Origin of the sequence: Aquibacillus rhizosphaerae, from assembly GCF_030282825.1 — a bacterium.
GTDB lineage: Bacteria > Bacillota > Bacilli > Bacillales > Amphibacillaceae > Aquibacillus_C > Aquibacillus_C rhizosphaerae.
Genome location: NZ_JASTZU010000063.1, coordinates 403,700 through 461,370, shown reverse-complemented (window position 1 = coordinate 461,370; position 57,671 = coordinate 403,700). Strand labels below are relative to the sequence as shown.

The window sequence follows — 57,671 nt, the reverse complement described above, 5'->3', positions numbered from 1 at the left end:
CTTTTCCATCCGTTTTAGCACTCGGCATAGCGGGTGCTTGGCTAGCCTTTGAGGCTATTCCTGAGTGGGCATTACAAAATGCCATGATCAATGGACTATTTTGTATCGCTTGGGTAATGGTTCACCATATACCTGACCGTGATGCAGATAAACGAGCCTTTCCTTTAAAGAGAACAAGCGTTGTTTGGGCATCTGAAAAATTTGGCATGGGATTCAGTCGATTTCCTGCTTTACTCTACTTTTTCCTGACGGCTTTGTGCGCATTCTGGTTAGGATTTAGTCGACTATGTGCAATGATTGGACTAGCAGCTATCCTTAGTACTGCTATTTTTCTTGTTATAAAAATGGATATAAATAATGATGAACAAGTATCGGCATTCGAGAAAATCATCCTCATTCTTGCAATGGTTAACGGCATTTGGCTTGGTATTTTTATTTAATTAAATGGAGAAATAGGGAATAGGAACGCTGTCCCTATTCCCACTTAAATGTACGGCTGGCAATGATAAATGCAACAATCGCCCAGCCGCTGAGGATGAGCAGTTCCAACCAGAGTCCTGTTATGGAAGTACCAACATTCATTACTCCTCGAAGTGCCGTACTTAAATGAGCTATAGGCAAGATTTGGACTATTGGTTGAAGAAAATCCGGCATGTTGCTAATCGGGAAAAAAACTCCTCCTAAAAAAAGCATTGGAAAAGTAGCAAACCCTGCAATTGGCCCAGCACTCTCTGGGTTTTTCGCAACCCCTGCAATAATAAAGCCAAGAGCCATAAAAGCTAATGTCCCTAAAACGACAAATCCAATTAATAGGAACCAAGAGCCAATAACGCTAACACCAAAGATTAAATTAGCAATAAGTACAACTAATAAAGCTTGTAGTCCATTTAAGGCTAACCTCGCAGTAATTTGGGCTGCTATAAATGTTGACGCTTTTAGTCTAGTCCCTTGCATTCTTCTTAAAATACCACGCTCACGCCATGCTGAAATTTGCCCAGCAACTCCATTCATATTGTTGCTCATAATCATCATTGCTACAATTCCAGGAACGAGAAAATCAATATACTTAATGTTTAGGGCACGAACGCCTTGAGCTTCAATTTCAACAATTGGGGTATAATTCGCTGTTTGTTTACTCCATTCATCAACAGTGGCATTGATAACAGTGAGTCCAAGCTCTGAAGCGGACATATTCGTTTCGTTATAGTAAACAGGCAAGGAATAAGCAGCGTCATCTTCTATTCGATTGGAAATCGCATCACCATAACCCTTAGGAATTTCCAATACCATTTGTAAGTCACCGTTTTCTAAAGATTCAAGTGACCCATCTAAATCATCTGATTGGTGTATTTCTACCGCTTCCTTTTCCTGTAAAAGAGCAACAAACTCCTTTGAAGCATTCGTATTATCCTGATTTACAATCGTCAGCGAAAGTGTAACGCCATCACTATTACCTATAAATGATCCAAGTGCAACCATTAAAATAAGAGGAAACAGCAAAGTGAAGAATAGTACTTGCCGATTACGCGAAAAAATTCGAAGTTGAGCTAACGTAAGTTGCCAGTATGCTTTCATTCTCGTAAACTCCTTCCCGTCATCTTTATAAATACATCTTCTAAAGTTGCAGTTCTCATTTGGAGGTCTTGGAGGTTGATATTTTGCGTAGAAGCTTGTTGAATCAAATCAGTTAAGGTCAATTGAACAGAATCAGTGTACAGAACATAGCGCCCGTTTTGATTGCTCATTTGTTTGACACCTTGTAATGAATGTAGAAATGAATCATCTTCGTTATGTAAAAGTGAAAATTCAACAGCGCTATCTGATTGGAGGTTCTTCACCAAAGTAGCAGGAGTGTCGAGGGCAATTAATTCACCTTGATCCATAATCCCTATCCGATCACATAAGACATGTGCTTCATCCATATAATGGGTGGAGAGAACAATAGTTTTACCTCTTGATTTCAAGTTTTCAATAATGTCCCATAGTGTTCTTCGTGCTTGCGGATCTAACCCTGTTGTTGGTTCATCAAGAAAGACAATTTTCGGATCATGAATAATCGCCAAAGCAATCGCCAAGCGTTGCTTTTGCCCTCCCGATAAATGCTTCACTCTATCCTTTTGTTTTTCCGTTAATAGGACGTCTTCAATTAATTCTGGTATCGAAACATGACTCGGATAAAAACTTGCATACATCTTCATTATTTCTGAAACGGTTAATAATTCAAAAAGAGAAGTCGATTGTAGTTGTACACCAATAACCTCTTTAACATGGCCGATTTGTTTACGAATATCAAAACCTCCAAGTCTCGCCGTACCCCCGTCAGGTTTACGGAGACCAACCAGCATTTCAATCGTTGTTGTTTTTCCTGCCCCGTTTGGACCAAGTAAACCAAAAACTTCTCCAGCACCGACGGAGAATCTCACATTGTTAACAGCCGTAGCTTTCTCGTATTTTTTGATTAATCCTTCCACTTCAATCATGTTTTCTATCATCGTTCCTATCACCCCTTCCATTGTATCTCGCTTCATTATACTCTATTATAATTTCCGTATCATAAACAACCACATAAATGTGAGTGCTTGTTTTAAGTCTGACGGTAAATCTTTTATCAATTCTTCACGAACCCCTTGTTTATAAACACCAAGACTATCTATTACTTCCCAACCATTTTCTTTTGCCAGTTGTTCAAACTCCCAAGGCATCATCGTATTGCATATAACGGATGATTCATACAAACGCTGATAACTATTGGAACGGGGAGCAGCCGTTGGTCCAAGTAATCCCAAGCATAATAGATGGTCCTTTTTTAACACTCGATGCATTTCATTTAATGCTTTTAAAGGTTTTTCGGTCCACTCTATCGAATTAACAGCCATTAAACCCGAGAAAGTTTCATTTTTAAAAGGCAAACTAGTTAAATCACCTTCAACAAACGCTAATTGATTATGCTCACTTTCCTTCTTAGCTCTTTCTATCATTTCTTTCGATAAATCTATACCAACCACGCGATAGCCTGCTTGATACAATTTCAATGAACCAAAACCATCGCCACACCCTAGGTCTGCAATGTATCTTCCTTTTGGCATATGTTTTTCTATAAATGGAATGATTGTTTTACGACTTCCATTCTCCCACATGCCTTTACTACTTTGATTCCAAAACTCGGCTTTTTCATCCCATTGTTCCCTCGCTTTCTGATGCCAATCAAATGAACTCATTTTTACACTCCTTCTCTTATCATTTTATATAGGATTAGGTTCCTCTTCTTCCAATTCATTCTTCTAACACTACCATTCAATTTCACCTTTTTCTATACATCTTCTACTAATTTACGAAGGATTAGATGTTAATCATACCCTAACAGAGGGTATAGGGAGAAATACAGATAACTTTCAAATAGGATGTGTCAAAATGATTGCAATTAAAAGACTCCCTGAAACGTTAAAAAAATTAATCAATATGTCACACAGAGAGCGAAGACATCAAATCTATTCTAATCTATTAATAAGGCCAGCTCTTCTTGGATTCATAGCACTTTGTTTATTTGGTATAACCTTATGGGCGGAAATGGCCTTAGAAATAAATAATAATATGGCATCTGTTCTGACTGCAGACTATCAACTGACACAAACTATATTAAGCACGCTCACTGGCGGGCTCTTATCCTTAACTTCCTTTACTTTCTATGGTGTTTTAACAGCTTTAACTACGTTTTCAGGTCAATTTTCGCCGAGGATAATTAAAAATTTCATGATGACTAGGGTTACCCAACAAACATTAGGAGTTTTTAGTGGAAGCTTTCTTTATGTATTATTATCTTTATTATTCTTAGGTGACGAAGACTCCACGCCATATTTTTTCGTACCAACAACAGCAACATTACTTGCCACTATATCGATTGCTTATTTTGCTATATTTATTAATCATATTGTTAAATGGCTTCAAGTGTCACATGTGACAGGTGAGATGAAAAAAGAATCCGTTAATATTATCGAAAAGTCATTACTTAATGAATTAGACAGATATAGAGTAGAAAATGAGAATACAATTAAAGATCAAATTCCAGAAGTGAAAGAAGGCCACAAAATTGCTGTTAATAATTCTGGTTATATACAAACCATTGATTTTGCTTTATTAATGGAGGAAGCAATTAATGATGATCTTATTATTAAGCTAGAACATAATGTTGGTCATTTTGTTTTTGGTTCAACACCTGTATTAACCTATTGGAAACAACAGGACGCAGCAATTGATGAAGTTAAATACAAAAACATGTTTCATATCGCGCAAAGTCAGACGGAAATTCAAGATATTGAATTTAGTATTAATAAATTCGTTGAAATTTCTATTCGAGCATTAGGAAATGATGATCCGAAAACAGCAACTGGCACCCTTTATGAAATTGGTGATTTACTTATAAATATTTCTCAAAAGGTAAAATTCACTCCCTACATGATTGACAGTGAATCAAAATTACGGATGATGCTTCAGGATATTTCTTTTGAAGACTATTTATATATAGGTTTTGCTTCCATACGACACTATGCAAGATCTAATGTAGTGGTAACAGTTGAACTTCTAAAAGTCTTAGATGCCATCGCTCAGGGTACAGAAGAACGTGATCACCAACATGTCTGGGATTTCGCAGAATATATAGCAAGTGGTTTTGAATATGATTATATGTATGATTTAGATAAGAGAAAATACACGAAAGCATTATACAACATCGCAAAAACAACAGGAAATGAACAAGCCTACGATAAATTACTTAAAAAATACAAAAATGAAATGAACGAAAGGACATAGTACAGGATAACCTGTACTATGCCCTTAATTTATGCTTAATAACTCGCGAATCTCATCTTCTGTTATGCTTGATAACATTGCTTCACCTGGTTGAATGACTTTTTCTATTAATTCTTTTTTTCTTTGCTGTAACTGATAAATCTTTTCCTCAATCGTTCCTTTTGTTAATAATCGGATGACTTGGACAACATTCTTCTGTCCCATACGGTGTGCTCTTCCTGCCGCTTGCTCTTCCACCGCAGGATTCCACCATAGGTCATATAAAATCACAGTGTCTGCACCAGTTAAATTCAGTCCCGTACCACCTGCTTTAAGAGAAATAAGAAAGATATCATTTTCACCTTGATTAAAGCGTTCCACCATCTCTACTCGTTGCTTTGATGGTGTTTGCCCGTCAATATAAAAGAAAGGAATCCCCATGCTAGTTAACTGTTCACGAATGATATGAAGCATACTTGTAAACTGCGAAAAGATTAACATTCGCTTTTTATTGTCTTGGGCATTGCTTACAATTTCAATTAACTGTTCAAGCTTGCCTGAACTACCTTCATAATTCTCAATAAATAAAGACGGATGACAACATAACTGTCTTAGTCTCGTTAAGCCTGCTAAAATCTTGATTCTACTCTTATTTAAACCTTCCGTCTGTAACGTTTCTTTCGTCTCTTTTTGAATTCTTTCAAGATATGCTATATACAATCCTTTTTGTTCTGTGGTCAGTTCCGAAACATGGGTTGTTTCAATTTTATCAGGCAACTCGGTTAGTACATCTTTTTTTAAACGTCTTAGAATAAAAGGACGAACCATTTTCGATATTTTTTCTTCCTCTAGTTTGCGAAAAACTGCTTGCTGTGGGAAGAATCCTGGTAAGATTACTTGAAAAATCGCCCACAGCTCATCAAGTGAATTTTCAATCGGCGTACCACTTAAAGCAAAACGTTTATGAGCGTTAATACTACGAACAGCTTTTGATGTTTTTGTAGCCGCATTTTTAATGGCTTGCGCCTCATCTAAGAAAAAGGAGCTGAACTTTCGATCTGCGTACCAATCAATATCTTGCCGAAGTGTTGGGTAAGAAGTAATCCATACATCTGGCATCACTTGACTTTCCAACATCGCTTGGCGTTCAATTGGTGAACCAATAACAACTTCCACTTGAAGGTCTGGTGCAAATTTTTCAAATTCCATTTTCCAATTATAAACAAGCGATGCTGGGGAAACGATTAATGCTGGTTTAGCTTCTTCTGATTGTTGTTTCTCCGAAAGTAAAAAAGTGATTGCTTGTAATGTTTTTCCGAGTCCCATATCATCCGCAAGAATCCCACCAAGCGAATAATGTGCTAACGTTTTTAACCATTGAAAACCAATTTCTTGATAATCTCTCAGCTCAGCCTGAAGATTAACTGGCTTATCAAAATCTAATTGATCAGGATTTTTTAAATCGTTAATAAGTCGACGAAATTGTTTCCCTACCCGAATTTTATTTCTACTTCCCTCATTAATAATTTCGTCTACTTGAAGCGCACGGTACACTGGCAGCTGCAACTTACCATCCTCAAATTCCGATGAACTAACATTTAAATCAGCATACAACTTGCTAATATTTCTAAACTGATCGTTGCCTTCAATTGAAACAAATGTACCATTTGGCAATCGGTAATATTTTTTCTTTTCTATAACCGTTTGTAGAATATCTTGTAAGTGGTTTTTATCTACATCCTTCATATCAAAGCTGACTTCCAACAAACTACCATCACTATTAAAATCAAATGATGTTTCCGGAGCATGACTCTCTGGTAAAAGAAGTGTCTTCACTGCGTTGGTTAGAAATATATCTGCTTTGTCCTCCAAATAAGGCAATGTATGAAAGAGAAAGTTATACATATCTTCTTCGCCTTCCACATATAATTTTTTGCCATTATATTTTAGTAGGGCTGTTTCAATTGCAGTCATGATTGCTTGTTCTTTTTGCACATCACGAATAATTAACTCGTTTGTGTCTGCAACCTCAGAAACACTATATTGTTGGAAAGGATTAATTGTAATCGGACCATAATTATATTCCACATCTACCAACAGCGTTTCTTCATCCAGGTCAACTAACATTTTAGCTTTTAAAGGATACTGTGAAATTTGATCGGATACTTGCTCGGTGATTTCTAACTGACCTACTTTTTTCATTTCAGGTATAACGATAGATAAAAAAGACTCCATCTGTTCTTTTGCAATTGGGATTGACTCTTGTTCAACAAACCTTCGTCCTGGTTGCTTAAGCCCAGAAGAAATTTCCCTTAAAATAGTCTGTTGTTCACCTGTTAGCTTATATAGCGCGTTATTTGTCCATGCATAGTTGTAAGCATCAAAAAGTTGTGTTTGCATTAGTGTAGTTATATCTAAGCTAAAGTTATCATTTGATCCCTTATCTAATTTAAAACTAAATGGTATTTCGTTATCAATAATTTCTATTTGTTTATAGGAACCATAGGTAGAATCAAATGAAAAATTTGTTTGTTTGAGCTTTGCTAAAAACTCATCAACAACCATTGGTGGAATTGTCAGGCTTCTATCATCTTTTCTATAAAAGTTTGAAGCATAAGCTAATTCATTCTTTTTAATTTTTAACAATAACTGAATAACATCAAAGTCGTCACGCGTAAATACATGTTCAGTAGGGTCATAGGTGAATCTTTCAGTAAAGAAATAGTTTTCATCCGCTTCAACCGCTGTTAAAAACTGATTTATATTTTTTACAACATATGTTCGTTTAACCCCGACCTTTAGTTCAATAGACCATAAATTAGATCTAGTAAATTGGGATTGGGTTTTTACGATAAACTCTACTAGAAGTGGTTGCTTCGTCACTATCTCCTTACTATAGGCTTGTGTTTGTTGGAAGCTCGAAAAAGCGTTAACAAAGTAATTGATTGTTTGTTGTTCTCTTTCCTGTTTAACAACATTCATTTCAGGAGAATTATTAGGCTGTCTACTTTCAATCTCCAAAAGACAAGCAACAACATGTTTACACTCATCAAATTCACGAAAAGCAAAACACTCACAATCAAAGTCAATGTCATCTTCTGTTATCGAAACAATAACGTGATATATTTTGCTACCAACCACTTTTCCATACCATTTATTGTTATACCCCTCATAATGAAGCGTTTTAACACGACCTTGCAAAAAATAGTTGTATCCTCTTTGATACATAGTGTCTAAAAAGCGCTTTTCAATTTCCTCCAAATAAACTGGTAAACTTTCCATATCTCCACAACTTTCCTTATTGATAGAAGCACTTTGACGGTTCTTTTGCTTCCTTTAACATCTTTATGTTATTAACCGATTTTTATATGCATTCGCAACGTTCTATATAAACTCATAGTACTTAATAATTATTATAGATACTTATTTTAACATAAATTACCACACATCCATATAAACAGAACTTTTCCAGCGAACTTAGAACAGAAACTCTATCCATTTAAAAAAGCGCATTATTTATTAACGCGCCAAAAATACTAAGGTTTAATATAATTTGCAATTTAAAATAACTAAAGCCGTTTTTAAATCACTAATAATATGTATCCATTTATTACATAAGAATCATTTCACAATAAGTACAGGGCAATGCGCACGTTTGGCAACTTTGTGACTGACACTTCATAATACAAACTCTTGTAGGCCATTAAGACCTCTACTTCCTATTATTATAATATCAACTTTATTTTCAATCGTATATTCCACAATTGCTGGACCAGGTTCACCATGTAATATTTTCATAAGACACTCCAGCCTCTTTTGCCATTTTTTCTACTTCTCTCATTTTGGATTTTCGTAAATCATTGACATCAACAGAATTCCAACTACTTAGTGCATCAGATTTAGAATGACCTGCGTCAACAACGTAAATAACTTCCAATATTGCATCCGCACTACAAGTTGCAATATAAATTGCATTTTCAGCAGCTCTCCTAGAATGTTCAGAACCATCTGTTGCTAGTAAAAATTTTTATACATACAACAACCTCCGTTTAATGTAATCCAAATTCTATATAGCTATTTCTAAAAAATTCACTATTAAAGTCTTAACCAGTTTCTTGTTAAACTTTCATAGATTATCAAAAATTCTGTAAACATCTGAGAAGTTATTAAAATCTTATGTTTATTTAAAGCTTTTTGTCTTCAATTTATTTTCTAGTAATAGAACGGATAAATAATACCCCAGTTAATACCGCTAATACGACATGCGTGTCAGTGACTAAAAATAAATTAAGTGCAAAAGTTATAAATGTTGGTGCTGGTGAACAATGCAGGGTATAAATAAAGACCAATCCAAATTAAATTGCTTCTTCACCAGTTTCTCTAGTCCTTTCCACTCTATTAAAACACCAAAAATAAATGCCCATAATGACATCCTAAATGAAAGAATATCCATCCATTCAGATGTTCTTGCATTTGCGGTTTCAAATTCAAAATAATCGTGAATCATTACATTTAGCAAGACCAACATACTAATAATTACTGCAGAAACAAATATTATTTTTTAACAATAGTAAACCTCCTGTTATCTCTACTAGTTTTAACACAATTTTCCATGTTAGTTGCTCGATCTCAACAAAGGATTACTAAACAAAAAAAGCCGAAAGTTATGCGTTTACACAGCCTCGACTCTTTTTTAGATTTACTATTTCAACATTCTTCTAAAAAAAGCATTTCTTTCGCATTATACGATATTCTTTTTAAAAATTATCTTACCTTGGCCTGCGGAATAAACAACCACATGATTATCATTTACTTCTACCCGCGGAGCAGCTTCCCAACTATCATTATTAAACATATCCGGTTCACCTAATACAGCGGACACTAGCCAACTTGTTCCTGGATTGATTTTAGATTTAATCGTCGGAATAACGGTTCGGGAATGTAACAAATTGGTGTTCGAATTTGGAAAAACAAGCTCTGGTTTTCCCGTACCACTAAAATCTTTAATACCACTCGATCCCCAAGAAAATGTGACCAAAACTTTTTTTTCATTTTGGCTTCTCCCTATCTGTTCCTCTCTATAACGAGCATCTTCTATCGCTATAGCAAAACCACCTTCAGCAGTATCTAAATATCGTTCTGTCTCTATACGATGAATTCGGATATGCCACGGTGTACCAGGTATTAACCACGTACTTACTTGAACATCAAACCATGGCTTCCATTCAGCAAAAAGCACACCGTTTTCGATCGCAGTTTCTTCACAACTTCTTTTGACTCGGTAGAGATTATCGCCTTCACTTAACGCAAGCATAGAGTCAAACGCTCCTTGGGCTAGGCCCCATTCTGCTCTAGGTACACTAAAACCAAAAAAATTAGAATAGGCAAACTTCTCATATTTTGCAGATGTATGTGTATGTTCATTGGTTGATTTATGTCCGGTATTAAAAGCCACAACATGATTTTTAGTTTCTTGCCTACAAACAATAAAGTATGGGTGGAATTGCACAGATTTATCGTTTAAATCTGGTAAAGGTTGCTCTTCCGCTTGCCAAAAACGATGATCTTTATTTAAAGCTAGGATTAAAAACGTTTTTAATGCCCAATAGGGTGACCCTGGGGAATTATAGTTTTCACCCATTACTAAATTCGGGTAACTATAGCCGATTGTTAATGTTCCACATGGGCTAAATATTGGTTGCTGAAACCACCATCGCAAATTATTTAAAATAATCCCTTTCATCACACCATAAGGAAATACTTCTACTTGTGCAAAAACGAGCGCACTCCAAAAAGCCGATTGTGCGAACCTGTAAGTCATACTTCTTCCATAAGCCAAAGCCGATCCATCTTCTGCAAACCAGTAGACAAAATCATGCGCAAATAACGCTGCTCTTTGTTTATACCGTTTCGCACGCTCAGGATCCTCTTCTTCCATTACTTTTGCATAAAATAATCCATAGTAATGGATAGCAAAGGAAACATAGTAATCCACATGGCCATTAACACCATCGGAATACCAGCCATCTGCTATATAAAATTCATCTATTCTATCCAAGTTCAGCTCGACTTGTTCTTTATTGTAAGCTACACCAACTTTTTTGAAACCTATATTTACAAGCACTGAAAAAAATAACCAATTACAATCATGGGAAGGATGGTGATTCACTTGATCCAACCAAGCGATTAGGTTTGTTTTTTCTTGTTCAGTAAGTGGATTCCAAAGTTTTTCAGGAATGAGGGCTAATGCTAATCCGAATGCTGCCATCTCAACAATTCGTTAATCATAATCATTGATTTCACCCCAGTATTCCGGATGTAGAGGATTTGTTCCGTTTTTTATCCCTTCGATTTGAAGATTCCATAATGAATACTCATCACCGCCAGCAAGTAGAGGTACGATCCCCCACAAAACCCTTGAAAACCCTTCCATTTCTGCGATTGAATCTGCATAAGCTGCACTTGTGTTATCAAGTTTAATATGTGCCCGCCCCTTACTATAGAAAGGTTCTAAAGGATCACAAATTTGTTTTAAAGCCAGTTGTAGGTCCTCTCTTGTCTTTAAGGGATTGTTAGTAATTGGTAAATCAAAAGCCATCAAATGTATCGTCTCCCTTTACCTAAATTGAAAAGCAATCTTGATATAACAGTCCTCTATTGGTTTTTTAACACGAAAATCTAACGCTAGATTTTCCTCTCTTGTTCCTGCATGATTATTAAATTCTATTCTTTCTAGTTTTAAATCTAGCAAATCACGTTCATACTCTATTTTTAACTTGTCACCAAGAATAATCCCACAATAATCTTCTTTAATAGAAAGGATTGGAGTGATAAACCGCTCGATAATCGATGTGGGTTGCTCAGAAAAACAATATGTATCTTCTAAAATCAGACATGGTTTTGCCGTTTTTTTCCATGTGAATTTTCGTGTTAATTGATCCAAGCTTTCCATGGTGTAAGCATTCGCTATGTCCATCTCGATTGATTCCACATTTTCATCATGCGTGACGCTGAGATCCTTCGCGGATTTCGACTTACCTTCTGACTGTAATTGATTATTAATAATCGGAACGGAGTGCCCCTGTGATCCGGTACATAAAAAAGAATATCTCTCTTCACTAAAATAAGCAGCATTATATTCACCACTACCTAAGTCCTTGAGAAATGTTTCTTCCTCACCATAAAGAATGAAGTGACCAATGTCATTGTGGTTGTGAGGCTCCCCGTTGTGACCACCCTTCGCCGCAAAAGCAAACCTCCCATGATTAGAAGCATGCCTAGAAATAAACCATTGGGATTCCTCTAAAAAATAAGACGTATCACCCCATGGATGACCTTCTTGGTATTCATCCAACCATATTAAATTTCTCAGTGCGGGTGCCCATCTGCTACAATGGTCATCTGTAAAGTGTGCACGCAATTCCGTTTCGGGTAGGTCAAAATCCGGATAAAGCTTCGCTAAGTAATGACTTAAGCCTAAGAATACGGAAGCTCTTGGTTGAGCATCTGAAAAATTCACTACCCTATTCTTATCTAGAAACGATTTTTGTTGAAATAGTGCAATCTGATGAACTTTTTCCATGTCAAACAAATCTATTGTTCCGCTCGTTCTTTTTTTAAGTAAATCAGCAAAATACACATAGAAACCAAAGCCATATTCCCAATAGCCATAACCTTCCATACATGTTCCATCATGATTGAATCCTTCTAAATAACATTCCATGGTTTGAAGCACCCGTTCTAGAACGATTGCAAGCTCAGCATCATTTTTAAACAAATGTAATGCTGTACTGCCAATCGAGCCTGCACATACAGCTGCCCAGTTATGGGTGGCCTTCTCCCACTCAAATGTTTCTTGATGAATATATGGCCAGATAATTCTATGATAAACCTCTTGGTGAACTCTTTGTTGTATGAACGGATCTAGTCTATTACCCACTAATTGCAAAATTTCACTAAGTGCAAATGCTGTTTCAGACGCAAATAAATCAATCGTATAACGTGTAGGTTCTTGATCCAGTGTAAACTGTTTATCGACTGCAATTTCCGGGCTATTGGATAAATGAGCAGGTAAACACCATGTATATTCATCGCAAATAGACCAAATTATTTCATGTAGCTCTTGCAAATATGCATGATTCCCCTTTTCTATTACCGTTGCCAAAGCAAATGTCGTAAGTCGTCTTCGTTTCTCAAAGTATATTTTCTCATATTCTAAACGCGACCCATCCTGTGAGAACTGTTTAAATACGGAGTAAGTGATTTCTCTTTTTGGCTCCTCCAACAACCTTTTAGCTTCTACAATAATTTCATTAAGAACAGGCTTGAACACAGCTTTAGTTTTGATTAATTCAAACCAATTTTCCTGCTCTTGATTACTTGAAAATAGAAGGGAAAAATCATCGTTTTTACTAGTAGCTAAAGCTTTCATGATATTCTCCTGGTTCATTAGAAATCTCCTTTACTTCGAGTGGCAAACATTGTTTCCCCTGTAATCTGATGGCGTAATGCCCGTATAATTCTTAAACAACTTAATAAAATAACTTTGATTATCATAACCTAACCTCTCACAAACCTTGCCAACAGAATCAGCAGTTTGATCAAGTAATTCTTTTGCACGTTCCATTTTCATCGTTTTTACGTAATCTACAAATGTTTTGCCAACTTCTTTTTTAAATAATCTACTAAAGTAGCTTGAATTCAAAAATAAGTGGTTAGCGACTTCATCTAGGCATAACTTTTTCTCAATATTCATGGAGACATATACACATGCTTCCAGTATTTCCTTATTCTTAGAACTATAAAGTGCTTCGTTAGCAAGATTCAAAGCGGATTTCAAGCAATCAATTAGCCATATTCGTAATTCATGGATTGTTTCCATTGATAAAATTTCTTGATGAATAATCTCCATATTAAAACTAGATTGAAAGTATTGAAGTGCTTTTAGCTTCACTTTCAACTCAAGTAATAGTTTCAATACCCATTCTTTTACTAATTCTGGCGGAAAAGCATTTTCCTTCATAAACTGTAACCATTTCGTTACGAACGGGTCGATATGATTCACTTGTTTCTGGAATATTAAATTACGCAGTTCAACGGTTGCCTCATCATAATACGCAAATAAATCTTTGCTATATTGTTCCTCAACATCATTTATCTTTAAAATGACACAATTTTTCATGTAAAAGCGCTGTCTTTTTGCGGCTAATAAATTCGTTATTTCAAACTGAAGCTCTTCAGGGTCACGATGATCACCTAATAAAAAAGAAACAGAAACGTTTAAATAGCTGTTTAGTGCATCTTGAATCTTTGTTAGTACACCAACCACGTCACCATAATTATCCATTTTTAATGAATCTTGATAAGGATATAAAATAAAAGACTTATTCCTCTCAAAATTAAAATGTGTAGCCTTTATATGACAATTTTCAAATATTTCTTCCACCACATTTTGAACAGCGAACTGAAATGTATCTTCTGATGCATACGTAGACTTTTGAGATTTATAGTTTTCTAAAAAGCACAAAATTGGTATATAGAATCTTTTCTCTAGTTTAAATCCAGAGAAATTGTCCCTGTAACACCAGTCATGTTTCGTTTGTGGAGATTGATAAATGAGTTCACGGAAAAACTTGTCTTTTGCTAAATGTTTGCTTTTATTTACCACATGTTGCAACTTCACCTGTTTCAGACTACTTTGATGTTCCGTTTCTAATTTTTTCTTTATCGTTAGTAAAAGCCTCGTTAAGTCTTCTGGGTCCAGTGTATCTTTTAATAAGTAATCCTGAACATCTAACTTCAATGCTTTTTGCGCATATTGGAATTCACTATGACAAGAAAGAATCGCTACTTGCAAGTCTGCTTTTTGTTCCTTCATTTTTTCAGTTAATTCTAGTCCATCCATTTTCGGCATACCAATATCTGTAATTAAAATGTCTGGCATGTCCTCTAGTGCGTATGCTAGTGCACTGGCTCCATTCTCATGCGTACTTTGCAATTCCAAGTCAAGCGACTCCCATTCAATCATTTCAGTTAAGAATTCTAAGGCTGGATAATCATCATCAACTAACATCACTTTGTACATAATGTTTAATTCCCCCTTGGAATAAGCAATGTAACCCTTGTTCCCTTGCCCTTTGCACTATCCACTTTCATGTTAAATTCTTGACCAAAAGTCATCACTAAACGTTCATATACATTGTAAAGTCCAATACTTGAAAAACCGGATTTAGAGCTTTTTAACTTTTTCGTTGAGCCATTCGTTGAATCAACATTCACTTGAAGACTCCTAAGTGTTTTTGGATCCATTCCTTCTCCATTGTCTTCAATTTCGATGATGAATTTATCAGTTGTAGTAAGTGAATGAAGTTTAATTGTCCCTCCACTTTGATTTAAACCATGAATAATAGAGTTCTCAATAATTGGTTGTAAGATAAAACGAGGAATAAATTGTTCATATGCTTCATTGGAAATACTAGTCACAAAAGTAACCTTATTCTTTTGTCTCATATTCATTAACAAAACATAATCCGTGACCATATTAACTTCTTCATAAAAGGATATAGTGCCTTTATCGGTATCGATGGTCATACGCAACAATTTGGATAACGAACTAATCATTTTGGCACTTTCTTTGTCTCCATTCTTATAAACTTTCATCCTAATAGAATTTAAAACGTTAAATAAAAAATGAGGATTTATTTGTGCTTGTAACATAGCTAATTCAGCTTTTCTTTTCCTACCCTGTGTTTCTTTAACTTCTTCAATCATTTCATTAATACGATCTAACATATGATCAAACGATTTTGAAAATCGTCCAATTTCGTCATCATTGTCAATACTTGAGCGAACGCGTAAGTCACCACCTTGTACATCTACAATAACATTCCCTAAATGCACTAAAGGTTTGGTTATTCTAGTAATGAGGTACGTTAATATGATAAAGAAAATAGCAAAAGAGAAAAATAACAGAAGAAAAACCTTATTAAAAATCGAATTAATATTAGATACAGCTTCTCGATAAGGAACAAAAGAAATAAGCCTCCAATTATTGAATGAAACAGACTTATTTGACACTAAGTAGTCTTGATCTTTCCTATAGATTATATCTGATTGTTTCTCATCCTTTTCCCCTTGAGGATAGCGTTGACCAATTTGAGCGGTATCTCTATGAGATAACACTTTACCATCTGCATTGATTAACATAATTTCTTCGTTACCCGCACGACTCTCAAAGATTTGACTTATTTTATTTTCAAACATGGTTACAACTACATATCCATAGATGATTGACTTCTCATTACGCAGAGGTCTAGCAACAGATAATTGATACGGATTTCTTGTTTTTTCTGATTCAAAAACGGTAGGCTGACTATCAATCCAGACCGATTCATACCCATGTAATGTATCTAGTTGTTTAAACCATTTCTCATCAAATATGTTCAGCGGGTTATAATCTGTCACTGGGTAATTCGTATAATACTTTCCATTTTTCAGTAGAATCGTTACTTGAGATTTTTCACCTACTAGTGTAATGTCCTCTATTGTTTTCATTACATTTCTATCATCTACAAATTGGTCATAATCTTGATTTGCTAAACTACTCTCAGCTTGCTCTGCTTTCTGTTTTAAAATAGCATTTAGTTTCGTATCGACTTGAACAAAGTTAACGATATACAACATATCTTCTAACAATTTGGATACATACTCTTCCGTTAGTTCAAGTTCCTTATTTGCATTAAGAATCGCTTGTTCTTTTACAGCATCCTTTGTTAAATAGTTGTAAATAGACAAACAAATAATAACCGGTACAGCTATACATATTACGGAAGAAAACATAACTTTATACCGAAAAGACATAGACTTAAAAACACGAGGCTTAAACCACATAAAAAGTCTCCTCATACGGATGGAATTCCATTTTTTCTGATGAAAAGGAAATTTCCATCAGTGATACTTCATGATCACTGATGGTTATTTTAAAAGTATGATGTTTCCTATCCTGATTAATTTGTGTCGACTTTGACGTATTAAACAAAGCCGACACAAGTTACTACTTAATTACTTTCTAAGATCTCCGTAGCTGTTTCTTGTAGTAATTCAATAGTTGTGTCAATATCTTGTTCTCCGTATATTAGCTTTTCGTATTCATCATTGACAGCCTGAAATATCTCCGCTTGACTTGCAACAGGAGGAATTAGCTTCGACGATTTTGCATTTGTTAAAACATTGATTAACGACTCTTTATCAACTCTTTCTGGGCTGACCGTATCCGCTAAAATCGTATCGACAATGCTAGCAAAATCACTTTCATCCACACCATTCCAAGAAGGAATATTTTTACCTTGAATTACTTGCCCTTCTGTTGTGTACCAACGGATAAATGTATACGCTTCCTCTTTATGTTCCGAGTTGGCTGCAACAGACATATAATCTGTTGTTACTGGTGTATATCCACTTTCGTCGCTACCTTCATTTGTAGGATATGGAGCGATTCCTACATCAAAGTTTAACGGGAATTGATCTGTTCCACCAAGCTCTGTATTCATCCAACTACCAATTAATACAAGGCTTGCATCTTGATTAAAGAAATTGTTTCGATAATGAAGTTTTTGTGACAATATATCTGTATATGGTGTTGCTGATTTGTCTTCTTTTTCCATTTTAACACGCATTTCTAATGTTTTTCGGAACATTGGGTCGTCAAAATTCGCGGTACCATCTTCTTTGATAAATGTTGAATTTTCGTATTTACTAGCAAGTGCAAGTTTCATATACTCCATCCAGCCACCTCCTTGAGGGCCATGGAAATAGGTGCCATAATGATCATCGGTTGTTAATTGCTTGGCATAATCCATGTATTCTGTCCATGTCCATTCAGTTGGAACCTCAAGACCCGCTTCTGCTAGATGGTCTTTATTTACTAGCACATACCAAGGATTAAACTTACCTGGTAACGCATAGTATTGATCATTTAAAATTGTATTAACTTTATACTCCTCTTCTACCTTATAGCCCTCTTCTTCAATAAATTCATCAATAGGTGCTACCATACCTAAACTTACTCGTTCTGCGTAAGAAGCAGGGTCACTAAACATTAACACATCTAGTTGCTCGCCAGAAGCTGCAGCTAAATCTAATTTTTGTAACGCTTCATTTGTATCGCCTTTTTCACTTAGGATCACTAATTCCACGTTAATATTTGGATGTTCTTCTTCAAAAGCTCCTAATGTTTCTGACCAATTATATGATGCTTCGTTTCCATGTGTGTGGAACTTGATTGTTACTTCCTCTTGCTCCTCTTGCTCCTCTGTCTCATTTTCTTGTTCGTCAGTCTGCTCCGTACTCTCGTTATCGTCAGCGTTAGCATCTGATGTAGTCTCCTCATCATCACCAGAGTTACAACCAACTAGGATACCAATCAAAATAAATACAGCAATAAAAGCTAACCAATAGTTCTTTTTCATGAACTATACCCCCTTTAATTTTAGCATAAATCGAGACAAATAGCCGCAATTTATGTAAGCCTTTACATTAGGATTGTAACAAATTTAAAAATCTTGGAATAAAACTATTTTTACCTATATAGTAAAAAAATTGACATTACGTTATCCCTACTACTAACCCTTAACTCCCCCAAGAGCAATACCTTCAATTACATGTTTTTGTCCGATTATAAAGACGATTAATAGTGGCAAAATAGCAGAGACTGCCCCCGCCATTATTAATGTATAAAATTCACCATTGATCGTTGTAAACTTTTGCAACGCTAATGGAATCGTATATAATTCATCTGTTCTCAAGAAAATCAGTGGATTTTGATAATCGTTCCATGTCCAAATAAATCTTAGTATTGCATAAGTAGCAACAGCTGGACGAACAATTGGTAATGCAATTTTCCAAAAAATCTTCCAGTGTCCCGCGCCATCAATCTTAGCAGCATCAATAAGGTCTGTATGAACACCCATAAAGAATTGACGCAACATGAACGTACCAAGAACACTAAAACTTCCTAGTAAAATTAATCCTAAATGACTATCAAATAAGCCAATACTTCTAAACAAAAGAAATTGTGGTACTAAGCTAGCCTGTGGCGGGACCATATAAGTCGCTAATACAATTAGGAATAACCAACTTCCTGCTGGAAAGCGAATCTTCGAAAATCCATAAGCCGCAAGCGATGAAACCACACACGATACCAATGTGGTTAATACTGCTACTTTAATCGAGTTCCAATAATATAAATAAAATGGATAGTCACCAAACCAAACTTCGTTATAGTTATTTATCATATTCCAAGTATCCGGAATCCATTGAATTGGGAACGTGAACACATCTCCTTCAATCTTGAAGGAAGTGGAGAGCATCCATATAAACGGTAGTAAAAAAGCAATACTACAAAAGAACATTACAATGGTTACAATAATTTTTTTTATGTTAATATGTTTTAAGCTATTCATCTGTTTGTCCCCCCTTTAATAATTAACCCATTTTTTCTGCCCTAACCACTGCAAAGCTGTAATTAGGAATACGAAAAGGAATAGTATTACCGCTATTGCTGAAGCATAGCCGATTTCTAAGTTGATAAAGGCAGTTTCATACAAGTGCCAAACAAGCATCGAAGTTGAATGCAATGGACCACCAGCAGTCAATACAGCAATCAAATCAAACACTTTGAAAGTAGCAATGATCCCAGTTACTAGCAAGAAAAATGAGGTTGGAGAAATCAAAGGTAAAGTAATATTTCTGAATTTATACCACGCATTTGCTCCGTCCATTTCTGCCGCTTCATATAATTCTTTTGGAATTGATTGGAGACCAGCAATATAAATAATTAAGTTAAAACCTATAGATATCCATATATGGATTAACATAACAGATATTAAAGCGAAATTAGGATCAGCTATCCAAGTCGGTGGGTTATCAATCCCTATAGACATAAGGACTTGGTTTATTGGCCCTGCGGATGGATGAAACAATACTTGCCATACAATTGCAATCGCTACTACGTTTGATATATAAGGCATAAAGAAGGCAACTTTGAAATAATCTTTCATATAAACATGCTTATCAATGATAATGGCGAGAAAAATTGAGAAAGCCATTGTTAAAGGGACTGTTAAAATAAATATACCATTGTTAATTAGTGACTTTACAAATATGTCATCCCCTAACAACTCTTTGAAGTTTTGAAAGCCTACCCACTGCAATTGGTCCAAACCTTGCACAAACTTCCAATCAGCAAAGCTAAGAATAAAGGTCGCTATGATTGGAAATAAAACGATGACTGAAACTCCAAGTAACATTGGTGATACGAATAAAGCACCCGCTATATTTTCATTACGTTCAATTTTTGTTTTTTTGAACTTCGCTTTCGGTAGCCTCTTAAGACCAGACCCCACTTCTACATTTTCTTTCATTTGTTTCACCTCATTTTTTGTATTTCACAAATAGGTTAGAAACCCAAAGTAAATTGCTTCACAGTTATTTGATAGCGCTATCATTATTTAGCTATTACTACTGGCTGATGACTAATCTTCTTAAATAAGTGCTTAGAAAAGAACATTGTAATGAAGCTAAGTCCACTTCCTAAATAGAGAAACGCAATAGCAGGAAATACCAAACAGATAAATAATACCGAAATGACAGCTACTCCCATGATTAATGTTTGAATTGGAAAAGAAATGGCGATTATCAATGCCGATTTGAAGTGCTCAAATGTAGTGTTTTTGAAATTAACCACAACTGGGAATATATAAAGCATAACTAACAAATACAAGATAAAAACAGTAGTAAAACTACCTAATATTAAAAATTGAAAAGGACCGTCAAACGAACCTAACAAGCTCAGATCAATTAAAATAAATACTCCACAGGTAACTAAAACCAATCCAATTACATTTGCTTGTTTAAACTCTTGTTTATAATAAGCAAAGAAAGTATGGAACAATGAAAATTCTTCTTCACCATTCATCCATTTTCTCATAATTGAATACATCGCTAACGTTGAGGGTCCAAGCCCAACAATGATAAAACCCACTAAAGTAAAAAGTATCCATAATAAGTTAAGATACGCTAACCGATAAATCCACTCACAAATCCGGAAAATTCCACCTGACCAACCACCTTGCAAATCCATACAGCCTCCCCCTGTTCTATTTTTTCCCTATTAACTTGGCTTAACGTAATTTTAATAAAGACTCGTGGAACTGAATAGAAAATTTTTTTACTACAATAGTAATTTTTTTTACCAATGTATTTAATAATGGCAATTGTAAATTAGCGCACTAGAAGCAGTACCTCTCAGGATTGATTTTTAGTAAAAAAATGATGTGACACTTTTATAAAAGCCAGAAAGTATGAAAAATAGTAACCATTCAATGAATGATTACTATTTTTTCATTTAACCTTTTGTTCATTTCAAATTTGTTCTAGTAACATTTCCCCCAGTGCTTTGACAATTTGCATTGCCTTTAATCCTAAGCTCTTCTACAAATATTTGAACTTGACATCTCTAATTAATCTTCGCTTAGTAATACTTCTGTGCCATCATTAGTTTCGGTAACTTCGTAAGAAGAAAGGTTCATTTTAGCACTTCTTATACTTTTTTTCGTCTTTGAATAAAGATAAATGTTGCTCCTGAAGTTAGAAGTAACAAACCAACTACCAAAAAATTATAGGTTGATGTAGCAGTTTCTGGCAATTCATCACCAGATCCTTTTTCCACATTCTTTTCATATTGGTCAGTTATTTCTTCTTTTTCCTCTCCACTATTTACACCGTCTTGGCCGTCTGAGACATCTGTATCCACTTCTGCAAACACACCGTAAGTGGAGAAGTGGTTAACGGTTAATTTGATTATACCATCTTCAACTTTTCCGCCTTTGTTTTCCCAATTTTCATTTGATTCGTTGAAGTAATATATTGCTACCTCATCTGATTCAACGTCATTTTCATCATATCCCATAGTTAGAAGATAATCTCCTGTGTAAGATTCTGAACCTGTTGGGAAGCTAAAAGTAAATGTAAAAACATCGCCTGCGATTTCAATTCCTTGTTCACTTGTATTACCTAATTCTTCTTTTTCAACCATAAGTGTCGTTCCTTCTGGTAAGTCTGCTGGCAATTTAATTTTAGTATCCGTATTTTCTATAGATACCGTTGTACCAGCGAATACTTGATTTGTCTCACCAACGGAAATTTCTTTGTCTTCTATCACTACCAAACTGTCCATTGCCGTTTGCAATGAATCTATCGCTTGATCTACTTCGGATTGTGTAGCACTCGCATCATCGAGTACTTGTTGCGCATTATCCAAATCAGTAAGAAGGTTTGACCAACTAGCTTCTGTATAGCTTCCTTCATCTAATTCTTCTGCCAGCTTTGTTTTATCGGACAACGCCGCCTTGTCTACTATTTCATCATTATTTTCCAGTGTGAAATGAATAGTATACGTCTCTGTAGTAGATTCATCATCAGAAGTTACTGTAACCAAAGCATCTCCTGGTAGATCATTCGGTAAAGCAACTTCATATGTCGCAAATAGATCTGTTGGTACTACTTCTACTGTTGGTACTTCTGTAGTACCTGTAGCTAACTCTACGTCATAAGTTAGTTTACCAGAGTCAAAGTCTGCTAACGCCTCACCAGTTACAAGGATGTTTGAAAGGGAAGCATCACTACTTGAAACCGGAACATCGCCTATGCCTATTACTTCCATTTCTACAATTGCAATACATGTATCTGGCATAGCATCCATTTGAACTCTAACTTGAGAAGTCGTTACTCTATCAAAAGTTAATGTTGCCTCATCTTCAGCTTCTACATCTAGTTGTGTACCTGGAATCTCCACCCATTCAGATTCATCCCAATACTCTAAATAGAGAGATTCAGGCGGTCTTGTTCCACCTTCATCATCATAGAAAGTGAACTTAACTTCTGAGATGGATTTTTCTTCACCAAAGTCAAGCGCTACCCAATCACTTGCTCTCCATTCGCCAGAAATCCAGTTTGTCCAGCGATTACTTGAGTAATCACCATCGTTAATGCGATCCACACTATCCCATTCCCCTGTAAAAGAAGCACTTGGATTCGCATCTAATGCCAGGTTTGTATTTGCACGTTCAGCTACCTTTACATAAGTGATAGCCTCGACATCTGTTCCTTCAACACTACCTGTCACAGTAAACTGACCTAAGTCAGCATATTCGCTCTCATCCATTTCATCCCAGCTAACTGGTACGGTCACTTGTGATCCAGTACCTAGATTTGCTGTTACTTCAGTAGGTAGTGTTGGAGCAATACCAGGGACAGTTTTGACTTTTTCGTCTACAATACTTACAATCTCACTAACTGAAACAATTGCTTCTGCTTTTACAGATGAATCTGTAATAGTTCCTTCCACAACAAATTCACCAGCTTCAGCATATTGTCCAGCATCCATTTCGTCCCATTCTACTTCTATTTCAACTGTTTCCCCGTCACTATAGCTAGCATTTACTTTTGTTGGCAGTACTGGTGCTTGTCCAGGCGTTGTCCAGACATGAACCGACTCAACACTTGTTACTCCAGCTTCTACCACATACCAAGCCTGGTTGTTACCAGAGTTAGCTGTCCATAATCCAATAGAAGCGCCATCGTCAGTTGATTGACCACCAACCTCTAGTAGTCTTCCACTGTCTTCATTTATAAACGTGTATTCTGTGCTAGTGGTAGACAATGTCCAAAGTTGTGTATCTAGATTTTCATCAATGGCTAATACAGCAGAGCCATTATCATTTGTTAGTACATCTCCAGAAGCACTAATGATCTTATATGTTTCTTTATTTGTATATCCATCTGATACTTTTCTAAATGACCACTCCTGGTTGTCTGCATTGCGATTGTTTGCATTTTGCACGACGGAAGTTCCATCTTCATCTAAATCCATTGCTTTGTTACTATGCTTGTTAATAATTTTAAATTCCTTATCTTCTTGTAGATAACTAGCATCATTTTCAACACCAGATACATCGGAGATAACAAATGTCGTAATTGATTTTGCACCCACTGTCGCTGATAAGCGGTCATCTGTGACGGCAATTGCTTCTTTTTGTGCAATATTGTCTTGCCCTGAAGTTACATAAGGTGTTGCTGAAGCAGATTCACCAATTGTTTCAAAACCAGACAAATCAAAATCAACAACTTCTGATTCATTCGATTGATTTGTATACACTACAACTACTTTATCGCCTTCTTTATCCATTGCAGCAAGTGTATCCGAACTGTCAGAGTTAATAATATGATGTCCTGGGCGGATAAACTTCGTATAGTTCCCCATTGCATAATACTTTTTATTCTTGTGCCACTCTAATCCTTCAAAATTTTCTGGTTGAAAATCAACATGGATTAGACCCCAATTCATATTTTCATTTTCTGCATTCATGTTTACTTGGTCTTCAATCGCTTGCCATAGCACCCATGCGGAAGGCTCTAAGTTAGTAATGTCTGAGGTAATACGTTCAGATAAAGCAAGACCTGGTTCGATATTGTCAAAATCCTGCGGAATGCCACTTGGTCCTAAATCAACCTCAGACATCCAAAGACGCTTATCTTCAATTTTTGCAAGATCACGTACCGCTGTACGCCCTCCAGTCCCATACGTATGCACATTCATTTGCCCAACATTTTCTTTTGTTGCTGTATCATAATTGGACCAGTTTCCCCTGAATGTTGATGGATTAGTTTCATCCATCGCAGAAATCACCGTATCCAGATTTAATTCTTCTATTCTCTTAGCAACTTCATTAATGATTTTTGCTTGAGAAGACGGATCCCAATGAGCACCTTCTTGTCTCCCTTGTGCTCCCCAATAATTTGTATTCGGTTCATTTACTGGAGATAACGTTTGAATTTCAATATCCAAATCATCTTGTAAGTGATTAACTACGCGTGTTAAATATGTTGAAAATTCTACATATTTATCGGCTTGTATATTATCTTGGGTTGAATCCCAGTTCCCAGATGTATAACCACTTTGCGTCATGAAATATGGCGGTGAGTTTGCAAATGCTTCAAACTTGTCTGCTCCATGTGCCTTAGCAGCTTCTAACCACCATTGTTGATTGGCATCTGCATCCCAATTCCAGTGATCTGGATCATCTGGGTTCCACCAGTCTTCTTGTTCTTCCCAATCTTCGTCAGCATCCTCGGGTGGATCAAACTCAACTGGTCTATTCCAGTAGCCAGGTACAGCTCCACCTGGGCGCATATACGGCTCTGTTTCCGGTGCATCTCCACCACCAATATTATAGCGTGCTATATTTAAGTTTAAGCCGTCTTCCCCAAATAAGGCATCAGCTAATTCTGTACGAATCTCATCAGGCCAACCTCCTGTAACATTTGCAAACCATACTAAAGCTGTTCCCCATCCATCAAATGATTCCTGTTGATAACTAGGATCCAACTTTACTGTTTTATCGGCAGTACTTAATACAGCTTCCTTTGCTTGAACTGTTGTTGTTGCGGGAGTAACGAGTCCTAATGAAAGAACAACGATTGATCCTAGTGCAATAGCCTTTTTAGAAAACTTACTAATAAATCGCTTCACTTAAAGCACCCTTTCTATATTATATTTAATGAACACTATCAAAAAATTTATCATCCTTTATCAACAGCAATCTAAACTCATTTTTATCTAAACAAATGATGTAATAAAACTGAATTAATAGCATAGACGGAATAGTATTAGGTTGACGGGTGACTCAAATGTGAGAAGCTTAACTACTCTTTAACCACTAACTATTAAGAACAAACTGAGATTAATAGTTTTAAGCTTATGAGTCACCCTAATCATCAGAAAAGTATTGTATATTCTACTGCTTATTAATTTCTGTCTTTTTACGTCTAATGATGAAGATAAATGCCCCTGCTAGTAACAATATTGATCCAAAAACAAGTAAGTTGAACATATTTGTTGCAGTTTCAGGAAGTTCATTATCGCTTTTGTTTTTATCATCATTACCAACTTCTCCGTCTTGACCATCTGCGCCGTCTTGGCCATCTTCACCATCTGTGCCGTCTTGGCCATCTTCTCCATCTGTGCCGTCTTGGCCATCTTCTCCGTCTGTGCCGCCTTGGCCATCTTCACCATCTGCGCCGTCTTGGCCATCTTCACCATCTGTGCCGTCTTGGCCATCTTCTCCGTCTGTGCCGTCTTGGCCATCTTCACCATCATTATCCAACTCGGCAAACACTCCGTAAGTTGAGAAACTATTAACAGCTAATATGACCGTATCATCTACAACATTTCCACCACGACGCTCCCATTTTTCAGTAGAGCCATTGTAATAATATATCGCTACCTCATCTGCATTGAATTCAGTAGCATCATATCCCATAGTTAAAAAATAATCTCCATTGTAAGATTCTGAACCTGTAGGGAAGCTAAAATCAAAAGTATAAACATCTCCAGCTAATTCAATTCCCTGATCACTTGTATTACCTGGTTCGGCTTTTTCAACGGTTAATGTTGTACCTTCAGGTAAGTCAATTGGTAGTTTGATTTTGGTATCTGTATTTTCTATTGATATCGTCGAATTAGCGCTTACCTGAACTGTCTCGCCTTCAGTTAATTTCTTATCTTCTGGAACTGAAGTTTCATCATCTATATTCTCCGCAACCATAATCCAGCTAACCTGAGGATCTTGGTTCGAATCTCTTGCAACTGTCACATCAAGTAATCCATCCGTGATTTCTAGATTTCCATAGCCAAGGACATCATAATTATTTGTGAAGGTATAACCTTCTGTTTTTAATTCATCATTAAGGAGAACATTCGCTCTTCTAGTCCCACCAGAACTGAACCATGGGTCATAAAACCCAACGTAAACCGAATAATCTCCATTATCTAATTCAAAGTTATACGTAATATCATCACCATCAGTCAGATATCTAAGAGTAGAGAAGATATCTTCAGATCCGTGTACAGATACGCTTGTATTACTTCCAACATACCCCCATGTTTGTCCGTTTTCAGGGTCATACTGTTGATCCATAACATCTTTGTTAATACGTGTATCTTCCATATATGAAGACCATTTCATGTAATTGCTTGATTCCGTACCACCTGCATTTGCAAAATACTTAACATTATCAGGAACAACCATAATATCTGTTCTAATTTCTTTATTGGATAGATCAGATAATGTCCCAGTAACCTCCACAGTTCCCGGCAAGTTAAAATCACCAGAATTAATTGACCAAGTTACTTCTGAATCTATTTGCTCACCGTTTGCGGTTACATTAACGACACTTGGTAAATCTGGGCGTTCACCTATTGAAACTTTTTCAGGTAGTTCCGTATTAACCTCTACTTTAAACATGCTATCTAGTAATTCTAGATTCCACTCGTCATACCATTTCAATGAAATTTGATCATTTTGACCAAATTCAATTGGCAACCAAACATACCTAGAATCACTTAAATTACCCTCATTCCACCTGTCACCCATATAAATATATTTTCCATTTTCAGGGTCAACTGGAATTACATAAGTGCTCTGTGTATCAAACGTTGTTGATGCACCTTCACCAACAGAAGGATCACGCATTTCCTGCCATTCACCAAAAATATCGTCAGCAACGCTATATTGCGCTCGATTTGGAGCCCAACCTGTAGAACCGGAAGTTATTAAATAATACTTCCCATCATAACTAAACATTGCCGGAGCTTCTCGATGCCCACCTGGAAATAGTCTTATATAATCTTCACCATATTCAGCCTTGTAAGTAGCATCACGCTCACCATCTCCATCCTTATCCCAGCCAACGACGTCTGTATAAGAATCGTTGAGTTTAGAAATATATAATGTATAGTTTTCTTCACTTGAATAAATGATGTAAGCGGTTCCATCTTTTTCTTTAAATAAGTTCATATCACGGGCCATACCTGGTTGATCCGGTTGACCATTAAATTCTGCATCCTCAGGAGCTCTGTCCATTCTGTTACTTTCTTGATAAACAAAGGGACCTGTTGGGAAGTCACTTACTGCATAACCAGCTTCAGCTTTAGCATAGTTTGCAGTGCTCGTTTCAGTAGGTCCATCAGCATGAAACCACATGACATAATTATCATTTTTCTCATTATAAATAACTTTTGGTCTCTCAATTATTCGATTTGTACCAATGTCATTCATAATTTCCTCACGATCATTTCTATCTTTATAAAGTTCTGAAATAAGTGGATCGTTGTCGAAATCATCCATAGATTCAATAGCAGTTAAAGCCAGTCCATGATCTTCCCAATTATAAAGATCCTTAGACGAATACACTCTTACGCCTCTTGCAGGAAGGTAATCGTTGGTTTTATCTTCTCCATACCAATAGTAAGTTTCAGTTTCTTCGTCATACATAATTCCTGCACCATGAGCCTGGATTATTTTTCCTTCTGTATCTCGCCATGGTTCTCCTGGTCTAAAAGAATCATAGGTGACATATTCTACTAGCTCAGCTATAGCTGCATCTAAGTTTGTCATTGCAGTACGAATTTCCGCTTGGATTGTCGTTACATCGACTCCATCTTCATTCACACTAGCAACCAGTGCTCTCGCCTGTTCAATTATAGTATTAAGATTTTCTAGGCTCGAAGCCGTATAAGTTTCTGTTTTGCTGGCCTCAGCTTCTGCTGTCGCTACCTTATCCTCTAAGTCAGTAATCGAAAGCATTACACTTTTTTTAATAATGATGTAATTAACTAATGGGTCGTTGTAATTTGTTAAATTAGCTGAGCTAGGACCTTGGATACGAAGATCAAGCTCACCATCAGTAACGGCAATCTGATTATACGTAATTTCTTGTTCAGTGTCATAATCCCCTATACTATAATCACCATCAGAAATATTCTCATCCTCACTGATAATATTTACACTTCTCCCACTCCAGGGGTTTTTAAACCCTAAAGTGATATCATAATCACCTTCTGGCAATTCAAACTTGTATTCAATTGCCTTATCACGCGTTTGTTCACCATTATAATACCTGAAAGTACCATATTTATTAGAATCATCATTTACAGAAGCAACAGTCGTTTCTGTAACTAGTCCCCATGTATTACCTGTTTCTGCATCCTCCCCATACATTTGTTCGGTCGCACTTGAGTAAATGCCTAGTTTATCAGTTCCTTCAACAGTACTAGGTGTCGGATCACCTACATTTACAAAGTAAAGAATATAATCATTTTCTACCAACTGTTCCTCAGTAACATTCTCACCAACACTTGCTGCAAAGGCTAAATTTGGCTTAATAAATGAAGATGTTGTTAATAAGATTGCTAATAGTAACAATGAAAGTCTTTTTGAAACCAATAGAATACCTCCTTTATTCAATTACCTTATTAAAATAAGGGATTAAGTCCTTCATGGTGTGATTTTATAAATCTCTCCACATCCAGCAATTACCACCCCCCTTAACTATTCCGAACAACTTTCATAAAAATTAAACGCTTACATAATTTCGTACTTACAAAGCGTAATTAGCAAACTAGGACTTGGCTACAGTTGCTGTAATTCATTTTATTGATGAATTAATCTTAAATCATTAGAAACCCTCGGCAGTTATTAAATTGAACCACTTCTGCCGAGGGTGTTTTAACTCCTTTATCTATAAACATACTTTTTTCTTCCACCTCATAAGATTTCATTTGTTAACTCAATTTAGAGCCAAGGATTTATCCCTGTCAAAAAAATGAATTTCACCTCTTTTAATCCATCTTCGTACGCACTATCTAACGCCCTAAATAAATAATAACATTCAAAAAAAAAAGACCGTTAGAACAATCTTTAGAAAATAGCTTGTATTATTTTTAGAATTTTCTAAAAATAATAGTGATTTTTGTGTTTTTTTTGGAAAATTGTATTATTTTTATATTTTTGTGTTTTTATATGGACATTAATCAATTTCATAATACCAATTTCTTTGTTACCTACAACAATATATAGTTTGGATAAAACCATTTCCAAACTATATATTGTCAGAGATGACTGAATAAAGTAATTATGAAATTGACTCACATCTAAATAGAATATTTCTTTTAACCATATTAGCTAGCTATTGTTCTCAGTTATCGTTTCTTTAATATTACTAACAGAACGCTGCACTAACGTATTAATTATTTTCAAGTTAAAAGTGAACCTTTACATAATGGTCAACAAATAAACCAACAGGGTTAACGTTAGTACACTAACTACACGATAACCTAACTTCATGATTATATTTTAGAGAGGTTTTCTTCCATGCTCTGTTCAGTAAATAATTATAGTTTTTTGATAAAGACTACTTTGAGGTAGTCTCCTTCTTTGTACTGTTTAATGGTTTTGAAATCGCTAGGAAGACTAAACATTTCGATAATCTTGTACTTGCCATTTGTTTCTTTAAATGCTTGATCAATAAACCCTTTAAACTTGTCCATTCCGAACGCAGCTGAATTTGTGGAAGCGACAATGATACCTTGACTGGCTGTAATTGCAATTGTTTCTTTAAGTAATTTCACATAATCTTTGGAAGCGCTAAACGTATGTTTCTTTGATCTGGCGAAACTTGGTGGATCTAAGATAACCATATCAAAACTTAACTTATTCTTGATTGCATAGTTGAAATAATTAAACACATCCATGACTCTAATTTCCTGTTCATTTTCATTTATACCATTGACATTGAATTGTTCTATCGTTTTCGGTAAGCTTCGATTTGCAAGGTCTACACTCGTTGTATGTTTTGCACCACCGATTGCAGCGAAAACCGAAAAGGCTCCTGTGTAGGAAAATGTGTTTAATACTGTTTTTCCTTGTGCGTATTTATCTCTAATCGTTTTTCTAACTTGTCTCTGATCAAGAAATATTCCTGTCATTGGCCCCTCGTTTAAATAAACAGCAAAATTCACACCACTTTCTTTAACAATAACCGGAAAATCCCCACGTTCTCCCGCAACAAAATCATCATCTTCCATATATTTACCACCGGTATTGAATCGCTTCTTCTGGTAAATTCCTTTAAATTCAACCAGACTTTGTAACGCTTTGAGAATTAGTTCTCTGAATTGATAAATCCCCTCACTATACCAATTTAACACAAAATAGCCATCATAATAATCGATTATTAACCCACCGATGCCATCGCCTTCTCCATTGAACACACGAAAAGCATTCGTATCATTATCCTGAAAAAAAGAGCTTCGTTGATCTAATGCGGTACTTATTTTATTATCAAAAAACTGTTGATCAATTGCTTGGTTTTCTTTTTGGGTAAGCACCCACCCTAAGCCTTTATTTTGTCTGCCGTAATAGCCTTTACCAAGAAAATTGTTCTTTTCATCCATTAATCGAACAATTACTCCTTCTTTTGTTAAAGAATCAATGTTTGATATTGCTTCCTTAACTATATGAGGGAATCCTGATTTATACTTATTTGTAAACTTATCTTTAATTTTTAATTGAACCTCTTTGTTCATTCGTGTCATCCTTACTTCTTATAAAATAGGAACTATTGAATTCATATAGCTCTCACTCTAACACCAGTCTTTCCAATTTTCCAGTGTCTATAATAGCACCTAACCTAACTGCTATGATGATTTTGGGTTACGAAGACGGCTTTTTCCTAAAAAATTTATTTAATCCCAACTTACCAAAATATAAAGATTGTATAAAGAACAAAACCCCCCATATTGGAGCAGGAATCAAACGAGTCATCCTAGATAAGTTAGTTGCATCTCCTGCACTTTGTGGGGATATAAAACTAAGGTACATAACTTGAAAGGAGGAAGTAATAGACTCTACTAACAACAGTGTAGTGAGGAATAGCGCTACATACTCTAAAAAAACTTTTGATCCTTTAACCAGCGTCCAGGAGAAACCTGCTATAAAAGTAACAATCCAGAACAGTCCAAATGGGTTTCGAATCCAAAATAGTAAGCTAACAACTAAAACACCTAATAATACCGTTAAAACATATTTACTTTTCCCTTTATAAATAAGTATCATAAATAAAAAGGCAATGAAAGAGGAAAAGACATAACCCGAGGCACTTGTTAGGAAACCACCAATCCAAAACTGATAACTCGTAAGTGTCGCTCCTTCGGTATTCGAAAATAAGGATATAGATTGTACTTTTCCACCAGTAATAATAGCCATCAATGAATGACCCATTTCATGTATTAACGTATTCACAATCGAAAAATATTTTCCGATTATAGGCATTTGTGTTAAAAGTAGTGCTAAAACAATAAATAAAACAATTTTTTTCTTCATCGACTCTAAACTCCCCTTTGTTACAAGTATAGCAAGAGACATTTCTATTTGCTATTTGTTAAGACTTTATAGCAACTATTAAACTCATAAAAAAAACGCATTGGCTTAAGTAAACACAATGCGTTTATATTTATTAAATCTTTATAGTTTGAAAATGCTTATCCAATATTTTATTTTGTAATTTCTTCAGGGATTTCCACTGGTTCTTCAGGTTCTTCAGGTTCTTCAATTGGTTCAATAACTTCTTCTTCAGGTTCAGGTTCTGCCTGTGGACTTGATGCTGCGGAGGCATTTTTACTAACTTTTATCTCGACTGTATATGTCATCGGAACAAATTCATTGAATTTACTCATACCCACAACTGTTCCTTTTACTTCCGGTGCATCAACATACTTTACGATATAACTAATATCTGCACCTTTTGATTTATATGTTTCATAAAATGTTTTAGCTAACTCTCCTTCTAACATACCACGATAATCACCCAGATAAGGTCTTCCTTCAGAATAAACGACCGTAACATTTGTATCATCACTTTCAGTTAGCTTAGTTCCCGCATCAACAGATTGGGAGATAAGACCGCCATAAGACACGTTTGCGTGATATTTCTGTTTTACAGTTACTGTCAGCCCAGGATAACTTGAAGCTTCCTCCACCGTCAGTTGTGCAAAGTTAGGTACAACACTCGCTTTTCCAATTGATACGACGACCTTCATTTCATCTCTTTTTGCAACTTTTTCTTCAGCTGCAACACTTTGACTTATGACTTGATCAACTTCAACGCTATTGGAATCTTTATTTTCATATTTCATATCAATCTCATTCGTTTTTGCCCACTGTTCCACTTCAGCTTTTGTAACACCAGTGAAATCAGGTACAACTATATTCTTTTCGAATACTTCTTTTCCTTTTGAAAAATAGACAGCTGCACTGTCTTTCCGGCGATATTCTGCTTCATCAATGCTAGTGTCTCTTATTACTAGTTTAATAAAGTTATCTTCCTCTACTTCATCACTAAACTCAGTCACAAGTTGAAGATTCTCTGCTTTATTTTCTTCTATCCAGCTCTCAACCTCCGATTGGTTCATGGCTGTAAAGTCTGGCAGTGGAATTACTGCTTCAGGATCTGGCCCTAAGCTACTTATTAAACTAATCGTCTTGCCTTTACGAATGCTTTCACCAGCAAGTACACTTTGTGAAATTATCCGATTTGAATCATGCTCCATACTATATTCTTCCGTTAATTCCATTTCTATATCATTCGTAGTTGCCCATGCGCGTGCATCTGAGACAGGTTTATCTACAAATTCTTCCGCTTCCACATGAACAGCATTATAGTAAATGGAAAAAACCAAAACTAGTGCCAAAACCGATCCAACAATCAACAGTAGCATCTTACGTCTCTTTTTCTTTTGATATGTTGGATCAATTTCCACTTCCTCTACTGAGTCATTACGACGACTCATCTTTGTTACAGGGTTAGTTTCAGAATTTGTTCTACTTTCAGGCGTATTATTTTCATTGGAATTCTCTTCTACTGTTATTTCATTCTGGTCATTGGATTCTTTGGGTTTTTTAGGTTCTTTTTCCTCTTGCTCATCTAGCAATTCATTGTACTTATCTTCGTTAAATTTTGATAGAAAATCACTCATGAGAAGATAATACACCTTTCTTAAGATGGAAAGTTTGGTCAGACTGCTGGGCAATTTCATTCGAGTGTGTAACTACAATCACACACTTTTGGTGCTCATGTGCCAGTTTTTTAAAGATGTCAATGATTTCTTGTTCCATTTCTTCATCAAGATTTCCTGTTGGTTCATCAGCAAGAATCAGCTCTACATTTGTTGCTAGGGCTCTAGCTATAGCGACACGTTGTTGCTCTCCACCCGAGAGTTTATTAACAAGACGATCTGCTTTACTTTTCACAATACCAATGTAATCTAACAAGTTATATGCCACTGTTTTTTTGTCTTCAGGAATTTCGTTTTCTGTAATAGACATAGGAACCAAGACATTTTCTACTGCAGTTAAAGCCGGTATTAAATTATAGCTTTGGAAAATAATTCCCACGTTATTGCGGCGGTACTTGTCATAGCCTATTTGTTTAATATCTTTTCCACTAAACATAATAGCTCCGCTTTGCGGGGAATCCAGTGCACTAAGTAACGCCAGAAAAGAAGTTTTCCCAGATCCAGACTGACCCAAAATTGTATAAAATTTTCCCTTTTCAAACGTAGCATTCGTATCTTTTAAAATATAACGACGACTCTCGCCATCTTGATAATAATAATTTAAGTCTTTTGCTTCTAATATCATCTTCTTCACCTCTCTATTACATCATTATCTTTTTAGGGTTTAATCGAACAATGTAGATTAATGGAATAATCGTTGATACAAGAATAGTTAAGAGTCCCACTAAATAGAATATTCCTACATATCCTGGATCAAGCTCAACTTTATATGATTCTAATACATCGTCTGTAGTTACATCTGTTTGCAATTCACTATAGTACATTTCTTCTTCAGAATTTTGTTTTTCAGCTTCTGCATCAATCATTGTGTCAGATACACTTTGAGCGAGTAAGTTACCACTAAACAAGGATAAGCTAATCCCAATTACTGCAACAATCATCACTTCAATAACAATTTGACCTACAACCCGGCTACGACGTTCGCCTAAAGATAAATAAATACCTAATTCACGCTTACGGTCTCTTAAGAACAACAATACTACTAAACCAATAATCAATATTGTTGCAATCACAGCTACTAGTAATACATAACCAGATAGTTTTGACATCGATTCTACTGGCGCGGCGATACTATCATATTGATCACTTGCATTAGTAACCTTATAATATTGTGGCAATAGCGGTTGTACTTCTTCTTCAAAAGCTTCCGTATCTTCAGGTTTATTCAATACGAATAATGGTGTATAGTAATCTGTAATTTCCTCTTCCCCCATGGCTGCAGCCATCTCTTCGTCCACTTTCATATATTCTTCCATGTTATATCGCATTTCACTAGACACAACTTCGTTAGCCACATAAATTGTGTTTTGATATTCGATATCCATAAAATCATACATGCCTTCTTCAGACTCTTCGGCATCATTCTTTACCGCTTTAGGTTCAAATAATCCAATGACTTCTAGGACAAGATCACGAGAAGTAACTAATTTGTCCTCACCATTAGATTCATCAAAACTATATACCTCATTTATTAATGTAAAGTTATCACCTACATGAAGGTTATTTAATTCAGCTAACTTTTTCGAGATTACCGCAACTGGGGCACCGTTTTCCACCTCTTCTGGTGTAAATACACGACCGTCAACTAATTTTCCTTTTTCCTCTTCTAAATCAATGATCGGTGCATGATTAATCCCTTTTAGCATGAAATCCATACTAGGCCCCTCATACATGACCTCTTCTTCTTCCATTCCTTCTCCCTGGTAACTCTTAATTGTCTCTGATCCTAAATACGTAGACGTGCTAAAGTCATAATATTTAACATACGAGAGCTCACCAATCTGCTTAATTAATTCGAGATCTAGTTCTTCAATTTCTAATTCCATCATTTCTGATTCGTCCATCTTTTCTATTGCTTCATAATCAAGTTCAACCGTTGCAGCTGTTCCTAATTTTTCTTTTATTGTTGTTTCAACATTACCTGTTGCTTGTTGTATAGAAATAGCACCAGATATCAAGTTTCCTAAAATAAAAATAACTGCCAATAAAATTATTGACTTACCTTTCTTTCTAGTAATACTTAAAATTGCCCGCTTAAAAAAATTCATTACTTTCCCCCTCAATATAAATAAATGTTTATTATTCGTTATAGCTGATTGTTGTCCTTTTCAATTAGACATATCATTTCTATCAATCTACTCTAACTCAGATACTATTATTAGCCGTTTACGTTTATTCATGAATGTTTAGATACAGAATAATTTTGAACACGACAACTAATTCTATAATTCTACAAATCTAACTTATTATAGTATCAAACAAATGGAATTATCAACCAATATTTTCAATTTTTTTCAATAGTTTTACATTACTTTTTTATTCCTCAATAAAATTACATAATTGTCACATACTCTACCTCCATCCACAAAGGCTTTCTTTTGTTTTTAATCAAATCTTATTGTTCACAACAAACGACTAATTTTTGGCCTCGAGGGGTAAGGCGCTGTAGCTAGACGTGGCACACGCAATAGTCAGTTATCCACAGGACACTAAATCAATAATTTCCTAGTGCAAATAAAAAGACATGAACAAAACCTAAGTTTCATTCATGTCTTTATACTATATGGTGAACTCACCTTTTAGACCTTTGCTTTTAATAACACATCAATCTCAAATGTTGTGACCGATTCATTCCGTTGATTCCCAATTTCAAAACGAAAAGTGGCTCTTCCCCTACCACCTCGTGATGAAGGTTGTATGTTTTTCACTTCAACTTCACCAATAAGTGTATCGTTAGGATAAACCGGTTTAAGCCAGCGAATTTTATCGACTCCTGTCCCCGCAATAATTTCATCCCCAAGGATGCCGGCTTCAATCCACTTCGCCCAAACTAACCCTATCGTTTGATATCCAGATGCAATAATACCTTTAAACATCCCCTTTTTTGCATACTCAGGATCCATATGAATTCGCTGTGGATCATATTTTTTTGCAAAATTAATAACATCTTCTTCTACTACCTTAACTGGCTCTAATTTAAATTGCTGACCAACTTCCAATTCTTCTATGTACATTTGTTTTACCCCTTTACATCTCAAAAAATTATGGCTGTCGTATATATTGTTGTTTTTTTATGTTCAGACTTGATGTAAAGTACACACTAAGTATTCTTTACATTTGTAAAATTCTTTTCTGTTGCAATGGTGATTGAGTTGTAATACTTCGTTCCGGCAGAATTCTCCGCTTTCCACGGGCACGGCTTCAGCTAACTCAGAAGAAAATCGCTTCTGAGTGGATCTTCAGCTCGTGAGACTGCGATTACTCGCCCCACTCTAAAACATTCGCTGTTCCCGTAGGACAAGGAAAGCTACTTGAATCCACATCGCACGATGAAAATCGATTTATATTTTCGAGGAGTCTACGTATTCTGTCTTCACTTTTAACAGTTCTCCTAATGTATTTATAGATAGCTATTAATATTTACTGTACTATTTTCACTCGAAAGACAAGTTTACCTAGCGAAGGAAAAATGCGACACTCTTAGGGGAAGAGCAGCTTCCGAAGACCCCACAGGGTAAGGAAAGCTCCTGTGAAATGACATCGCACGCAGAAAAAGTGTTGTTCTTTTTCAAGGAAGCGTTCTTTGTGACCGAGGAGGCTAAGGTGCTGCCCCCGGAAAGGGAGTGTTTTTCCGTAGCGCTGAATTAACCACTCATCTTAAATAGAATGCAAGGAAGTTACGATATAGTTAATGCGTACTTTATATTAAGAACATCAAACAACAATCTTTTAGACAAGCGCCAAAATATTTTAGCAAATACTCATATTCCCATTTACTACCATATCGATACAACTTTTAAAAATTCTATTTAAATCGTTCATTTTTATATTACTGCAACCTTTACTTTTTTTCTAACATTTAAATCATCAAATTAGAAACAATAAACAGTGCATAGTTTTGTGGAGGTGAAATTAGTGGCAGAGCGTGAACAAATGTATCGAACAGGTCAAGGAGTTCCAATAAATGGTGAATATGTTTGTCAGTCTGGTGAAAGAAGAAAGTTCACTGAAAAAGACGAATTTCCATCTTATCCAGTAAGTGGACAAGAAACAACATGGCACTGGGAAAATCAGCAATAAAACAAGGGTCAGTACCCTTGTTTTTTTGCACTATTTTATATTCTCTGTGATAAAATTTAAATTAATTACAGTTTTTAAGGAGATTTAACGTGAATCAAAACCTTTTAGATCATCAATTATGTTTAGAAGTATATAAAGCAGCGAGTAGCTTTTCCAAGATGTATGCAGATGTATTAAAACCCCACGGATTAACATTTCCACAATACTTAGTATTACTGGCAATCTTTGAACAAGACGAAATTCTTACGAAAGATGTTGGAGAGAAACTCAATATGGGAATTGGAACACTGAACCCTATTATTAATCGGTTAATTAAAAACGGCTGGCTTATCAAGCAACAATCAGATAAGGATAAACGTGCCTATCTCCTTTCACTCACAGATAAGGCAAATGAACAAAAGGAAACAATACTTTTAGCTATTAAAAATAATATGCAAGTGTGTGGATTAGTAACTGAAGAGACGCTTGAGTTATTAAATAACCTAAAACAAATTAATCATGCATTTGAGGCGTTAGGCTATAAATAAGGGGTATAGGAACTAGAAGATGTTTTTCTAGCGTAAGATTATAGATATGATATACTATTTATATCGCGCACGATATAAAATCTGATTGGGAGTGTTTTTTTGATGAGCATTTATGATATTACAGTAAATAAGCCTAACGGAAACTCGTATCCGCTTAGTGAATACGAAGGTAAAGTCATGCTAATTGTAAACACAGCAACCAAATGTGGATTAAGTGGTCAATTTGACGGCCTAGAGGAAATCTATCAAAACTATAAAGACAAAGGGTTAGTCGTGTTAGGATTTCCAAGTAATCAATTCGCTAATCAAGAACCAGGTACTTCAGAAGAAGCTGAGGAAACTTGTAGAATCAATTTCGGTGTAACTTTTCCCATTCACGAAAAGATTACTGTTAACGGTAAAAATACACATGAATTGTTCCAGCATTTAAAAAACAACACAAAAGGATTCTTGAGTAAAGAAATAAAATGGAATTTCACTAAATTTCTTGTAGACCAAAATGGAGAGGTAATTGATCGTTTCGGTCCTCAAGTTGAACCAGCTAAGATTGAAGAAAAAATCCGCAAGATCTTAGCTTAAAATTATATTTTTTTACGCTATAATAATGAAGAGTTACAGATTATTTAATGTGAGATATACCAATTTGAATATATTGAATCATAAGAGAAGTGCCGTTCACTTAGCCAGGCACTTCTCTTCTTATCGTTCAAATATGTATGATTCTATTTTGAGGCACAAAACATCATATACAAGGAGGGATGCCTAATGGAGATTTGGGATTTGTATGATTTTAATCGCAATAAATTAGACAAGACCCATGTAAGAGGGATTCCTTTACCTAAAAATTGTTATCACTTTGTCGTACTTGTATGGATACAGAATGATCAAGATGAGCTATTACTCTCAAAGAGACACCCTGACAAGCACTTCGGAAATCTTTGGGAATGCACAGGAGGCTCTGTTATAACTGGTGAAACTAGTATAGAAGGTGCACTTCGTGAAACAAAAGAAGAGCTTGGCTTACACCTAAATACAGATTATGGAAAATTGTTACATAGCTTCACACGAGAAGAAGTCATTGATGCCAAATGGGTAACAAAAGATATTTATCAACAAATGCTAGACGATAAGCGAATCGTGCCTACACTACATCACTTTTATGAGATAAATAAGGAATAATTTATACGCATTACCCTGATAGAGCCCTATTTTGACATCTCTTCCTTTTCTCTAGTTCTTACTAAAAAGTATGCTGTAATCGAAGAGGTGAGTGGAATAATCATAGCTATCCCAATTCCTGCACATAGAATCGTTATCATCTCTTCACTAAATACTTTTGAATTAACGATTTCTCCAAAAGAATAAGCTAAATCTTTAAACCAGATGAGCAGTGCAAGGTAGCCTCCAAAAAAGGCGAAAAATAATGTATTCGTATTGGTTCCCAAGATGTCTCTCCCGATGTTTATTCCGGATTCAAAAAGCTCTTTCCTACTTATTGATGGATTATGAATTAATATTTCACGCATAGGGGATGCAATTGAAATAGCAATATCTGTAATCGCACCAATCGTACTCATAATAATCATCGCAGCACCAATTTTGACAAAGTCTACGCCAATATAAAAAGAAAATATGTAAAGCTCCCCTATTTCCTCTTCACTAAACCCTTGAATCATTGCTGTTTCTGTGATAATCACAATAAAAAAAAGTAAGGTAACAATCGTAATAACCGTAGAAAGGAATGCAGTTTTAGTTGTGATGTTTACACCATTTATATAAAAAAGTGTGATACAACTTATTGCAGTACTTGCAATGATTGTTAAAATAATCGGGTCAGCATTTGGATCTAACATAATAAATATCGTTAGAAAGAGTACAGCAAAGTTTAAGAAGATAGCAATAAAAGAACGTGCACCCTTTTTCCCACCAACAAGTGTCATCAATAAAAATAAAATGCCAGCAAGCCACACTAACACATTCATGATCTCGCCCTCTTTCGATTAACAAAAAATAAAGCAGTATAAAGACCTATCGGAATTGCCAATACAATGCCTATACCACCAGCTAAAGCTCGTGCTAGTTCTAATGAAAGATTTAACGAAAATGTGTACGATAATGGCGAACCATTTTTTAAATATAAAATAAGTGTTGGTATCGAACCACTAACGTAAGCAAAAAACAAAATATTGGTCATTGTCCCCATAATATCTTTTCCAATTTCCATACCAGAGGTCTTAAGTGCTTTAGCAGGTATATCATTATTCTTTTCATACAAGCTAAAGATTGAAGAAGACATCGTTATTGCCACATCCATTACAGCCCCTAACGAACCAATTAATAACCCTGCCATAAAAACCACTTGTGGAGGGCGGGTTAGAAATCCCATCTCCTCATATCGTAGACCTTGTTCAGAAGTGATAACCATAACAAGATAAGTGATTAACAAGGAGAAAAAGGTTCCCAACAAGGTTGCCACTATTGCTGCATATGTTTTTTCATTAAAACCGTTAACGAGTAGCAATGAAATAACAGTAAATAAAATGACACTTATCCCACAAATCCATAACAAACTAATGTTGGAAGTATGTAAATAAATATCTAACGCATAAGATATTAAAACGACATTCACTATCAAACTTATAATAGAAAATAGCCCCTGCTTTTTCCCAACAATCAATAAAGTAAAAATAAAAATCCAAGCAACAATCAAAACATATTTATCTCGTTTTACATCTGTAATTGTTCCAGTCAATTCTCTGTTTTCTCCTATATTTGTATCAATCGAAATAAATAATTCATTACCGACTTGATATTCTTGGTCATAAGCACCTGATAAGGAGTATTCATTCATTAAGTGGACAATTTCGCCTTTTTCTTCTCCATTTTTTAATTCAGCGATAATACGTTGTGTGTATAGAGAATCCTCATTATTATTCCCATCCATTATTTCCGTTGTATCTTCTAGATTAGTTTCAATCACTTCAACGATTGGGCGCTCATAGAAGGAATAATTATTATGCACAAAAAAAACAGAACCAGCAAAACAAATTGCTAATAAGAGAGAAGACAGAATCTGTATGTACGTCATATTTTTAAATTTTCTAAAGATCGCCTTCAAAAAAGAACCCCCTATTTCCCGGATGAACTCAGTGTTTGTAAGTGAACCCATTGGTTGGTTTTGTTTATCATTCAAAGCCGATTACTCTAAGTCAGTAATCCATCTCCACTTCCGCCGGTACTTCTGATAATAATGGACTTAGAATAACAATAATCTTTTGAAACCGTCAAGTAAACGTTGATATTGTTAAACAAAAAACAGGCCCATTCAAGAAACGGACCTGTTTTTCATTTATTCATAACGTTGCTAAGTTTCCACTTATATACATCGACAATTGTTTTGCCTTTTGATTGAAAAGAAATCGTATCGTTCTCTTGGTCGTCAAAAATTCGAGAAGTAAATACTTCTTCCCCATCATTGATAAAAATTTCAATGGAAGAAGTATCAAGAAATATGCGTAACCTGCTCAATTTATTAAGATGGCAATGTCTTGTTTCTAATTCCTCACCATTAATACTTTTTCTTTCTAAAGTAAATACCTTGTTTTCTTGATCAAAAGTTATTCTTGTGGTCTTCCCTAGAAAAACGGAAAAGTATTTATTGGTGTGTTCTTTCACTTCCACAACTAGTTCAAGAGATTTCCCGCTTATTTTTTGCAACTCTAGTTGATTATCTTCCATAGTTACATGACGATATTCGATAAGTTCTGTACGTAAGTTAACAAGCTCATCAACTGGTTGTTGATAAAGTTTATCACCTCTTAATAGTAATTGACGAGGAATTGTCATCGCATGAATCCAGTAAGATTCAATGGTTGGATGATCTTGTTCATTTTCTTCTGGAACACCCATCCAGCCAAAAACTAACCTTCTTCCTTTTTCATCAAGCGTTGTTTGTGGTGCATAAAAGTCAAAGCCTCGATCTAACTCTTTAAAAGCACCATGCTCATAGTAAGCTTCTTGATAGTCTAATTTCCCAACAAAATAACCAGATTGATAAATATTGTTATAACGATAACCGTCAGGCTCTATCCCTTGAGGTGAAAACAGCAATATATCTTTATTCTGAAGAGAAAATAAATCTGGACATTCCCACATATAACCAAATTCTTGTTCATCCGATATCAAACTAAGATATTGCCAGTTGCACAAGTCAGTCGACCTATAAAGCACTACAGTCCCTGTTTCTTTTTCTGTTTGGGCACCGATTACCATATACCATTTATCATCTTGTTTCCAAACCTTTGGATCACGGAAATGAGCAGTGTATCCACTGGGGAGTTCGATAACTGGACCCTTTTTCACAAAATCGACTCCATCTTCAGATATAGCTAAACATTGATATGTCTCTCGATTACCAGCTTCATCACGTACATTTCCTGTGTAAAAGAGATAAAGCTGATCGTCATGAACGACTGCACTTCCTGAGTAGCAACCATTTTTATCAAAAGAACTACTCGGTGCTAAGGCAATCTGTTCCTCTTTCCATCTAACTAAGTCTCGAGAAGAGAAGTGTCCCCAAAATTTCGCACCATGCTCGGTAGCAAATGGATTCCATTGATAAAACAAGTGATATAACCCTTTATAATAAACAAAACCATTTGGGTCATTTAGCAAACCAACAGGTGGCATCAAGTGGTAATGCAATCGGTATGGATCCTGATTCACTATATCTTTGTATTGTTTTATGGCATCATATGCACCAATTCTTATTTCTTTATCATATTTAGTATGAATACCATCAATTTCATTCATTGTACGTAACTCCTTGATGTAATGATGTAATATTATGAAGATTCTTTTCGACTGTTGTTAGATCCGGCAATGCAGACATAGCCCCTTTAACTGATGCCGCTAGACCACCTGCAACACTAGAAAACCGAGCAATTTCTTCTGCTTCCTTTAAGGTGATAGAATAAACATCACTATCCCGTTCATGAAGACAGTAAAGAACACTAGACATAAAAGCATCTCCAGCGCCTGTAGTATCAATCGTCTTAACCTTCATTGCATCTATTTTTGAAGATCCTTGATTTGTTATAACCCAACACCCTTTTGAACCGACTGTAACAAAAATTAATGGAACATTATATTCCCTTATTTTTTTCAGCCCTTTCTGTACATCCTCTTCTCTTGTAATAAAATTCAATTCTTCTTCCGATATTTTTAAGACGTCAGCCTTAGGAATCATCGAAATAATCGTTTCATGCGCCACCTCTTCGTTTGGCCACAAGCTTAATCGTAAATTAGGATCATAAGATACAATCATTCCATTTGTTTTGGCTTCATCAACTGCTTTAATGGTTGCTGTCTTAATCGGGTTATCGATTAAAGAAATCGAGCCGATATGAAGCAATTTATTATTTAGAAATATCTTTTTATCAATCTCTTCATCTTCTAAAAACCGGTCTGCGCTCGGATTGATATAAAATTCAAAACTGCGATCTCCATTTTGATCATTTGTAACAAATACAACACCAGTTCTCACGTCTTCTGTAACGAACATTGATTTAGTATCAACCCCAAAATTGTGTAGTGTTTCTTTTAAAAATACACCTAACACATCGTTACCTACTTTTCCTACAAAACTAGATTTCAATCCAAGTCTAGCCAAACCAACCGCTACATTTGCTGGGGCACCACCGGGACTTTTATAAAAATAATTATTCGTTTCATCCGTAGGAATAAAATCAATCAGAGCTTCTCCAAGACTTATTACTCCATTTTTCATGTGGATTCCCCTTTCAATTATTTTACTTTTCATTAGTTAAAAGGCAATAACACCTGAATTTCACAACTGCTACTGCCACATTGATACGAATCATTATACAAATTCTACGCTGATACATCTTCTTTCTCTTTATCAGAGTATCCGAACAACCATGTAAGCGCAAAAGCTACAGAAATTGCAATAATATTAACTACCAAATAAAGAAGAATCTGACCATTTAAATAAAGTAGTGACCCAGGAATAACCGTGATAGACATACCAGATGCTTCAAGATTAAAAATAGATGCAAAGAATCCACCTACAGCTCCTCCAATAATTCCCATGAAGAACGGTTTTACATAGCGCAAGTTGACACCAAAAATAGCTGGCTCTGTAATACCCAAAAAAGCTGACAAAGATGATGGTAAAGCTAGTGCTTTTAATTTTGCAGATTTTGTTTTAAGTCCTACTGCAAGAGCAGCACCACCTTGAGCTGCAATAGATGCAGTAATAATTGCATTAAAAGGATTGCTCCCAAAGTTTTCTAATAACTGAATCTCTAATAAATTAAATATATGATGAACGCCTGTAACAACAATTACTTGGTGGAATAAGCCGATTAATAGTCCACCTAAACCAATTGGTAATCCTAAAACAGCCAATGTACCTTCTAAGATAAATTCCTCTACAATGTGGAAAATTGGACCAATTACAAACAAAGCAACCGTAATCATTATTAACAATGTCAGAAATGGAGTAATAATAAGATCCAATGCTTCTGGTACTCTTTTACGAATAACTCTTTCTAACTTTGCTCCGAGAATACCTGCAAAAAAAGCTGGTAAGACAGAACCTTGATAACCTACAACAGGAATAAAGTTCAAGAAATAAAGTGGTTCTACTCCCCCGCCAGCAACTCCCCATGCATTAGGAAGTGATGGGCTGACTAACATTAACCCTAATATAAGACCTATAATTGGAGTCCCACCAAATACTCTAAAAGCAGACCAAGCAATTAATGCTGGGAGAAAAATAAATGCTGTATCGGTTAAAATTTCTGTAAATAAAAGAAAATTTTCCGATATATCTCCTGGCACTAAGCCAAATAAAGCAAGTACTTTTTCTTGCATTACTAATCCACGAAGTCCCATAAATAAACCTGTTGCGACTAGTACCGGAATAATTGGAACAAACACATCACCAAGGGATCTAATTGCTCGTTGGAAAGCGTTGCCACTTTTACCCGCTTGCTTAGACTGATCAGCCTTCGTAGAACCATTAATGCCTAACTTTTCTACTTCTTCAAAAATTCGATTTACTGTACCAGTACCTAAAATAATTTGAAATTGACCAGAATTAAAAAATGCACCTTTTACCTTATCAATCTTCTCTACTTTTGGCTGATCAATTTTTTCTTTATCATTAACCATAATACGAAGTCTCGTCGCACAGTGGGCAACGGATGAAATATTCTCTTCCCCCCCAATAGCATCAATGATTTCTTTTGCAATTTTACGATTTTCTGACATTTGATTCACTCTCCCTTATTTTTATGGAATCGATTCCATATTAGTTACAAAATAATTATGTTCTTTATAACATATCGCCTTTGGTGGAATCGATTCCACATTGTTTATAATATATTTTTCTCTTTAGTAAATCTATAAAAACTTTATGTGTAATCGTTCCTAAAACACCCGAAAGTTTATGGAATCGATTACACACAAAATCATACACTATCTCTTTCTAAAAGTCTATAATTTAAAGTAATTTTTTCTATTACTTTATTATTTTTTTCAATTTGTCTTAAGATAAGCTTAGCGGCTTCTTTTCCAGCTTTTTCATTTTCATAATCAACTGTTGTTAATGGAGGGGTGATATAATTAGATAATTCAGATGCACCAACTCCAGCAATTGCCATGTCACTTGGAATTGCATAACTATGCTCATTAAGCCACCTTATAGCCCCTATTGCGAGACGATCGGTCACGGCAAACACAGCTGTAGGTGTTTGATTGGAGTTTTGAATGATTCTAGACATAGCTTCATAACCAGACTGAATATTAAAAACACCTTGCTCCACCCAAGCTTCCTCAACGGATAGACCTTTTTCTTCCATCTGATCAAAAAAACCTTTTTTCCTCCACATACCAACCGCTAGGTCAGATTCGTCAACACCAATAAAACCAATTTGTTGATGCCCTTTGTTTATAAATAAGGAGGTTATGTCTTTGGCAGCTTGATAATCATCGTAAAGGATATTAGAAACATCAGAGATTTCTTGGCCAATTGCAACAAAAGGAATATCTAATTGTTTTATCTTTTCCACCAACAAATCATTTACATTTGTTGCTGCAAGTATAATCCCATCAACTTGCCTCACTTTTAGTAATTGTAAAAACTCAATTTCTTTTTGTTTTTCATGATTGGTATTAGCCAATAAAATTTGATATCCTGCTTCAGATAATTCATCATCCATACCCGCAACTAGTCGCCCGGAGGTTTCTGTTTTTATCGTAGGGAGAATCACACCGATTACTTTTGTTTTTTTTGTTCTTAATGATTTTGCTTGTTGGCTTGGCACATAACCAGTTTCTTCAATTACTTTAATAATTCTTTTTCTAACTTCTTCACTAACGTATCCAGAGTTATTTAAAACACGGGAAACCGTTGTACGTGACACGTTAGCCATTGATGCTATTTCTTTAATTGTTGCCACTCTTATCACTCCTAGTAGCTTTGGATAGTTTAATTATACATCACTATTTGTTTATTATATTATTGCCAAGTTTTTTCACAAGAAAAAGCTACTATTTATACCGTTTTTCTTAGCTATGTTTCTCGAAAATATTTCATCGATAAAACCATTTTAAAGATAGTAATGCTGGTTGAAAAGTCCAAACCTATTTAAAAGGTCACTATATCTTAACATATATATCCAATACTTTTTATTAATCCCGCTGAAAACGAAACGTTAAATCCTATCATGGTTTTTTAAAACGACAATTATCCTAAAAAAGCAAGTGCAAAAGGCAAGCAGCTTTTTAATAGCCACTTGCCTTTTAATTTACAACCCATTTTCTTAATTACTTAAAAATCCCAAATGGTTTTCCGAGAGGGAGAACTACCTTTCCGAAATGTGTATTTAACACGATAGCCCCTGAACCATAAAAAGACAATAAGGCAATACACAACTCTGCCACTGCTGCCACCATATGAGTTACTTCATACATAACATTGAATGAACTTAACGACAACCCTATAAATAGAAAGTCAATAAAGACAAATATAAAAAATAATACTTTGTGTGTTTCCATAGCTCCAATTGTCATAAATATACAAAAAATTAAATATCCTATAAATGCAAAACCAAGTTGCTTAGGATCTCCATTTGTAGCTAGATTTTCACCAAAAAAGCCTAATTGAATTAGCCAAGTTGTGCCCACACCGAACCAAAATAGTCCAAATGCTCCAAATGCCGTTGTCCCAAAGATGTTATTATGCTTAGAATCTAGAACTGCGGCAATTAATTGTGCTATTCCTCCTAAGAAAAAAGCCCATGGTATTACATACGAAAGGCCTTCAGTTAAACCCAATTTTTGAGATGATGCTACTAACGTTACAATTGCGAGACCGAACAGGCCTAACGCTGACGGATCTGCAGTTGTTATTTTGATTTCTGTTTGATTCTGAGTCTCCATTATTTCCTCCTTAAAATGAAACATACTTAAATAATTTATAGGATAAATGAAGTGGTGTCAATCACAATTTTCGCCATCAAAGAAACCAGATTAAACCAAGCAAAAGTAGTACATTTAACCTAAAGCGTTTTCAAAAATAGAAATCATATACTATATAAATTATGGTTACCAATTAGACGAGAAAAATCCTTCTTTTACTTTTACTTCCTGCCACTAGGGATATCCATTTCATTTACATCCCTTATAATCTAGCTTATAATTACTAGAAAAGTCTGAGGTGATTGGATTTGGCAATTGTAACAGTGGATTTTGACGGAACACTTTATCAAGGAAACTCTTTTAAAGTAATGTTCGAAGTAGGTAAAAAAACATTTAATATGAAGCAATGGGGAGTTCTATTAACTGGATTAGTAAAAGCAATAGCTATAAGTCCAATAAAAGGAAAAAGCGCTTTTAAGCATCATTTTTTTCGAGGATTTGCTAAAACATTCAAAGGAAAAACGAGCATGGAATTAGATTTGTTTTTTCAAGAACTTGTTGATATCGGAAAACAAGATGTACATCATGGGCTTGTAGAAAAAATCCGTGAACATCAAAAAAACGGTGACACGATTATTGTATTGTCTGGTGCACTGTATCCATTTTTAAAAGCTTTTACCAAAGAACTACAATTAAACGTTCATGTAATTAGTACAGAGTTATTATATAATCATAATGGTCTTTGTACAGGTGAAATTGGTCAAATCGTTAACGGTGATGAAAAAGTAAGAAAAGTACAAGAGTGGATAAAGAATAATATAGTCGAAAATCCAACGAATGACATTTGGGCTTATGCTGATAGTGAAAGTGATATACCTCTTCTCCGATATGTGCAACATCCAATTATTGTTAACCCAGACCAAGAAATGAAGAAAATCGCTATCAAAAACAAGTGGCCTATTTTTGCATCTTAATTAGTTTCCCATAATAAGTGACTACTAACAAAGGGTTAATAGTCACTTACATACAACATTGTTTATTTTGTTTCTTTCCCCCTTAGCTTTTGCACACTTTTTTAAGTTCTTCATAAATAGATTCTAAGTGTTTACGATCCAAATCTTGTAAGGAATCCCATTCAATAGCATTTACTATATAATAGTGAAAGTTCCATACTTTCTTTTGAATTTTCCTATCATCACACACAAGTACAATCTTGTATAATACTTCAATTAAGCTGTAATAAATAGACACATCACCTTGAGCATAATGCTTAATCTGATAAAAACTCTTATACAACAAATCTTCATAACGCTGTGTTTGCTTCATGATCCGCAACCTATTCTCATCATCGGTTATATAACTAACTTCTTTGTAAATATGACCTAGTTTAATAAGCATCGATCCAATTCGGTTAATACTATTAATCGCTGTATGTGGATCATTTATAGATGGTGATATAGCTCTTAAAGCAATTTCAACTAATTTTTGAATTAAAAATTCAATATCTTCCAAATCTGTACGTTCGGAACCAATAATAATAAATTGTGTGATACTACCCATTTCGTCTGCATCATCTAAAGCATACAAACTTGCTACCGGTAGACCTTCCATCACGTAATCACCGGCATTCACATGTAAATCAATGACACATTTTTGTCTTTTTGCCCAGTTAACTAAGGATTCCCATTCCACACTTTGTACATAACCTGTTTCTGCAGATAAGTGTACGTGTTTTGTTTGTTGCTTAATTCGGTTAACATCTTCTTTCGCCCATGTTTCATACTCATAAGTTTCTCTTTCAGAAAAGGCATCATTAATTACCCTAGAACTATCATAATAGATCTTTCCAATAAGGTTGTTAACCTGGAGCCACCTAGCAGAATGATGGATAAAATAAATAAAAAATGCTAGACAAATCATAGCAATAACAACCATAAAAAATGGACCAATAACTGCTTCTTCTTTCCCCACAAACACAAGATAAAGTAATGCAAAAATAAAGCCAAAACAAAATACTCCTAGCACGTGATGCGTTGTTTTGCTACGCATAAAGTCCTGAAGTGTTCGTGGTGAAAACTGAGTAGAATATGTAGTGAGCACTACCATAATTACTGAAAAACTAATTGTTGTCATGGTTAAAATCGCAGTAACTAAAGATGCATAAAGATCCTTAGCAACATCTTGGCTTGTAATCAGAAATTTTGGTAAATCATATTCAAAACTTGATATTAGCCACATATCAATAAAATTCATCATCAATACCATCAACATAGCAATAACGCTATATATTGCAGGTACAAACCAAAAACTGTCACGTATTTTAATCCATAGTTTTTTTTGTTTGATTGTTATCCACTCCTCCTATCCCTCTTTTATATATACCCGAAATTCTGAAAAAGACACATATCTGAATATGATTTCGAATCGACTAAACACGAACCATGCTATCATGCTTTTTTTATGCTAATGTAATACCAAATAAAACTATTTGTATTACAAGTTTTTTTGACTATTCACTATTAATATTAAGTCTGCACTAACTGCTATGTTGATTTCCCTACATAGTTCGTTAGATTAGTGATTCGTTCATCACTTCGGAAATACACTACGCTTTCCGTGGGCTCGCGCTGAGCCTCTGTGTATTTCCTTCGTTAGGATAGTTTTCTTTCAAGTGAAAATAATACAATAAATATTAACTAACTTCTATCTCAAAATTGGAGAGCTATAAAAGGGAAGGCAGAATACGAAGACTCCTTATGGGAACAGCGCGAGGTGAAGACCCCGGAAGAAGCGCTCTTTGGGCCTGCGGTTACTCGGCCCACCGAAAGCATTTGCTTCTGAGGAGGCAGAGGTCGTGCCAATGGAAAGCGAAGTATTCTTCCAGAACGGTTCAGAACATTCATTTATTAAAACTTTTAAAAGTAATTACTACGGACATAGTGAAAAGTACATCACTAAAAAAAGAACCACCATTTTCAATTAAAAGGAGTTTTCATATGAGAGCAATTATCGTAAATAAACCAGGTGGAGTCGAACAGTTAAAGATAAGTGAACAACCTACACCCGAAATAGAACCTGGTCAAGTATTAATAAAAGTAAAAGCTGCCGCTATTAACCGTACCGACATTATCAGCCGAAAAGGGCAATCTGGTTACCGCTCTAATCCTATCCTCGGTATTGAAGTATCAGGGATCATTGAAAAATCCGGTCCTGAAACTGCTTTAAAAACTGGTGAAAGAGTGATGGGATTAGTTAATGGGGGAGCGTATGCAGAATATGCAGTCATGCCTGCTAATCGAGTAATGAAAATCCCTGATCATTTATCTTTTGAGGAAGCAGCAGCAATTCCAGAAGTATTTTTAACTGCTTATCAAACTTTATTCTGGCTCGGTAATTTAAAAAAGAATGAGTCTGTACTCATCCATGCTGGAGGCAGTGGCGTTGGCACTGCTGCAATTCAACTCGCTAAACAACTCCGCGATGCACACGTAATTACAACTGCTGGATCGACAGAAAAATTAGATGTTTGTCTATCACTAGGGGCAGATGTAGGCATTAATTATAAAGAACGAGCATTCGAAGAAGAAATAGCAAATATAACAAATTCACGTGGGGTAGATGTAATTCTTGATTTTATTGGTGCCTCATATTACAAGAAAAATTTATCTAGTATCGCTCTAGATGGTCGTTGGATTCTAATTGGATTATTAGGTGGTGCAAAGTTAGAACAAGTTAATTTAATGGAGCTCATGGCAAAACGAATTCACTTAAAAGGTACACTACTTACACCAAGAACAGACGAATACAAGGCTGAACTTACAAGTGATTTCACCAAAAATGCACTGCCATTATTTAACCAAAATAAACTAAAGCCAATCGTTGATAGAGTATTCCCATTGGAGGATGTTCAGCAAGCACATCTCCTCATGGAAAGTAATAAAAATATTGGAAAAATTATATTGAAAGTAGACAAATAAATTAGCGATATAATCTTACCGTTATCAAAAGACTAGCTGAAACGGACTCAGCTAGTCTTCACATAAGCTGTTAAATATGGAAGACTTCCTTAGAAACATAAGTCTATCTTTCATCAACCTATTTTTTGACCGAAGACCTAACGAAGGTTGGCATCTTTTTCGTTGTAATCGCAAGTAATGAGTATAGCTCGCTAGACTAATAGTTTCTCAAAATTTTCCCGGTGCTAAATATATATTACTTTAAAAGCACACTCCCTAAAGAAGTGCGCTTTCCTAAATTATTGTTTATTCCTATCCGCAAAAACTTCCATTGCATTACACATATATACTGCTAACCCTTCTCCAAATTTATCAATATTTTCTGTAAAGCGTTCGTCTGCAACATATATTTGGCCTAATCCTTTAAATGCTTCAAGTGAATAGTGATGACCTGTTTCGTTGTTTAAAAAATCATACCATTCCTTGATCGCTTTTTGAGTTTTATCAGATTCCGGTGCATATTCAAGAAGATTTGCTAAATTACGATAGATCTCATTCATTTTGTTACTTAGTAATTTTTGCTGATTATCAGACAGGGAATCTATTTTGACATTAGAATTATCTACTGCTTTATCTCCCCAACGTTCCCGGGCTTCTTTTTCGTAAGGATTGTAACTAAAGTCAAACCCTTCAAATTTTTCCTTATTGGTCATATTAACCTCTCCATTCACATGTTGTATTGTCTTATTAATCATTTCTATCATCTTATCAAGACGACTACGCTTTTCCACTAACATATTACGGTGAACCTCTAGTGCTTCCTTACGATCAAACGAAGGGTTGTTGATGATTTCTTTTATCTTTTTTAAAGGGAATCCCAGTTCCTTAAAGAACATAATTTGCTGTAACAATTCAAGGTCATCTTCAGAATAAAGGCGGTAACCTGTATTATTTGTTTTAGGTTTCAATAGTCCGATTTCATCATAATGATGCAGTGTGCGCACACTTATTCCAACTATGTCAGCAACTTCTTTTATTTTCATTACCAAGTTGATGACCTCCCTTCATTTGTTACTATAAGGTATTACGTTACGTTATAGTCAAGCATCATTTTAAAACAGTTAATAAATTTTTTTCTTAAAAAAGATGGCCACATGGAGTTTAAACTAGATGTGGCCATCTTTGAATCGATAAAATAATTTATGCCCGTTGTTGTTTCTACTATGTACTTTCAAATACCATATATGCTCGTTAAGAAGTAATATATCTACTTTGAATGACATTAGACATTGAAATCTTCCTGGATTATTTCCGCAAAATGAGAAATAATTTTTGCCGTTAGGCCCCAAATCACTTTTCCTTCATAATTATAAAAATATTCATCTACCTCTAACGTTCGCCAATTATAGTTTTCCCCGCCATCAATAAGATCGAACGGAAAATCGTCATCTGGCTGGATTCCTAACGTAAGCCGATGTTTTTCTGGTTTTGTTTCAAGAAAGTATGTAAGAGGTACGGTGAATATTTCCCCCACTTCTTCTGTGTTAGGCTCTATTGTCTCCGGATTGTCTATTCGCCCTGCAAAGGGATAAACAATCATTCCCATTGGAGAAACAACGTAATCTATTGGAGTAACATCAACTATATTTTTTTTTATAACCCCTAATTCTTCTGACGTTTCTCTAATCGCTGCATCTTTCGCCGTTTTGTCATTTTCATCAATTCTTCCGCCTGGAAAACAAATCTCTCCCGGTTGTCGTCTTAGTTTTTCGGAACGAACCTCGAATAAGATATTGATCTGATTATCTTGTTTAATTAATGGTATAAAGACTGCAAATTTTGAAAAGCTCTGACTACCTAAAATATCAGGTTGTCGTTGTTTTAGCTTATCTATGATTCTTTTCGTATCCACCTATTTCACCTCAAAACTTCTTTAACTTAATTGTATCATTTATTTATATGACTATCGAAAGGTTGAAATGTATATAGGGAAGCAAAGAAAAAAGCCACTAAAGTGACTTCTACTTCTTTTTTGCCAATGCTTCACGGTCATCTACCATAGGTGGTTGCTCCATCCATCCATTTTTTATTAGTAAATTCACGCCATCCTCTGCATATAAGCCAATTTCTCCAATAAGCTTTGTGTATTTCAAAATAATATCCCTTCGCTGTGAAGCTGATAACGCAGCACCATAATATCCTACCGCAACAGCAACCAATCCAACAACATGGAACAACATTAATTTATCAGAAAAAGGAGCTTCTGTTGAGCTTGTTACTTCGTATTGCCAGCTCTTAGGTGAAGGGAGATGATCATCAGCTAAAATAGATGACATTTCTTTTAGCTGTTTTTCACAAATTTTTGTTCCCCTTTGAAAATACTTCCTTACCTCTGTAGATTGAGCAACTTGTCCAAATGCAATCTCCAAAACAACTTTCACCATTGTTTTTACCATGTTATAGTGAATACCACTTATTTCTATTGCATTTAACGGTCTTTTTTTACCGAACCAACCAGTTAAATAATTTTGATTACTAATAAAATCGATATCTTTTGGAGGATTTATAATCGGTGGATGACTAACAAGACCTTTATTTAACATAACATCTAATATACTGTCGTATAGATTTGATGTCTCAGTAATACATTCTGAATAATATTCCCTCTGATCAGCACGAATTGACGTAGTCGTGCACAAAGAATAGCTATTCATTCCGTGTAACGTCATTACTTGCATATAAATTAAAATAAGATCGTCTGAAAATAGTGGAGGTGCATTTAAATTCACATCATCTAAATCAAACCCTTGTGGAATTGGATAGTTTTCTTCTTTTAAAAATCGTTTAATCTTATCGATATGTGATGTAGATAATTTAATTGAGTTTTTTAAAATTGTTTTAATTTCTTTATCATTACATTTTTCTAACAAAAATGTAAGAACACAAATAGCCATACTATCATTTATATATTGTGTCCAAAGATTCGCTATTTCCGGTGATGTTAACCGGTTCTTAGATTGGTTTTTCGTCAAAATAAACACTCCTTTACTATTATATTAGTGTAACTAAGCGTTATATTTTTATACTTAGAAGTGGTTACTAATATCTTTATAAAAAGTTTTTAAAACTTAATCAGGAGAAAATAAGGTAGCCAGTTCAAAAACTTAGCTACCTTTTATTAGGATAATTTCATGAATCATAGGACGTGAATCATAAAATTATATACGTGTTTTTTTAATCTAATATCCGATTATTTTCATCTACATTGATAAGGTTTGAGGGCTCTGGACTATCACCAGGAAAAAAATGACCACTTCCACCACATACTGTACACTTATATTGCCATTCTTCATCGTCAGCAAGCATTCCCGTGCCCTCACATGCTTTACAAACATTTTGTAGGTCTACCATTGTCTTCCCTCCATTTCCTAATTTGCTTGTATCTGGCGGGCTCTTACCCAGTTAATCAAGCCACCTTTTAACATTATTTCTGTTTGTCTTTCTGATAACGCGTGTTGTACATCAATCTTTTTATCCTTCCCTTTTATGCTTATTGTGAACTGATTACCTTGCTGCAATTTATTTTTCAAATCTGTAAGTATAAGCATATCACCATGATCTAAGGTTTCATAATCTACCTCATTTACAAAAGTTAATGGTAAAATACCAAAGTTAACAAGGTTTTGCCAATGAATTCGAGCGAAGTCTTTCACTAAAGCAACACGTAAGCCAAGATATCTTGGTGCAAGTGCAGCGTGTTCACGACTTGATCCTTGTCCATAGTTAAAACCACCAACAACAGCGTGACCTCCGTAATCTCGACTTTTCATACCTTTATCGTAATAATTTTCATCAATAATTTCGAAGGTAAACTTACTGATTTCCGGTAAGTTGCTTCGAAATGGAAGAACACGCGCTCCCCCAGCTAATATTTCATCAGTCGATATGTTATCGCCCATTTTCAGTAAAATGGGAACTTCTAATTCATCCGGTAATTTAGCCATTTCTGGAATCGATGCAATATTTGGACCCTTATATAGCTTCACTTGTTTTGCTTGTTCAACTGGTAACGGTGCATCCAATAAATTCACATCAATCGTTGGCCGCTTTGGTTTTTTTATTTTTGGATAATCGATTCCAAGCGAACGTGGATCCGTAATTACTCCTGTCAATGCAGATGCTGCCGCAGTTTCAGGACTACATAAGAATACACTATCTTCCTTTGTACCAGATCTTCCAGGAAAGTTCCGTGGAGTGGTTCGTAGGCTGTTACGACCGGTAGCGGGAGCTTGTCCCATACCAATACAACCATTACAGCCAGCTTGATGTAATCGTCCGCCAGCCTGCAAGAGACTAGCAATATGTCCTTCTTGGACTAAATCCGTTAACATCTGCCTGGAAGTTGGATTTATATCAAAAGAAAGCCCATCCGCTATCTGTTTCCCTTTGACAATCTCTGCTGCAATCGCAAAATCGTTAAATCCGGGATTTGCTGAGGACCCAACATATGATTGATAGATAGGTTCTCCCTCTATTTCTCTTACTGGAACAACATTCCCAGGACTAGAAGGTTTAGCAACAAGCGGCTCAAGTTCTGAAAGATTAATTTCTTCATCTAAATCATATTTTGCTCTTCTGTCTGACTTCAGCTCTATCCAATCATCTTCACGATTTTGATCCTTTAAAAACCGCTTAATTACATTATCAGAAGGGAAAACAGTACCTGTTGCTCCAAGTTCCGCACCCATATTGGCAATAACATGTCGATCCATCGCAGTTAAATTTTTCAAGCCCGGACCATAATATTCAATCACCCTGCCGACTGCTCCTTTCACATCATAACGGCGGAGTAATTCAAATATAACATCCTTCGCACTGACCCAATCAGGCATTTTACCAGTTAATTTTACGCCCCAAACTTTAGGCATTTTCACATAAAAAGGCTCCCCTGCAATCGCCATGGCAACATCAATACCGCCTGCACCCATCGCTAACATCCCCATACAGCCGTTTGCACACGTATGGCTATCTGAACCTAGTAGTGTTTTTCCTGGCTTAGCTAAACGTTGCATATGAACAGGATGACTTACACCATTACCTGGTCGACTATAATACAATCCAAAACGTTTTGTAGCACTTTGCAAAAACAAATGATCGTCTGGATTTTTACTATCTACCTGAATCAGGTTATGATCCACATATTGTGCAGATGCTTCCGTTTTTGCATAATCTAATCCCATTGCCTCTAACTCCAACATAACCATTGTCCCTGTCGCATCTTGGGTTAATGTTTGATCAATCTTAAGCCCAATTTCTTCACCGGGAGTCATCTCACCTGAAACTAAATGATCTTTTATTAATTTTTGCGTTACATTTAATCCCATTCTTTTACCTCCTCGCATTTGTGCTTACATTTATATTTTGTTTAAATACGAAAAGATATGCTTCCAACAATTAAATTAGCAAAACAAGAAAAAATTGGTTTAATTTACTAAATTTATAGTAAAACACAGGCGAATTCCATTATGGAATTCGCCTGTGTTTTATCATACTATTACTTCTCGCATCTATTCTGATGACAATTAAAAACTTCGCTCTTACTAATACTACTCAGGAACCTAATGTTTCGCTCCAGTCTTGGACAGCACTTCCTTCTATATATCTCTCCACATCTAAAGCTGCCATACAACCTGTACCTGCAGCCGTGATAGCTTGACGATATTTTTTATCTTGTACATCCCCACAAGCAAACACTCCAGGTATATTTGTTTCTGTTGTTCCAGGTACAACCTGAAGATATCCTACTTCATCTGTGTCCAACTGTCCTTTTAGAAACTCTGTATTCGG

The 57,671-nt window shown here is 35.4% G+C and carries 42 protein-coding genes and 2 pseudogenes (2 of these 44 running past the window's edge); 8 read left to right on the top strand and 36 right to left on the bottom strand.

Translation table 11 applies throughout. The annotated features are described in order from the left end of the window. On the top strand, positions 1–440 hold the 3' portion of the coding sequence (locus QQS35_RS22310; protein WP_285934471.1) for a prenyltransferase. It extends 490 nt beyond the left edge of the window; only the last 440 of its 930 coding nucleotides appear in the window; its start codon lies beyond the left edge, outside the window; it ends in the stop codon at positions 438–440. 34 nt (positions 441–474) lie between these two features. Here the strand turns inward: QQS35_RS22310 and QQS35_RS22305 are convergent, their stop codons facing one another. Genes QQS35_RS22305 through QQS35_RS22295 form a run of 3 tightly spaced genes read right to left on the bottom strand, consistent with a single transcriptional unit; the run spans position 475 to position 3,218 of the window. Then, positions 475–1,575, bottom strand: a complete 1,101-nt coding sequence (locus tag QQS35_RS22305) for an ABC transporter permease (protein ID WP_285934470.1) — start codon at positions 1,573–1,575, stop codon at positions 475–477. Then, positions 1,572–2,492 carry an ABC transporter ATP-binding protein gene (locus QQS35_RS22300; protein ID WP_285934469.1) on the bottom strand — a complete coding sequence of 307 codons (921 nt, stop codon included), beginning with the start codon at positions 2,490–2,492 and terminating at the stop codon, positions 1,572–1,574. The genes QQS35_RS22305 and QQS35_RS22300 overlap by 4 nt, the downstream gene beginning before the upstream one ends. A gap of 45 nt (positions 2,493–2,537) precedes the next feature. Further along, positions 2,538–3,218: a class I SAM-dependent methyltransferase gene (locus tag QQS35_RS22295; protein ID WP_285934468.1), complete on the bottom strand. Its 681-nt coding sequence runs from the start codon at positions 3,216–3,218 to the stop codon at positions 2,538–2,540. Positions 3,219–3,411: 193 nt separating this feature from the next. Between QQS35_RS22295 and QQS35_RS22290 the strand changes: the two genes are divergently transcribed. Beyond that, complete coding sequence (locus QQS35_RS22290; RefSeq protein ID WP_285934467.1) at positions 3,412–4,806, top strand: DUF2254 domain-containing protein; 1,395 nt, start codon at positions 3,412–3,414, stop codon at positions 4,804–4,806. Positions 4,807–4,830: 24 nt separating this feature from the next. Here QQS35_RS22290 and QQS35_RS22285 read toward each other — a convergent pair whose 3' ends face one another. The 19 genes and pseudogenes from QQS35_RS22285 to QQS35_RS22200 all read right to left on the bottom strand — a co-directional run bounded on the left by QQS35_RS22285 (position 4,831) and on the right by QQS35_RS22200 (position 36,828). After that, positions 4,831–8,067 (bottom strand): DEAD/DEAH box helicase, encoded by a 3,237-nt coding sequence (locus QQS35_RS22285; RefSeq protein WP_285934466.1) that lies wholly within the window; start codon positions 8,065–8,067, stop codon positions 4,831–4,833. Between the two features lie 339 nt (positions 8,068–8,406). Next, a pseudogene (locus tag QQS35_RS22280) lies at positions 8,407–8,812 on the bottom strand (universal stress protein); the annotation flags it as partial. Between the two features lie 714 nt (positions 8,813–9,526). Then, complete coding sequence (locus tag QQS35_RS22855) at positions 9,527–10,294, bottom strand: DUF2264 C-terminal domain-containing protein (protein ID WP_331490942.1); 768 nt, start codon at positions 10,292–10,294, stop codon at positions 9,527–9,529. Between the two features lie 36 nt (positions 10,295–10,330). Further along, positions 10,331–11,383 (bottom strand): annotated as a pseudogene (locus tag QQS35_RS22850) (DUF2264 domain-containing protein); the annotation flags it as partial. 18 nt (positions 11,384–11,401) lie between these two features. Further along, positions 11,402–13,234 carry a heparinase II/III family protein gene (locus QQS35_RS22270; protein ID WP_285934465.1) on the bottom strand — a complete coding sequence of 611 codons (1,833 nt, stop codon included), beginning with the start codon at positions 13,232–13,234 and terminating at the stop codon, positions 11,402–11,404. A gap of 12 nt (positions 13,235–13,246) precedes the next feature. Further along, complete coding sequence (locus QQS35_RS22265; protein ID WP_285934464.1) at positions 13,247–14,869, bottom strand: response regulator transcription factor; 1,623 nt, start codon at positions 14,867–14,869, stop codon at positions 13,247–13,249. 5 nt (positions 14,870–14,874) lie between these two features. After that, positions 14,875–16,674, bottom strand: coding sequence for a cache domain-containing sensor histidine kinase (locus QQS35_RS22260; protein WP_285934463.1), 1,800 nt, complete (start codon positions 16,672–16,674; stop codon positions 14,875–14,877). 167 nt (positions 16,675–16,841) lie between these two features. Next, positions 16,842–18,251, bottom strand: a complete 1,410-nt coding sequence (locus QQS35_RS22255; RefSeq protein ID WP_285934462.1) for an ABC transporter substrate-binding protein — start codon at positions 18,249–18,251, stop codon at positions 16,842–16,844. Positions 18,252–18,404: 153 nt separating this feature from the next. Then, complete coding sequence (locus QQS35_RS22250) at positions 18,405–19,244, bottom strand: carbohydrate ABC transporter permease (RefSeq protein WP_285934461.1); 840 nt, start codon at positions 19,242–19,244, stop codon at positions 18,405–18,407. A gap of 15 nt (positions 19,245–19,259) precedes the next feature. After that, positions 19,260–20,204 (bottom strand): carbohydrate ABC transporter permease, encoded by a 945-nt coding sequence (locus tag QQS35_RS22245; RefSeq protein WP_285934460.1) that lies wholly within the window; start codon positions 20,202–20,204, stop codon positions 19,260–19,262. An 83-nt stretch (positions 20,205–20,287) separates the two neighbouring features. Continuing rightward, positions 20,288–20,923: a YesL family protein gene (locus tag QQS35_RS22240; RefSeq protein ID WP_285934459.1), complete on the bottom strand. Its 636-nt coding sequence runs from the start codon at positions 20,921–20,923 to the stop codon at positions 20,288–20,290. Positions 20,924–21,382: 459 nt separating this feature from the next. Next, entirely contained in the window at positions 21,383–25,372 is a 3,990-nt protein-coding gene (locus tag QQS35_RS22235) for a glycoside hydrolase (protein ID WP_285934458.1), read from the bottom strand. 265 nt (positions 25,373–25,637) lie between these two features. Continuing rightward, positions 25,638–29,126 carry an Ig-like domain-containing protein gene (locus QQS35_RS22230; RefSeq protein ID WP_285934457.1) on the bottom strand — a complete coding sequence of 1,163 codons (3,489 nt, stop codon included), beginning with the start codon at positions 29,124–29,126 and terminating at the stop codon, positions 25,638–25,640. Between the two features lie 947 nt (positions 29,127–30,073). Beyond that, a complete protein-coding gene (locus tag QQS35_RS22225; protein WP_285934456.1) occupies positions 30,074–31,267 on the bottom strand; it encodes a class I SAM-dependent rRNA methyltransferase in 1,194 nt (397 codons plus the stop codon). Positions 31,268–31,394: 127 nt separating this feature from the next. After that, on the bottom strand, positions 31,395–32,063 hold the full coding sequence (locus QQS35_RS22220) for a M50 family metallopeptidase (RefSeq protein ID WP_285934455.1): 669 nt from the start codon (positions 32,061–32,063) through the stop codon (positions 31,395–31,397). Between the two features lie 170 nt (positions 32,064–32,233). After that, positions 32,234–33,715 (bottom strand): Stk1 family PASTA domain-containing Ser/Thr kinase, encoded by a 1,482-nt coding sequence (locus tag QQS35_RS22215; RefSeq protein WP_285934453.1) that lies wholly within the window; start codon positions 33,713–33,715, stop codon positions 32,234–32,236. Continuing rightward, positions 33,708–34,379: an ABC transporter ATP-binding protein gene (locus tag QQS35_RS22210; protein WP_285934452.1), complete on the bottom strand. Its 672-nt coding sequence runs from the start codon at positions 34,377–34,379 to the stop codon at positions 33,708–33,710. The genes QQS35_RS22215 and QQS35_RS22210 overlap by 8 nt, the downstream gene beginning before the upstream one ends. Positions 34,380–34,395: 16 nt before the next feature. Next, positions 34,396–35,862, bottom strand: coding sequence for an ABC transporter permease (locus QQS35_RS22205; RefSeq protein ID WP_285934451.1), 1,467 nt, complete (start codon positions 35,860–35,862; stop codon positions 34,396–34,398). 531 nt (positions 35,863–36,393) lie between these two features. Next, complete coding sequence (locus tag QQS35_RS22200; protein ID WP_285934450.1) at positions 36,394–36,828, bottom strand: MaoC/PaaZ C-terminal domain-containing protein; 435 nt, start codon at positions 36,826–36,828, stop codon at positions 36,394–36,396. Positions 36,829–37,729: 901 nt separating this feature from the next. Between QQS35_RS22200 and QQS35_RS22195 the strand changes: the two genes are divergently transcribed. The 4 genes from QQS35_RS22195 to QQS35_RS22180 all read left to right on the top strand — a co-directional run bounded on the left by QQS35_RS22195 (position 37,730) and on the right by QQS35_RS22180 (position 39,600). Then, the gene (locus QQS35_RS22195) at positions 37,730–37,894 is read left to right on the top strand and encodes a hypothetical protein (protein WP_285934449.1); all 165 of its coding nucleotides are present in this window, start codon (positions 37,730–37,732) and stop codon (positions 37,892–37,894) included. An 89-nt stretch (positions 37,895–37,983) separates the two neighbouring features. Next, on the top strand, positions 37,984–38,421 hold the full coding sequence (locus tag QQS35_RS22190; protein ID WP_285934448.1) for a MarR family winged helix-turn-helix transcriptional regulator: 438 nt from the start codon (positions 37,984–37,986) through the stop codon (positions 38,419–38,421). A gap of 102 nt (positions 38,422–38,523) precedes the next feature. Further along, on the top strand, positions 38,524–39,000 hold the full coding sequence (locus tag QQS35_RS22185) for a glutathione peroxidase (protein ID WP_285934447.1): 477 nt from the start codon (positions 38,524–38,526) through the stop codon (positions 38,998–39,000). 186 nt (positions 39,001–39,186) lie between these two features. After that, positions 39,187–39,600 (top strand): NUDIX hydrolase, encoded by a 414-nt coding sequence (locus QQS35_RS22180; protein ID WP_285934446.1) that lies wholly within the window; start codon positions 39,187–39,189, stop codon positions 39,598–39,600. Between the two features lie 26 nt (positions 39,601–39,626). Here QQS35_RS22180 and QQS35_RS22175 read toward each other — a convergent pair whose 3' ends face one another. From QQS35_RS22175 to QQS35_RS22145, 7 genes are all read right to left on the bottom strand, one after another. Beyond that, on the bottom strand, positions 39,627–40,403 hold the full coding sequence (locus tag QQS35_RS22175; protein ID WP_285934445.1) for a YibE/F family protein: 777 nt from the start codon (positions 40,401–40,403) through the stop codon (positions 39,627–39,629). After that, entirely contained in the window at positions 40,400–41,539 is a 1,140-nt protein-coding gene (locus tag QQS35_RS22170; protein WP_407934000.1) for a YibE/F family protein, read from the bottom strand. Before QQS35_RS22170 ends, QQS35_RS22175 begins: the two co-directional genes overlap by 4 nt. A 227-nt stretch (positions 41,540–41,766) precedes the next feature. Next, positions 41,767–43,233: a glycoside hydrolase family 32 protein gene (locus tag QQS35_RS22165; RefSeq protein WP_285934444.1), complete on the bottom strand. Its 1,467-nt coding sequence runs from the start codon at positions 43,231–43,233 to the stop codon at positions 41,767–41,769. Beyond that, positions 43,226–44,209, bottom strand: a complete 984-nt coding sequence (locus QQS35_RS22160; protein WP_285934443.1) for an aminoimidazole riboside kinase — start codon at positions 44,207–44,209, stop codon at positions 43,226–43,228. Before QQS35_RS22160 ends, QQS35_RS22165 begins: the two co-directional genes overlap by 8 nt. Before the next feature lie 104 nt (positions 44,210–44,313). After that, positions 44,314–45,717 (bottom strand): sucrose-specific PTS transporter subunit IIBC, encoded by a 1,404-nt coding sequence (locus QQS35_RS22155; protein WP_285934442.1) that lies wholly within the window; start codon positions 45,715–45,717, stop codon positions 44,314–44,316. A 200-nt stretch (positions 45,718–45,917) separates the two neighbouring features. Next, positions 45,918–46,907 carry a LacI family DNA-binding transcriptional regulator gene (locus QQS35_RS22150; protein WP_285934441.1) on the bottom strand — a complete coding sequence of 330 codons (990 nt, stop codon included), beginning with the start codon at positions 46,905–46,907 and terminating at the stop codon, positions 45,918–45,920. A gap of 367 nt (positions 46,908–47,274) precedes the next feature. After that, a complete protein-coding gene (locus tag QQS35_RS22145) occupies positions 47,275–47,889 on the bottom strand; it encodes an acetate uptake transporter (protein WP_285934440.1) in 615 nt (204 codons plus the stop codon). 287 nt (positions 47,890–48,176) lie between these two features. On the opposite strand from QQS35_RS22145, the gene QQS35_RS22140 reads away from it, so the two are divergent. Continuing rightward, on the top strand, positions 48,177–48,842 hold the full coding sequence (locus tag QQS35_RS22140) for an HAD family hydrolase (RefSeq protein WP_285934439.1): 666 nt from the start codon (positions 48,177–48,179) through the stop codon (positions 48,840–48,842). 82 nt (positions 48,843–48,924) lie between these two features. Here the strand turns inward: QQS35_RS22140 and QQS35_RS22135 are convergent, their stop codons facing one another. Further along, a complete protein-coding gene (locus tag QQS35_RS22135; RefSeq protein WP_285934571.1) occupies positions 48,925–50,187 on the bottom strand; it encodes a DUF2254 domain-containing protein in 1,263 nt (420 codons plus the stop codon). Positions 50,188–50,864: 677 nt separating this feature from the next. Between QQS35_RS22135 and QQS35_RS22130 the strand changes: the two genes are divergently transcribed. Continuing rightward, positions 50,865–51,845: an NAD(P)H-quinone oxidoreductase gene (locus QQS35_RS22130; protein ID WP_285934436.1), complete on the top strand. Its 981-nt coding sequence runs from the start codon at positions 50,865–50,867 to the stop codon at positions 51,843–51,845. Between the two features lie 278 nt (positions 51,846–52,123). Here the strand turns inward: QQS35_RS22130 and QQS35_RS22125 are convergent, their stop codons facing one another. The 6 genes from QQS35_RS22125 to trxB form a co-directional block, all read right to left on the bottom strand. Continuing rightward, positions 52,124–52,873, bottom strand: coding sequence for a MerR family transcriptional regulator (locus QQS35_RS22125; protein WP_285934435.1), 750 nt, complete (start codon positions 52,871–52,873; stop codon positions 52,124–52,126). Between the two features lie 233 nt (positions 52,874–53,106). Then, complete coding sequence (locus QQS35_RS22120) at positions 53,107–53,736, bottom strand: NUDIX hydrolase (protein ID WP_285934434.1); 630 nt, start codon at positions 53,734–53,736, stop codon at positions 53,107–53,109. 109 nt (positions 53,737–53,845) lie between these two features. Continuing rightward, complete coding sequence (locus tag QQS35_RS22115) at positions 53,846–54,856, bottom strand: DUF3231 family protein (RefSeq protein WP_285934432.1); 1,011 nt, start codon at positions 54,854–54,856, stop codon at positions 53,846–53,848. Positions 54,857–55,058: 202 nt separating this feature from the next. Beyond that, positions 55,059–55,235, bottom strand: a complete 177-nt coding sequence (locus tag QQS35_RS22110; RefSeq protein ID WP_285934431.1) for a hypothetical protein — start codon at positions 55,233–55,235, stop codon at positions 55,059–55,061. Between the two features lie 17 nt (positions 55,236–55,252). Continuing rightward, complete coding sequence (locus QQS35_RS22105) at positions 55,253–57,208, bottom strand: aconitate hydratase (protein ID WP_285934430.1); 1,956 nt, start codon at positions 57,206–57,208, stop codon at positions 55,253–55,255. A gap of 226 nt (positions 57,209–57,434) precedes the next feature. Further along, a protein-coding gene (trxB, locus tag QQS35_RS22100) for a thioredoxin-disulfide reductase (protein ID WP_285934429.1) crosses the window boundary here: on the bottom strand, positions 57,435–57,671 show its final stretch. It continues 717 nt past the right edge of the window; only the last 237 of its 954 coding nucleotides appear in the window; its start codon lies off the right edge, out of view; it ends in the stop codon at positions 57,435–57,437.

Coding starts and splice junctions, on each gene's coding strand:
- QQS35_RS22305 (WP_285934470.1), bottom strand. CDS start 1,575: ATGAAAGCATACTGGCAACTTACGTTAGCTCAACTTCGAATTTTTTCG.
- QQS35_RS22300 (WP_285934469.1), bottom strand. CDS start 2,492: ATGATAGAAAACATGATTGAAGTGGAAGGATTAATCAAAAAATACGAG.
- QQS35_RS22295 (WP_285934468.1), bottom strand. CDS start 3,218: ATGAGTTCATTTGATTGGCATCAGAAAGCGAGGGAACAATGGGATGAA.
- QQS35_RS22290 (WP_285934467.1), top strand. CDS start 3,412: ATGATTGCAATTAAAAGACTCCCTGAAACGTTAAAAAAATTAATCAAT.
- QQS35_RS22285 (WP_285934466.1), bottom strand. CDS start 8,067: ATGGAAAGTTTACCAGTTTATTTGGAGGAAATTGAAAAGCGCTTTTTA.
- QQS35_RS22270 (WP_285934465.1), bottom strand. CDS start 13,234: ATGAACCAGGAGAATATCATGAAAGCTTTAGCTACTAGTAAAAACGAT.
- QQS35_RS22265 (WP_285934464.1), bottom strand. CDS start 14,869: ATGTACAAAGTGATGTTAGTTGATGATGATTATCCAGCCTTAGAATTC.
- QQS35_RS22260 (WP_285934463.1), bottom strand. CDS start 16,674: ATGTGGTTTAAGCCTCGTGTTTTTAAGTCTATGTCTTTTCGGTATAAA.
- QQS35_RS22255 (WP_285934462.1), bottom strand. CDS start 18,251: ATGAAAAAGAACTATTGGTTAGCTTTTATTGCTGTATTTATTTTGATT.
- QQS35_RS22250 (WP_285934461.1), bottom strand. CDS start 19,244: ATGAATAGCTTAAAACATATTAACATAAAAAAAATTATTGTAACCATT.
- QQS35_RS22245 (WP_285934460.1), bottom strand. CDS start 20,204: ATGAAAGAAAATGTAGAAGTGGGGTCTGGTCTTAAGAGGCTACCGAAA.
- QQS35_RS22240 (WP_285934459.1), bottom strand. CDS start 20,923: ATGGATTTGCAAGGTGGTTGGTCAGGTGGAATTTTCCGGATTTGTGAG.
- QQS35_RS22225 (WP_285934456.1), bottom strand. CDS start 31,267: ATGAACAAAGAGGTTCAATTAAAAATTAAAGATAAGTTTACAAATAAG.
- QQS35_RS22220 (WP_285934455.1), bottom strand. CDS start 32,063: ATGAAGAAAAAAATTGTTTTATTTATTGTTTTAGCACTACTTTTAACA.
- QQS35_RS22215 (WP_285934453.1), bottom strand. CDS start 33,715: ATGAGTGATTTTCTATCAAAATTTAACGAAGATAAGTACAATGAATTG.
- QQS35_RS22210 (WP_285934452.1), bottom strand. CDS start 34,379: ATGATATTAGAAGCAAAAGACTTAAATTATTATTATCAAGATGGCGAG.
- QQS35_RS22205 (WP_285934451.1), bottom strand. CDS start 35,862: ATGAATTTTTTTAAGCGGGCAATTTTAAGTATTACTAGAAAGAAAGGT.
- QQS35_RS22200 (WP_285934450.1), bottom strand. CDS start 36,828: ATGTACATAGAAGAATTGGAAGTTGGTCAGCAATTTAAATTAGAGCCA.
- QQS35_RS22185 (WP_285934447.1), top strand. CDS start 38,524: ATGAGCATTTATGATATTACAGTAAATAAGCCTAACGGAAACTCGTAT.
- QQS35_RS22180 (WP_285934446.1), top strand. CDS start 39,187: ATGGAGATTTGGGATTTGTATGATTTTAATCGCAATAAATTAGACAAG.
- QQS35_RS22175 (WP_285934445.1), bottom strand. CDS start 40,403: ATGAATGTGTTAGTGTGGCTTGCTGGCATTTTATTTTTATTGATGACA.
- QQS35_RS22165 (WP_285934444.1), bottom strand. CDS start 43,233: ATGAATGAAATTGATGGTATTCATACTAAATATGATAAAGAAATAAGA.
- QQS35_RS22160 (WP_285934443.1), bottom strand. CDS start 44,209: ATGAAAAATGGAGTAATAAGTCTTGGAGAAGCTCTGATTGATTTTATT.
- QQS35_RS22155 (WP_285934442.1), bottom strand. CDS start 45,717: ATGTCAGAAAATCGTAAAATTGCAAAAGAAATCATTGATGCTATTGGG.
- QQS35_RS22145 (WP_285934440.1), bottom strand. CDS start 47,889: ATGGAGACTCAGAATCAAACAGAAATCAAAATAACAACTGCAGATCCG.
- QQS35_RS22130 (WP_285934436.1), top strand. CDS start 50,865: ATGAGAGCAATTATCGTAAATAAACCAGGTGGAGTCGAACAGTTAAAG.
- QQS35_RS22110 (WP_285934431.1), bottom strand. CDS start 55,235: ATGGTAGACCTACAAAATGTTTGTAAAGCATGTGAGGGCACGGGAATG.
- QQS35_RS22105 (WP_285934430.1), bottom strand. CDS start 57,208: ATGGGATTAAATGTAACGCAAAAATTAATAAAAGATCATTTAGTTTCA.